55 protein-coding genes, 1 tRNA gene, 1 pseudogene and 1 riboswitch (1 of these 58 running past the window's edge) are annotated in these 55893 nt (G+C 59.0%); of the genes and pseudogenes, 29 read left to right on the forward strand and 28 right to left on the reverse strand.

Annotated features, from left to right (window positions below; translation table 11 throughout):
- Window positions 1–33: 33 nt before the first annotated feature.
- Window positions 34–2325, reverse strand: a complete 2292-nt coding sequence (gene bglX / locus E3W21_RS06535) for a beta-glucosidase BglX (RefSeq protein ID WP_134418836.1) — start codon at window positions 2323–2325, stop codon at window positions 34–36.
- Window positions 2326–2561: 236 nt separating this feature from the next.
- On the opposite strand from bglX, the gene E3W21_RS06540 reads away from it, so the two are divergent.
- The 4 genes from E3W21_RS06540 (at window position 2562) to E3W21_RS06555 (ending at window position 6096) form a co-directional block, all read left to right on the forward strand.
- On the forward strand, window positions 2562–3173 hold the full coding sequence (locus tag E3W21_RS06540) for a LemA family protein (protein ID WP_134418837.1): 612 nt from the start codon (window positions 2562–2564) through the stop codon (window positions 3171–3173).
- A gap of 43 nt (window positions 3174–3216) precedes the next feature.
- On the forward strand, window positions 3217–3972 hold the full coding sequence (locus E3W21_RS32125) for a YgcG family protein (protein WP_134418838.1): 756 nt from the start codon (window positions 3217–3219) through the stop codon (window positions 3970–3972).
- 33 nt (window positions 3973–4005) lie between these two features.
- Window positions 4006–4623 carry a TPM domain-containing protein gene (locus E3W21_RS06550; protein ID WP_134418839.1) on the forward strand — a complete coding sequence of 206 codons (618 nt, stop codon included), beginning with the start codon at window positions 4006–4008 and terminating at the stop codon, window positions 4621–4623.
- 255 nt (window positions 4624–4878) lie between these two features.
- A complete protein-coding gene (locus E3W21_RS06555; protein ID WP_134418840.1) occupies window positions 4879–6096 on the forward strand; it encodes an SAM-dependent methyltransferase in 1218 nt (405 codons plus the stop codon).
- 92 nt (window positions 6097–6188) lie between these two features.
- On the opposite strand, the gene E3W21_RS06560 is transcribed toward E3W21_RS06555, so the two are convergent.
- Complete coding sequence (locus E3W21_RS06560) at window positions 6189–7079, reverse strand: DMT family transporter (RefSeq protein ID WP_046029420.1); 891 nt, start codon at window positions 7077–7079, stop codon at window positions 6189–6191.
- A gap of 330 nt (window positions 7080–7409) precedes the next feature.
- On the opposite strand from E3W21_RS06560, the gene E3W21_RS06565 reads away from it, so the two are divergent.
- The 3 genes from E3W21_RS06565 (at window position 7410) to E3W21_RS06575 (ending at window position 8797) form a co-directional block, all read left to right on the forward strand.
- Window positions 7410–7991 carry a DJ-1/PfpI family protein gene (locus E3W21_RS06565; RefSeq protein ID WP_129441869.1) on the forward strand — a complete coding sequence of 194 codons (582 nt, stop codon included), beginning with the start codon at window positions 7410–7412 and terminating at the stop codon, window positions 7989–7991.
- Between the two features lie 14 nt (window positions 7992–8005).
- Entirely contained in the window at window positions 8006–8305 is a 300-nt protein-coding gene (locus E3W21_RS06570; RefSeq protein ID WP_134418841.1) for a ribbon-helix-helix domain-containing protein, read from the forward strand.
- Window positions 8306–8452: 147 nt separating this feature from the next.
- Complete coding sequence (locus E3W21_RS06575) at window positions 8453–8797, forward strand: YegP family protein (RefSeq protein WP_134418842.1); 345 nt, start codon at window positions 8453–8455, stop codon at window positions 8795–8797.
- Window positions 8798–8860: 63 nt separating this feature from the next.
- Here E3W21_RS06575 and E3W21_RS06580 read toward each other — a convergent pair whose 3' ends face one another.
- A complete protein-coding gene (locus E3W21_RS06580) occupies window positions 8861–9880 on the reverse strand; it encodes a DUF4917 family protein (RefSeq protein WP_134418843.1) in 1020 nt (339 codons plus the stop codon).
- A 157-nt stretch (window positions 9881–10037) separates the two neighbouring features.
- On the opposite strand from E3W21_RS06580, the gene yiaY reads away from it, so the two are divergent.
- Window positions 10038–11186: an L-threonine dehydrogenase gene (gene yiaY / locus E3W21_RS06585; RefSeq protein WP_134418844.1), complete on the forward strand. Its 1149-nt coding sequence runs from the start codon at window positions 10038–10040 to the stop codon at window positions 11184–11186.
- On the opposite strand, the gene E3W21_RS06590 is transcribed toward yiaY, so the two are convergent.
- Together E3W21_RS06590 and E3W21_RS06595 are read right to left on the reverse strand one after the other, a co-directional pair.
- Entirely contained in the window at window positions 11183–12349 is a 1167-nt protein-coding gene (locus E3W21_RS06590) for a multidrug effflux MFS transporter (protein WP_134418845.1), read from the reverse strand. The two genes, yiaY and E3W21_RS06590, sit on opposite strands and share 4 nt — an antisense overlap.
- A 21-nt stretch (window positions 12350–12370) precedes the next feature.
- The gene (locus tag E3W21_RS06595; RefSeq protein ID WP_134418846.1) at window positions 12371–13606 is read right to left on the reverse strand and encodes an aminotransferase class I/II-fold pyridoxal phosphate-dependent enzyme; all 1236 of its coding nucleotides are present in this window, start codon (window positions 13604–13606) and stop codon (window positions 12371–12373) included.
- 239 nt (window positions 13607–13845) lie between these two features.
- On the opposite strand from E3W21_RS06595, the gene E3W21_RS06600 reads away from it, so the two are divergent.
- The 10 genes and pseudogenes from E3W21_RS06600 to E3W21_RS06645 all read left to right on the forward strand — a co-directional run bounded on the left by E3W21_RS06600 (window position 13846) and on the right by E3W21_RS06645 (window position 22421).
- Window positions 13846–14754 (forward strand): LysR family transcriptional regulator, encoded by a 909-nt coding sequence (locus tag E3W21_RS06600; protein ID WP_134418847.1) that lies wholly within the window; start codon window positions 13846–13848, stop codon window positions 14752–14754.
- 255 nt (window positions 14755–15009) lie between these two features.
- The gene (locus E3W21_RS06605; protein ID WP_134418848.1) at window positions 15010–16203 is read left to right on the forward strand and encodes a CaiB/BaiF CoA-transferase family protein; all 1194 of its coding nucleotides are present in this window, start codon (window positions 15010–15012) and stop codon (window positions 16201–16203) included.
- Window positions 16200–17126 (forward strand): hydroxymethylglutaryl-CoA lyase, encoded by a 927-nt coding sequence (locus tag E3W21_RS06610; protein ID WP_134418849.1) that lies wholly within the window; start codon window positions 16200–16202, stop codon window positions 17124–17126. Before E3W21_RS06605 ends, E3W21_RS06610 begins: the two co-directional genes overlap by 4 nt.
- Window positions 17104–17232, forward strand: a pseudogene (locus E3W21_RS31715) (DUF4381 domain-containing protein); the annotation flags it as partial. The gene E3W21_RS06610 and the pseudogene E3W21_RS31715, both read left to right, overlap by 23 nt.
- Window positions 17233–17313: 81 nt before the next feature.
- On the forward strand, window positions 17314–18645 hold the full coding sequence (locus E3W21_RS06620) for an MFS transporter (protein WP_134418850.1): 1332 nt from the start codon (window positions 17314–17316) through the stop codon (window positions 18643–18645).
- A gap of 370 nt (window positions 18646–19015) precedes the next feature.
- Window positions 19016–19432, forward strand: coding sequence for a fosfomycin resistance glutathione transferase (fos, locus tag E3W21_RS06625; protein ID WP_134418893.1), 417 nt, complete (start codon window positions 19016–19018; stop codon window positions 19430–19432).
- A 62-nt stretch (window positions 19433–19494) separates the two neighbouring features.
- The gene (locus tag E3W21_RS06630; RefSeq protein ID WP_129441883.1) at window positions 19495–20133 is read left to right on the forward strand and encodes a LysE family translocator; all 639 of its coding nucleotides are present in this window, start codon (window positions 19495–19497) and stop codon (window positions 20131–20133) included.
- Window positions 20134–20218: 85 nt separating this feature from the next.
- Window positions 20219–21568 (forward strand): GGDEF domain-containing protein, encoded by a 1350-nt coding sequence (locus E3W21_RS06635; RefSeq protein WP_134418851.1) that lies wholly within the window; start codon window positions 20219–20221, stop codon window positions 21566–21568.
- Window positions 21569–21685: 117 nt separating this feature from the next.
- Window positions 21686–21844 carry a KGG domain-containing protein gene (locus E3W21_RS06640; RefSeq protein ID WP_129441885.1) on the forward strand — a complete coding sequence of 53 codons (159 nt, stop codon included), beginning with the start codon at window positions 21686–21688 and terminating at the stop codon, window positions 21842–21844.
- A gap of 73 nt (window positions 21845–21917) precedes the next feature.
- Window positions 21918–22421, forward strand: a complete 504-nt coding sequence (locus E3W21_RS06645) for a DUF4142 domain-containing protein (protein WP_134418852.1) — start codon at window positions 21918–21920, stop codon at window positions 22419–22421.
- 45 nt (window positions 22422–22466) lie between these two features.
- On the opposite strand, the gene E3W21_RS06650 is transcribed toward E3W21_RS06645, so the two are convergent.
- The 3 genes from E3W21_RS06650 to E3W21_RS06660 form a co-directional block, all read right to left on the reverse strand.
- On the reverse strand, window positions 22467–22877 hold the full coding sequence (locus E3W21_RS06650) for a low affinity iron permease family protein (protein ID WP_134418853.1): 411 nt from the start codon (window positions 22875–22877) through the stop codon (window positions 22467–22469).
- A gap of 133 nt (window positions 22878–23010) precedes the next feature.
- On the reverse strand, window positions 23011–23550 hold the full coding sequence (locus E3W21_RS06655; protein ID WP_129441889.1) for an AidA/PixA family protein: 540 nt from the start codon (window positions 23548–23550) through the stop codon (window positions 23011–23013).
- A gap of 124 nt (window positions 23551–23674) precedes the next feature.
- On the reverse strand, window positions 23675–24178 hold the full coding sequence (locus E3W21_RS06660; protein ID WP_033061388.1) for an inclusion body family protein: 504 nt from the start codon (window positions 24176–24178) through the stop codon (window positions 23675–23677).
- 445 nt (window positions 24179–24623) lie between these two features.
- Between E3W21_RS06660 and tam the strand changes: the two genes are divergently transcribed.
- Window positions 24624–25394, forward strand: a complete 771-nt coding sequence (tam, locus tag E3W21_RS06665) for a trans-aconitate 2-methyltransferase (RefSeq protein WP_134418854.1) — start codon at window positions 24624–24626, stop codon at window positions 25392–25394.
- Between the two features lie 79 nt (window positions 25395–25473).
- Here the strand turns inward: tam and E3W21_RS06670 are convergent, their stop codons facing one another.
- Window positions 25474–25815, reverse strand: a complete 342-nt coding sequence (locus tag E3W21_RS06670) for a hypothetical protein (protein ID WP_129441891.1) — start codon at window positions 25813–25815, stop codon at window positions 25474–25476.
- Between the two features lie 435 nt (window positions 25816–26250).
- Between E3W21_RS06670 and E3W21_RS06675 the strand changes: the two genes are divergently transcribed.
- Genes E3W21_RS06675 through E3W21_RS06695 form a run of 5 tightly spaced genes read left to right on the forward strand, consistent with a single transcriptional unit; the run spans window position 26251 to window position 31288 of the window.
- Window positions 26251–27723 carry a cytochrome c oxidase subunit II gene (locus tag E3W21_RS06675; protein ID WP_134418855.1) on the forward strand — a complete coding sequence of 491 codons (1473 nt, stop codon included), beginning with the start codon at window positions 26251–26253 and terminating at the stop codon, window positions 27721–27723.
- 49 nt (window positions 27724–27772) lie between these two features.
- Window positions 27773–29548: a cytochrome c oxidase subunit I gene (gene ctaD / locus E3W21_RS06680; RefSeq protein ID WP_134418894.1), complete on the forward strand. Its 1776-nt coding sequence runs from the start codon at window positions 27773–27775 to the stop codon at window positions 29546–29548.
- A complete protein-coding gene (locus E3W21_RS06685) occupies window positions 29545–30237 on the forward strand; it encodes a cytochrome c oxidase subunit 3 (protein WP_134418856.1) in 693 nt (230 codons plus the stop codon). Before ctaD ends, E3W21_RS06685 begins: the two co-directional genes overlap by 4 nt.
- A 6-nt stretch (window positions 30238–30243) precedes the next feature.
- On the forward strand, window positions 30244–30957 hold the full coding sequence (locus E3W21_RS06690; protein ID WP_134418857.1) for a heme-copper oxidase subunit III family protein: 714 nt from the start codon (window positions 30244–30246) through the stop codon (window positions 30955–30957).
- Between the two features lie 13 nt (window positions 30958–30970).
- Window positions 30971–31288 (forward strand): cytochrome C oxidase subunit IV family protein, encoded by a 318-nt coding sequence (locus E3W21_RS06695; protein ID WP_033061398.1) that lies wholly within the window; start codon window positions 30971–30973, stop codon window positions 31286–31288.
- Between the two features lie 32 nt (window positions 31289–31320).
- Here the strand turns inward: E3W21_RS06695 and E3W21_RS06700 are convergent, their stop codons facing one another.
- The 13 genes from E3W21_RS06700 to E3W21_RS06760 form a co-directional block, all read right to left on the reverse strand.
- On the reverse strand, window positions 31321–31881 hold the full coding sequence (locus E3W21_RS06700) for a magnesium transporter (RefSeq protein WP_129441895.1): 561 nt from the start codon (window positions 31879–31881) through the stop codon (window positions 31321–31323).
- A 290-nt stretch (window positions 31882–32171) separates the two neighbouring features.
- A tRNA-Gly gene (locus E3W21_RS06705) sits at window positions 32172–32245 on the reverse strand.
- Between the two features lie 180 nt (window positions 32246–32425).
- A complete protein-coding gene (locus E3W21_RS06710; RefSeq protein WP_129441896.1) occupies window positions 32426–33310 on the reverse strand; it encodes an alpha/beta fold hydrolase in 885 nt (294 codons plus the stop codon).
- A gap of 313 nt (window positions 33311–33623) precedes the next feature.
- A complete protein-coding gene (locus E3W21_RS06715; RefSeq protein WP_134418858.1) occupies window positions 33624–34316 on the reverse strand; it encodes a pseudouridine synthase in 693 nt (230 codons plus the stop codon).
- Between the two features lie 56 nt (window positions 34317–34372).
- Window positions 34373–34567, reverse strand: a complete 195-nt coding sequence (locus E3W21_RS06720; RefSeq protein ID WP_008153014.1) for a cysteine-rich CWC family protein — start codon at window positions 34565–34567, stop codon at window positions 34373–34375.
- A 6-nt stretch (window positions 34568–34573) separates the two neighbouring features.
- The gene (locus E3W21_RS06725; RefSeq protein ID WP_134418859.1) at window positions 34574–36061 is read right to left on the reverse strand and encodes a sensor domain-containing diguanylate cyclase; all 1488 of its coding nucleotides are present in this window, start codon (window positions 36059–36061) and stop codon (window positions 34574–34576) included.
- Window positions 36062–36219: 158 nt separating this feature from the next.
- Entirely contained in the window at window positions 36220–37998 is a 1779-nt protein-coding gene (gene atzF, locus E3W21_RS06730) for an allophanate hydrolase (protein ID WP_134418860.1), read from the reverse strand.
- A 25-nt stretch (window positions 37999–38023) separates the two neighbouring features.
- A complete protein-coding gene (gene uca / locus E3W21_RS06735) occupies window positions 38024–41686 on the reverse strand; it encodes an urea carboxylase (RefSeq protein WP_134418861.1) in 3663 nt (1220 codons plus the stop codon).
- A gap of 306 nt (window positions 41687–41992) precedes the next feature.
- A complete protein-coding gene (locus tag E3W21_RS06740; RefSeq protein ID WP_134418862.1) occupies window positions 41993–42634 on the reverse strand; it encodes an urea amidolyase associated protein UAAP2 in 642 nt (213 codons plus the stop codon).
- An 11-nt stretch (window positions 42635–42645) separates the two neighbouring features.
- A complete protein-coding gene (locus E3W21_RS06745; protein WP_129441906.1) occupies window positions 42646–43371 on the reverse strand; it encodes an urea amidolyase associated protein UAAP1 in 726 nt (241 codons plus the stop codon).
- 14 nt (window positions 43372–43385) lie between these two features.
- On the reverse strand, window positions 43386–44174 hold the full coding sequence (locus E3W21_RS06750) for an ABC transporter ATP-binding protein (RefSeq protein ID WP_134418863.1): 789 nt from the start codon (window positions 44172–44174) through the stop codon (window positions 43386–43388).
- Window positions 44171–44986 carry an ABC transporter permease gene (locus E3W21_RS06755; protein WP_134418864.1) on the reverse strand — a complete coding sequence of 272 codons (816 nt, stop codon included), beginning with the start codon at window positions 44984–44986 and terminating at the stop codon, window positions 44171–44173. Before E3W21_RS06755 ends, E3W21_RS06750 begins: the two co-directional genes overlap by 4 nt.
- 16 nt (window positions 44987–45002) lie before the next feature.
- Complete coding sequence (locus E3W21_RS06760) at window positions 45003–46070, reverse strand: putative urea ABC transporter substrate-binding protein (RefSeq protein WP_134418865.1); 1068 nt, start codon at window positions 46068–46070, stop codon at window positions 45003–45005.
- 63 nt (window positions 46071–46133) lie between these two features.
- Window positions 46134–46234: riboswitch (guanidine-I (ykkC/yxkD leader) on the reverse strand.
- Window positions 46235–46511: 277 nt separating this feature from the next.
- On the opposite strand from E3W21_RS06760, the gene E3W21_RS06765 reads away from it, so the two are divergent.
- Both E3W21_RS06765 and E3W21_RS06770 read left to right on the forward strand, forming a co-directional pair.
- Window positions 46512–46754 (forward strand): hypothetical protein, encoded by a 243-nt coding sequence (locus tag E3W21_RS06765; protein ID WP_134418866.1) that lies wholly within the window; start codon window positions 46512–46514, stop codon window positions 46752–46754.
- A gap of 167 nt (window positions 46755–46921) precedes the next feature.
- Window positions 46922–47350 carry a hypothetical protein gene (locus tag E3W21_RS06770; protein WP_134418895.1) on the forward strand — a complete coding sequence of 143 codons (429 nt, stop codon included), beginning with the start codon at window positions 46922–46924 and terminating at the stop codon, window positions 47348–47350.
- A gap of 60 nt (window positions 47351–47410) precedes the next feature.
- On the opposite strand, the gene E3W21_RS06775 is transcribed toward E3W21_RS06770, so the two are convergent.
- A complete protein-coding gene (locus E3W21_RS06775; protein ID WP_134418867.1) occupies window positions 47411–48514 on the reverse strand; it encodes an enoyl-CoA hydratase/isomerase family protein in 1104 nt (367 codons plus the stop codon).
- Window positions 48515–48646: 132 nt separating this feature from the next.
- Between E3W21_RS06775 and ung the strand changes: the two genes are divergently transcribed.
- Window positions 48647–49339 (forward strand): uracil-DNA glycosylase, encoded by a 693-nt coding sequence (ung, locus tag E3W21_RS06780; protein ID WP_129441919.1) that lies wholly within the window; start codon window positions 48647–48649, stop codon window positions 49337–49339.
- A 119-nt stretch (window positions 49340–49458) separates the two neighbouring features.
- Here ung and E3W21_RS06785 read toward each other — a convergent pair whose 3' ends face one another.
- The 5 genes from E3W21_RS06785 to E3W21_RS06805 all read right to left on the reverse strand — a co-directional run bounded on the left by E3W21_RS06785 (window position 49459) and on the right by E3W21_RS06805 (window position 54894).
- The gene (locus tag E3W21_RS06785; RefSeq protein WP_134418868.1) at window positions 49459–50499 is read right to left on the reverse strand and encodes an AbrB family transcriptional regulator; all 1041 of its coding nucleotides are present in this window, start codon (window positions 50497–50499) and stop codon (window positions 49459–49461) included.
- Window positions 50492–52006, reverse strand: a complete 1515-nt coding sequence (locus E3W21_RS06790) for a tripartite tricarboxylate transporter permease (protein ID WP_129441923.1) — start codon at window positions 52004–52006, stop codon at window positions 50492–50494. The genes E3W21_RS06785 and E3W21_RS06790 overlap by 8 nt, the downstream gene beginning before the upstream one ends.
- A 1-nt stretch (window position 52007) precedes the next feature.
- Window positions 52008–52466, reverse strand: coding sequence for a tripartite tricarboxylate transporter TctB family protein (locus E3W21_RS06795; RefSeq protein ID WP_134418869.1), 459 nt, complete (start codon window positions 52464–52466; stop codon window positions 52008–52010).
- Window positions 52467–52525: 59 nt separating this feature from the next.
- Window positions 52526–53503 (reverse strand): tripartite tricarboxylate transporter substrate binding protein, encoded by a 978-nt coding sequence (locus tag E3W21_RS06800; RefSeq protein ID WP_129441926.1) that lies wholly within the window; start codon window positions 53501–53503, stop codon window positions 52526–52528.
- A gap of 98 nt (window positions 53504–53601) precedes the next feature.
- Entirely contained in the window at window positions 53602–54894 is a 1293-nt protein-coding gene (locus E3W21_RS06805) for an OprD family porin (RefSeq protein ID WP_134418870.1), read from the reverse strand.
- 235 nt (window positions 54895–55129) lie between these two features.
- Here E3W21_RS06805 and E3W21_RS06810 point away from each other — a divergent pair, with 235 nt between their 5' ends.
- Both E3W21_RS06810 and E3W21_RS06815 read left to right on the forward strand, forming a co-directional pair.
- The gene (locus E3W21_RS06810) at window positions 55130–55801 is read left to right on the forward strand and encodes a response regulator (RefSeq protein WP_123366793.1); all 672 of its coding nucleotides are present in this window, start codon (window positions 55130–55132) and stop codon (window positions 55799–55801) included.
- Window positions 55794–55893, forward strand: the beginning of a protein-coding gene (locus E3W21_RS06815; protein ID WP_134418871.1) for a sensor histidine kinase. 1286 nt of this gene lie beyond the right edge of the window; the window shows 100 of its 1386 coding nt (coding positions 1–100); its start codon is at window positions 55794–55796; the stop codon falls past the right edge of the window. The genes E3W21_RS06810 and E3W21_RS06815 overlap by 8 nt, the downstream gene beginning before the upstream one ends.

Genomic DNA, 55893 nt, shown 5'->3' on the forward strand with positions numbered 1-55893 from the left:
GCTGCCGCAGGCTGCGATCTTTTGCTTTAAGGGTTACAGCAATTCGAAGCTCTGCTGCGTCACGTCCTGTGAATCCAGGCCGATCTCCACGTTGAACTTGCCCGGCTCGGCAGCGAACTTGAGCTGGGTGTTGAAGAACTTCAAGTCATCCTCGGTGATGGTGAAGTGCACGACTTTCTGTTCACCGGCCTTCAGCGTGATTTTCTGGAAGTTCTTCAGTTCCTTGATCGGTCGGATCATCGAGCCGGTCACGTCCTGGATGTACAACTGCACCACGGTTTCGCCGTCACGCTTGCCGGTGTTTTTCACCATGACGCTGGCGTCGAGTTTGCCGGTTTTGTTCAGCGTGGTCGACGACAGCGCCATGTCGCTCAGGCTGAAATCGGTGTAGCTCAGGCCGAAGCCGAACGGGAACAGAGGACCTGTGGTGTCATCGAAATACTGCGAGGTGTAGTTGCCCGGTTTGCCCGGCGTGAACGGCCGGCCAATGCTCAGGTGGTTGTAGTAGGTCGGAATCTGACCCACCGAACGCGGGAAGGTGATCGGCAATTTGCCCGACGGGTTGTAGTCGCCGAACAGCACGTCGGCGATGGCGTTGCCGCCTTCGGTGCCGCTGAACCAGGTCTCCAGAATCGCGTCAGCCTGTTCCTTCTCTTCGAGAATCGACAGCGGACGACCGTTCATCAGCACCAGCACCAGCGGTTTGCCGGTGGCCTTCAGGGCTTTGATCAAATCGCGCTGGTTAGCCGGGATGTTCAGGTCGGTGCGGCTCGACGATTCGTGGGACATGCCACGGGACTCGCCCACTGCTGCCACCACCACATCGGCATCCTTGGCGGCTTTCACGGCTTCGTCGATCAGCACTTGGGCCGAGCGCGGATCGTCCACCACTTCCGGTGCGTCGAAATTGAGGAAGTTCAGGTAATCCAGCACCTTCTTGTCGCTAGTGATGTTGGCGCCGCGAGCGTAGATCAGCGTCGATTGCGCGCCCAGTGCAGTGGTCATGCCGTCGAACAGGGTCACCGATTGCGCCGGTTTTCCGGCGGCGGCCCAGCTGCCCATCATGTCGATCGGTGCCTTGGCCAGCGGGCCGACCAGGGCGATTTTCGCGGTTTTCTTCAGCGGCAGGGTTTCGCCCTGGTTCTTCAGCAACACCATGCTGCGGCGCGCGACATCACGGGCCTCGGTGCGGTGCAGACGGCTTTCGGCGTAAGTGTCGGCCGGATCATCCTCAGCCTTGCCGATGCGCAGGTACGGGTCTTTGAACAGGCCCATGTCGTACTTGGCGGCGAGCACTTCACGCACGGCGTTGTCGATGTCGCTTTGCTGGATCTCACCCGCCTTCAACAGCCCCGGCAGCTCTTTGCCGTAGAGGGTGTCGTTCATGCTCATGTCGATGCCGGCCTTGATCGCCAGCTTCGCGGCTTCGCGACCGTCACGGGCAACGCCGTGTTTGATCAGCTCGAAAATCGCCCCGTGGTCGCTGACGGCCAGGCCCTTGAAGCCCCATTGCTTGCGCAACAGGTCGTTCATCAGCCAGGTGTTGGCGGTGGCTGGCACGCCGTTGATCGAGTTCAGCGCAACCATCACCCCGCCAGCACCGGCGTCGATGGCGGCGCGGTATGGTGGCAGGTAGTCCTGGAACATCTTGACCGGGCTCATGTCGACGACGTTGTAGTCGCGACCGCCCTCGACCGCGCCGTACAGGGCAAAGTGCTTGACGCTGGCCATGATGCTGTCGGCCGCGTTCGCGCCCGTGCCCTGGAAGGCTTTGACCATGACGCCGGCGATGCGCGAAACCAGGTAAGTGTCTTCACCGAAGCCTTCGGAAGTCCGGCCCCAGCGCGGGTCGCGGGAGATGTCGACCATCGGCGCGAAGGTGATGTCGAGGCTGTCCGCCGCGGCTTCCTTGGCGGCGATGCGCCCGGACAGGCCGATGGCGTCCATGTCCCAACTCGAGGCCAGGGCTATCGGGATCGGGAAAATGGTGCGGTGGCCGTGGATCACGTCATAGGCGAAGAACATCGGGATCTTCAACCGGCTGCGCATGGCCGCGTCCTGCATCGGACGGTTTTCCGGGCGGGTAATCGAGTTGAACGTGCCACCGATGTTGCCGGCTGCGATTTCCTTGCGGATCAGCTCCCGAGGCATTTCCGGGCCGATGCTGATCAGACGCAGCTGGCCGATTTTTTCATCGAGGGTCATCTGCTTCATCAGGTTGCTGACGAACGCGTCCTTATTTTCCAGAAGTGCGGGCGTCGTGGCGGCCAATACGGTATGACTGGCCAGGCTGACGAACAGGCCCAGCAAACACAGCTTCTTCATGAATAGTTTTCTCAAAAGCCTAAACGGCAGTGAATACGCGCCGGTCAGCCAAAATTTAGGGAGCGACTATTGTTGTTCAGGTAAATGCAGCACACTTCTGCGTGTTTTCGCGCTGGGGCATCTTTTAGCCCATTGGCTCGATGCAATCCAGTGGCGGCGGCAGATTATGCCCCAAGAGCCGGTTTCAAAGTTCGTAGGTTGTTTTTCAACGGAATGTGCAAGGGAGCATCAACCAGATGAATGTACGACACCACTATCGGTCGAGCCTGCAGGTTGCAGCCTTGATGTTGCTGACCACGCTGCTGGCCGGCTGCGGCATCAACACGATCCCGACCCTCGACGAACAGGCCAAGGCCGCCTGGGGCCAGGTGCAGAACCAGTACCAGCGCCGCGCCGACCTGATTCCCAACCTGGTGGAAACCGTCAAGGGCTACGCCAAGCACGAAGAAGAAACCCTGACCGCCGTGATTGAAGCCCGGGCCAAGGCCACTTCGATCCAGGTCGATGCCAAGACCCTCGATAACCCGGAAAAACTCAAACAGTTCCAGCAGGCCCAGGATCAGCTGACCGGTGCCTTGAGCCGTTTGATGGTGGTGTCCGAGCGTTACCCGGACCTCAAGGCCAACCAGAATTTCCTGGCCCTGCAATCGCAACTTGAAGGCACCGAGAACCGCATTGCCGTGGCGCGTCGGGACTTCATCCTCGCCGTGCAGAAATACAACACGGAAATCCGTACGTTCCCTGGTCGCCTGTGGCACACCGTGATGTACAGCGATTTGCCGATCCGCGAAACCTTCGAGGCCACCAGCCCCGATGCGCAAAAAGCGCCAGAAGTGAAGTTCAAGTAAGTATCGAGATGGGTTTGTAGCGTCACCACGGATGAGGTTGCCGATGCGCGTGTTGAAAGTTGGCCTGGTGCTGTTGCTGTGGGTGTTTGCCCTGACGGCCCAGGCCGAGTTGAAGTTTCCGGAACTGACCGGGCGGGTGGTCGATAACGCCCAGATGATCGAGCCTGCGGTGCGTGAGCAGCTGACGCAACAGCTTCAGGCCCATGAAAAAGCCACCGGCGAGCAGCTGGTGGTGGTCACGTTGCCGGATTTACAGGGCACCGACATTGCGGACTTCGGTTATCAACTGGGGCGCTACTGGGGCATCGGCCAGAAGGACAAGAACACTGGCGCGCTGCTGATCGTTGCGCGTGACGATCGCAAGCTGCGGATTGAAGTCGGTTATGGCCTGGAAGATCGGCTGACCGATGCGCAAAGCTCGGTGATCATCAATCAGGTGATCACCCCGGCGTTCAAGACCGGTAACTTCAGCAAGGGCATCAGCGACGGGGTCGCGGCTATGCTCGTGGTATTGGGCGGCAATCCGCTGGATGAGCCTTCCACGGTGTATGACTCCGGCGGCAATCAGGAAAGCGACTTCGTCTCACGGCATCCGGGGATCTTCGTGTTTCTGGTGATGCTGTTCATCCTGACGATGTTTGTCTGCCAGATGCTCGGGATCCTGCCTAGCGGCGGCGGTGGTCGAGGCGGTTCGAGCGGCGGGTTCGGCGGTGGAGGGTTTGGTGGCGGCGGTGGAGGCGGGGGCTTCAGCGGTGGCGGGGGCAGTTTCGGGGGCGGTGGTTCCTCGGGCGGCTGGTGATCACACAACAATAGCGAGTGGGCATTCTTAAACATGGCATTACTGACCGAACACGAACAACGCAAAGTTGCCGAGGCGATAGCCCGGGTCGAGCGCGACACCGACGCCGAACTGGTGACCGTGCTCGCGGCCCGCGCCGACGACTACGCGTACATCCCGCTGCTCTGGGCCAGCCTGCTGGCGCTGGTGGTGCCGGGTATCGTGCATTACCTCACGGGCTGGCTGACCCTGCACAGTTTGTTGCTGGTGCAATGGATTACGTTCATCGTGCTGTGCCTGGTGTTCCGCATTCCGAAAGTCACCACGCAACTGATTCCGCGCTCGGTGCGTCATTGGCGCGCCTCGAACCTGGCGCGCCGGCAGTTTCTGGAGCAAAACCTGCACCACACGGTGGGCAGCACCGGCATGCTGATCTTTGTCTGCGAAGCCGAGCGCTATGTGGAAATCCTGGTGGATGAAGGGATTTCCAAACGGCTGGACAACAAGAACTGGGATGGAATTGTTGCGGCGTTTACTGAGCAAGTGAAGCAGGGGCAGACCTTGCAGGGGTTTGTGACGTGTGTGGAGGCGTGCGGCGAGTTGCTCAAGGTGCATGTGCCAGTGACGCATGTGAGGAATGAGTTGCCGAATCGGTTGGTGGTGTTGGGCTAAAAGCCCTCGGCAACGACTCGTACTTTGTAGCAGCTGGCGCAGCCTGCGTTCGGCTGCGAAGCAGTCGTGAATTCAGGCGCTGCGGTCAATCAGGCAAACCATGCATACCGATTTTGCGACTGCTGCGCAGCCGAACGCAGGCTGCGCCAGCTGCTACAGATCGCACCGTTCGGGAAATTACCCGTGCCCTGCATCCACATCCCCCCTAAAATACCCGCCATTCCCCGATCCGCACCGCCCGAGGCCGTTTTTTCCATGTCTGTCACCGCCACTCCCGCCAGCCTCGTGCCGGATCACCACGCCCAGTTCATCGACCTGCTGCAATCCAGCCTTGACCAGAACGCCTTCATCAAACTGGTGCTGGCCAAGTACGTCGGCACTGAAGCGGACTTGCAGCGGCTGATCATCAAGCAGCTGACGGTCAAGGATCAGCCCTGCCTGTCCTTCGTCTACCGCTACAAGACGCGCGACATCACCAAGAATTTGCCGATTGCCGAGGGCTTAGCGACCATCGCCGCACTCTTGCCGGCATCGTTCAAAAATGCGCATTTGCTGTCGCTGACGGATGAAGCTCAGCTCGAATACAGCAAAAAGGGCAAGTCGTCGCTGTTCAAGAGCAAACCTCAGCAATTGCGTGAAGTGCCATCCGCCGAGCATAACCGCGAGAAGAACCGCTTTCTCGACCTGAGCCGGCCGTTCCTGGCCGACCTTGGTGTGACGAACAGCAAGCACGAGCTGATCCCGGCGATGTCGCGCAAGTGGAAGCAGATCAACAAGTTCATCGAAGTCTTCAGCCACGCGCTGACCACCTCACCACTGGCGTTGGACAAACCGGTTCAGGTGGCGGACTTCGGCTCGGGCAAGGGTTACCTGACGTTCGCGATCCATGACTACCTGCGTAACACCCTGAAGGCCGAAGGCGTGGTGACCGGCGTCGAGTTGCGCGAAGAGATGGTGGATTTGTGCAATGCCGCGGCCGCAAAGCTCGAGCATCCGGGGCTGGTGTTCAAGTGCGGTGATGTGCGCAGCGTCGCGCCGAGCGAGTTGGACGTGATGATCGCGCTGCATGCCTGCGACATCGCCACCGACTATGCGATTCACACCGGCATTCGTTCCGGCGCCTCGATCATCATGTGCTCGCCGTGCTGCCACAAGCAGATCCGCCTGCAAATCCAGAGCCCGGCGCTGCTCAAGCCGATGCTGCAATACGGTCTGCATTTGGGCCAGCAAGCGGAAATGGTCACCGACAGTTTGCGCGCGTTGTTCCTGGAAGCCTGCGGTTACGAGACCAAGGTGTTCGAGTTCATCTCACTGGACCACACCAACAAGAACAAGATGATCCTGGCGGTCAAACGTGCCGAGCCGGTTGATCCGGCCCAGCTGTTGGTGAAGATTCAGGAACTGAAGGATTTCTACCACATCAGCGAACATTGCCTGGAAACCCTGCTGCGTTCCGACGGTTATTTGGGTTAACGGCAAAAGATCGCAGCCTTCGGCAGCTCCTACATTTGGACGGCGTACGCCCTGTAGGAGCTGCCGAAGGCTGCGATCTTTTGATTTTATTTTCAGGCTGTAGCCACTCGTGCTGGCTTCACGGCGGTCTTGCGTCCCAACATCACGGTCACGATCACCCCGGCGGCAAACAGCCAGGTGATCGGCTCAATGTGTTCGCCGAAGAACAGTGCCGAAAAGGCGATGGTGAAGAAGATCTGTAGCAATTGGATCTGACTGACCCGGGCGATGCCGCCCATCGCCAGCCCGGCGTACCAGGCAAAGAAACCGATGAATTGCGAAAACAGCGAGACGTAACCGAAGGCCCACCAGGTCTTGGCCGAAATCTCGCCCTGATGTTGCAGCGCCAGGTACACCACCGGCCCGATCAGCAACGGCGTCGACAACACCAACGCCCAGCAGATCACCTGCCAACCGCCCATCTCCTTGGCCAATCGGCCGCCCTCGGCGTATCCCAAACCGCCCACGGCAATCGCGCCGAGCATCAGCAAATCACCGGCCTGAATGCTGCCGGCCCCGCTGATCAGCGCATAACCCAGCACCAGCGCGCTGCCCAGCGCAGCGCAGGCCCAGAAGGCTTTCGACGGTCGTTCGTGGGACAACCACGCGGCGTACAGCGCCACGCACAGCGGTTGCAGGCCGTTGACCAGTGCGCCGTGGGACGCCGGCAAGGTTTGCATGGCCCAGGCCGACAACACCGGGAAGCCGAGGATCACCCCGGCAATCACCAGGGTCAGGCCTTTGACCTGTTTCCACGTCGGCCACTTCTCCCGGCGCCACAGCAACAGCAACGCCGCCGGAACCGCCGCGAACAGCGCACGACCCAGGCCGTTGAGCAGCGGATGCAGTTCCTGCACGACGATCCGTGTGAAGGGCAGGGTGAGGCTGAAGATCACAACGCCGAGCAGGCCGAGGGCCATGCCGGTGTTTTCGCGCGAGGACATGATGGCAACCAGAATCGAGGGTGGCGGGAAGAGTCTTCATCTAGCCATAAACCGGAGGCGTTGCTCTGTTACAGCTAGGTGCAGAGTTATCCGTACAGTTGCGAGTAATGCTCGCAACGTAGGAGCTGCCGAAGGCTGCGATCTTTTGAACTTGATCTTCAACAATCTTCGAAATCGCTTAAAGATCGCAGGCTTCGCCAGCTCCTACACTGACCGCGTACAACCATCAACTATAGGTTGTCGTAGTAGCTGGTTATTACCCGACTCGCTGGATAAGGACTACCTTGAATACTCCTGCAGGCCCACGTATTTCCCAGAGGAGTCCTCCCCATGGCGGCTAAAAAAATTCTGATGCTGGTCGGCGATTACGTCGAAGACTACGAAGTGATGGTGCCGTTTCAGGCGCTGCTGATGGTTGGCCACACGGTGCACGCCGTTTGCCCGGACAAAACCGCCGGTCAGACCGTGCGCACGGCCATCCATGACTTCGAAGGCGACCAGACCTACAGCGAAAAACCCGGTCACCTGTTTGCCCTGAACTTCGACTTCGCCAAGGTCAAGTCCGAGGACTACGACGCCCTGCTGGTGCCGGGCGGTCGTGCGCCGGAGTACCTGCGCCTGAACGAAAAAGTCCTGGAACTGGTGCGCGCGTTCGACAATGCCGGCAAACCGATCGCCGCTGTGTGTCACGGTGCTCAATTGCTGGCGGCCGCGGGCATTCTTGAAGGTCGCGAGTGCAGCGCCTACCCGGCCTGTGCCCCGGAAGTGCGCCAGGCCGGCGGTACGTTCATCGATATCCCGGTGACGGAAGGTCACGTACAAGGCAATCTGGCTACTGCGCCAGCCTGGCCGGCGCACCCGAGCTGGCTCGCCGGTTTCCTCGGGTTGCTGGGCACCAAAATCACGCTGTAACGAGGGACCTTTCCATGTGCGAGCTCTACGTCAAAGCCGATCCGATTCTCTACGAATCGCGCTCCCGCTCGCTGCGCATCTGCGGGGTGGTCACCACCCTGCGGCTGGAGAATCAGTTCTGGGACATCCTCAGCGAAATCGCCGAGGCCGACGGCATGACCACCAACCAGTTGATCGCCAAGTTGTATGAAGAGGTGATGGACTACCGCGGCGAGGTGGTGAATTTCGCCTCGTTTTTGCGGGTCAGTTGTACGCGGTACCTGAGTCAGCGACGGATTGCTCCTCCACAGATGAGCGTGGTGCGGTCGGCCTGAACATCAAAAGATCGCAGGCTTCGCCAGCTCCTACAGAGGTACGCGATCCCATGTAGGAGCTGGCGAAGCCTGCGATCTTTTGATCTTGCGGTTGAGGTGGTCTTTACTCTGAAGCGCGAAACCTCTCAATTGCCAAGGAGAAACAGCATGTCTGGATGGTATGAAGTGAGCAAAAGCAGCAATGGTCAGTTCAAATTTGTACTGAAGGCCGCCAACGCGGAAACCATTCTGACCAGCGAGCTGTACACCACCCGCGCTGCCGCTGACAAAGGCATCGCGTCGGTTCAGAGCAACAGCCCGAAGGATGAACGCTACGAGAAGAAAACCACCAAGGATGGCCATCCTTACTTCAACCTCAAGGCCGGTAACCACGAGATCATCGGTAGCAGCGAGGCTTACACCTCCGCTGCCGCGATGGATAAAGGCATCGCCAGCGTGAAGGCCAACGGGCCGACCACGGTGATCAAGGACAAGACCTTGCCGGTGCTCTAAATCCTCCCTTCAAGTCCTACCATACAAGCGAACCTGCTCGCGAAGGCGTCAGCGGCGTCGCCGCTAAACCTCAACCGGGACTGTGAGCTTCGGGCTGCCCAACGCATGCGTCTTCGAATCAAAAAACCGCAACTCACTCCCGGTTCCTTCAAAAACCTTCGCGTAGTGCCGCTTCTGGTGCTGAATGAACGCCTTGCTGCGAGGATAAATCGAGATCGCCACCACCTGCGGTTTCGCCTGGCGCAAGGCGTGAATGATGTGGCTGTCCTGCTCACCCAATGCATGACCGAACAGGCACAACCCGTCGCCATGGCCAAGTAACTGGTCGTAGCAGAATGACAGATAGTCCGAGCTGCGAATGGTCTTGAGCTTGTCCTGCGCCGGACCTTCATTGACGAACAGCGGCACGTCGTCGAGGGTCTTGATCGTGTTGTTGATCGCGAAACTGCCGAGCAACGTGCCCTCGGTCGACATCAGTTTGCGCGCCGTGCCGTCCTGATTCCGCACCAGATGCAACCCGCCATGCAGGTAAAGCAGGCGGGTTTTATCGGTCGCCGTGGCGCTCAGATCGAAGCTCGGCTCTGCCCCCTGAAACAGGTCGCTGATCGCATCAGGCTGGTGCTGGAGCGCCCAGGAATTGAGCAGGTCGTAGTTGGTGGTGAACACGGTCCGGTAGCAGCCCAGTTCCTGATTGATCGTCGCCAGCGTCGAAGGCACCACCAGCCGCCACGGGATGTGCACCGCGTGCACGGTGTTGATCAGCGCTTCCTTGATCGCGTAGTAACGATTGCGTGGTGCGGCGGAACTCACAGCCAGGGCCTTGTTGACCCGACTGGTGGTTTTCAGCGCACTGAGCACCTGCTCGAAGCTGCGCGTCTGCATCGCGTCGAACACGCTCAGCTCGGACTGGCTCAGGGGTTTTTCTTCGACGGTGCGGGCGTTTTCGAACAGCGAGTCGTAGCCGAAGTCGTCCCACACGGCGCGACTGGCGCCGTTGCCTACCAGCAGGCCGCTGAACGAGGCGGTGGCGCGCAAGGCGTTCCAGTCTTCAAGTTGGGCATCAACATCCTGGAAATCGGTCATTGCGGTCAAAGTCTCAAAGCAAAAGGTCTTGATGGGCGGCGACTTTATCACGACCAAGACTTGAGCCAGATCAAGTTACTGCGTGACCGATAGGTCGATCCTGTGGGTACCCGCTGGATCGGCGCTGCCGATTTGGCCTCAGCCAGGAGACTCGCTCATGAGCAGCACGTTTTTCATCCCCTCCGTGAACATCATGGGCATCGGTTGCCTCGACGAAGCCATGGACGCCATTCGCAAGTACGGTTTTCGCAAGGCGCTGATCGTCACCGACACCGGGCTGGCCAAGGCGGGTGTAGCGAAGATGATTGCCGAGAAACTGGCGATGCAGGACATCGATTCGGTGATTTTCGACGGCGCCAAGCCTAACCCGAGCATCGCCAACGTCGAGAGCGGTCTGGGGCTGCTGAAAGAAACCCGCTGTGACTTCGTGGTGTCCCTGGGCGGCGGTTCGCCCCATGACTGCGCCAAAGGCATCGCGTTATGCGCGACCAACGGCGGGCAAATACGCGATTACGAAGGCGTCGATCAATCCACCCAGCCGCAACTGCCGCTGATCGCCATCAACACCACCGCCGGCACCGCCAGCGAGATGACCCGTTTCTGCATCATCACCGACGAATCCCGTCACGTAAAAATGGCCATTGTCGATCGCAATGTCACGCCGATGCTGTCGGTCAACGACCCGGCGTTGATGGTCGCCATGCCCAAGGGCCTGACGGCTGCCACTGGCATGGACGCACTGACCCACGCCATCGAAGCCTACGTTTCCACGGCGGCCAATCCGATCACCGATGCCTGCGCACTGAAGGCGATCACGTTGATCAGCAACAACCTGCGCCTGGCCGTCCGCGACGGCAGTGACATGGCCGCGCGGGAAAACATGGCGTACGCGCAGTTCCTCGCCGGCATGGCGTTCAATAACGCATCCCTGGGTTATGTCCACGCCATGGCTCACCAGTTGGGCGGGTTCTACGACTTGCCGCATGGTGTGTGCAACGCGATCCTGCTGCCTCACGTACAAAGCTTCAACGCGCTGGTTTGCGCCGATCGCCTCACCGATGTCGCCCTTGCGATGGGCGCCGATGTTCACGGTTTCACCCCGGAAGCGGGCGCCCAGGCGGCCATCGTGGCGATCCGCAGTCTGTCCAAAGACGTGGAAATTCCCGCCGGTTTGCGTGAGCTCGGCGCCAAGCTCAACGACATCCCGATCCTCGCCACCAATGCCTTGAAAGATGCGTGTGGCCTGACCAACCCTCGCGTAGCGGATCAGCGTCAGATCGAGGAGATTTTCCGCAGCGCCTTTTAGGAAGTTTTACGACCGGGCGCGAGCATCACGCAGAGCATCGCGCCCAACGCCAGCAAGGTACACAGCAGTGAAAGCGGCCATGCTTGCGGGCTCGCGATCAAACTGGCGATCCCGCCGATTACGGCAGCCATCAGTTGATGAATGAAACCGCTCAACGCCATCGCATACGCACCGCCGACCGGCGAACCGTCATTGGCCAGGGACAGGCTGATCGGATAAGTCAAAGACTGGCCGAACACCGCAACGCAATAGGGCAACCAGAACAGCAGCGCCACTGAAGTACCCGCGAAACTCCCCAGCAACATCACCGCGCTGCCGACCAGCACCAGCCCTACGCCCGCCGTCATCAACCCGCGTTGACCGGTGCGAAGTACAAAGCTATTGACCGCCAAAGCCCCCAGAAAATACGCCGCGCTGATCGGCCAGCCCAACAACCCGTATTCCACGGCCGACCAGTTGAACGGTCCTTGCAGAATCAGCGGCGCTGCGGTGTTGAACGCGACAATCACCCCGTACCCAAGGCCGCCGGTGAGGGCCGGTAACAGAAAGGCTCGATGACGCAAAATGCGCCAGTAACTCGGCCAGGCGGATGACGGGGCATTCTCCTCGGCTAGCACCGGGAACGTAACCCGAGCCACGACCAGCCCCATCATCAGACTCACAGCACCCAACAGGTAGAAAATCGCTGGCCAGCCCAGCGCCACCTGGATGATCGACCCCAGGTATTGACCGATTCCCAGCGCCACCACAAAGGAAATCGAAATCCAGGAAAACGCCTTGGCCAACAGGTCGCCGCGGAAACTGTCGCGGATCAGCACCCGGGCCATGACCGAAATGCCGCTGGCGCCAATGCCCTGAACCAGTCGAAACGCCAGGAACGATTCAAGTGTCTGGCTCAGGGGCAAGGCCAGATTGCCCAGCCCGTAGATGCCCAGCGCGGCGAGCAGAACCGGTTTTCGGCCGATGCGCTGGCCCAGGCTGCCCCAGAACAACATCGGCAACGCCATGCCGATCAGATACACCGCCAGCCCCCAGGACACCTGCGAGGCGTCGGCGGACAGATCACGGGCCATGTCCGGCAGCGCCGGCAGGTAAATGCTCATGCCTAATTGGGCGAGAAAAACCGTGCAGCAGGTGACGAGGAGGGTGGTGCTGCTCTTCATTGAATCTTCCCTGATTTCAGTTCAACAGCCGATGTCCCGGCCTTGAGTGCGTAAAAGCTCGGTAATGAGTTCACAAAAGTGGCGGATCAGCGTCGGCTCCATGTCGGCGCGCAGGGTGATTCTGATGGCCGCCTTGCCTTGTGCGACCACCGGAAAAAACACGGCCGAGGTGAAGAAGCCGTGATTGGCCAGTTCCATGGCGATGTTGTTGGCCAACGCTGCTTCGCCACAGTTGACCAGTCGAATGGCCATGTTGCTGTTGTGTTGATCGGTGCGTATGAGGCTGTCGAACAGCCGGATATTAACCTGAAGTTTTTCCTGCAACGCGGCAAATTCCGGTGTGCGATGAAGCAGGATGGACGCTCTGCCCGCGCCAATGGCTGCACTGTTCAGGCTTTGCGACCAATTGCTGGGGCCGCCGTAACGGGCAATGAGCTTCTTCTGCCGTTCATTGCCCAGCATTACCAGACCACCGCTGGCGCCAAACGACTTGGCCAACGAGGCGACGATCAGGCAGTCATCCTCCAGTGCGTGCAACCTGGGGCGCACGAGGCCAGCGCCCATTGTCCCGACGGCGGACAGCGCGTGGGAATCGTCCAGGTAGAGAAACAACCCATAGCGGTCCTTCAGATACAAAAGACTGTCCAGGTCTGCGACCCCGCCCATGCTGTAGGCGCCGTCTGCGACATACGCGACGGTGCGGTGCTGCTGGCACTGCTTCTCGAGAAAATCCATGTCGTTATGAGGGCAGGTCACGACCGTGGTTTCATCGGCGCAGGCGGCTTTGAGGTGATTCATCGAGTAATGCGCCAACCGGTCGAAGACCATCACGGGAGGGCGGTTTTCCGTGAACACGCCGCTGGCCAGCAACGGCAGGATTCCGGCACTCGCCGCACTGCACGACAAGGTGCTCAGGCAACTGGCGCCGAACAACTCGGACAGTTCGGTTTCGTACTGTTCCAGAATTGCCAGCTTGCAGCGGTTCTTTGAGTTGGCGACGCGAAGGGTGCCGGTTTCCCACAGGGTATTCATGGCGCCGTCGAGAATATCGGGATGGTGATCCAGGCCCAGGTACGACGTCGTGCAGAAATGATGAAACGCGCGCCCGTGCTGATCGAGCATTCGGTTGGCACTTTTGATTTCGACGTTAAGCCCCGAAATTTTCCCGGCTTCAGCGCTCTCCCAATCGTGATCGGCCAACGCAATGACTTTGCGGTAGTTGGTGTAGCGGTTTGCCGCGTGTGCTGTCTGGTCCATGTGAAGATGACTTTCCTTGAGTGAAACGATCCATGGGGTTGTTGCAGTTCGTGTGTGTTTCCAGACTTTACAGAGCGGGGCAGAGGCTTTGAATCGGCTGTTTCCGGTATGGCTGAGTGTTACAAGAGATTTATGCGTAGGGCGATGCCTCGTGATGCTGTGGGCTAATTGCTTTGCCGAATCGCGTGGAAACCGGGCTATCCTGCCGACTCAGTCGAACAGAAGTCATCGAGCCCTCCATGCTGCAAAAAAGCCTGATCCGCCGCCTCGACCTGATCACTCTCCAGCTGTTTGTCGCCGTTCATGAGGAGGGCACGCTGACCCGTGCCGCCGCGCGTGAAGCCATCGCCGTGTCGGCGGCCAGCAAGCGGCTGATGGAGTTGGAAGAAGCGCTGGGCATCAGTCTGTTCGTGCGCCAGGCCAAGGGCATGACCCTGACGCCGGCCGGTGAAACCTTGTTGCACCATGCTCGGCAGATGCTGTTCAACGTCGAGAAAATGGGGCTCGAACTGGGCGAACACAGCCACGGTATCCGCGGCTATGTGCGGATGCTCGCCAACCTGTCGGCGATCATTCAGTTTCTGCCCGAAGACCTGCGGGACTTTTCCGAGCGTCATCCTCAGGTCAAGACCGACCTCGAAGAACGCCCCAGCAGCGGGGTGATTCAGGGTGTGCTCGATGGCGTGGCCGACCTTGGGATCTGCTCCAGTGACAGCGACGTCAAGGGTCTGCACAGCGTGCTTTATCGACAGGACAAACTGATGGTGTTGATGCTGCCCGATCATCTGTTGGCGAGTCGTTCCAGCCTGGCCTTCGCCGATACGCTGGGCAGCGATTACGTCGGTCTGCATTCCGCCAGTTCGATCAATATGCGTACCCACGCAGCCGCGCGAGAGGCCGGCAAAGTGCTGCGGCTGCGGATTCATGTACCGGGTTTCGACGCCATGTGCCGGATGGTCCAGGCCAACATGGGCATCGGCATCCTGCCGCAAAAGGCCTATGAACTGTTTGGCCGTGCGTTGGGTTTGCACGCGGTGCCGTTGACGGATGACTGGTCGGATCGCGCGTTGGTACTGGTGGTGCGCGATGAAGCGGCACTGTCGCCGGTGAGCCGGATGTTGTTTGAGCAGTTGCGCGGGCAGGTCTGATCATTCTCGATTGGATGGACTGGCCTCATCGCGAGCAAGCTCGCTCCCACGGTGGATCTTCGGTGTGACATAGATCGAGTGTGGGAGCGGCGGTGCGACGATTCGACTTGCTCGCGAAGGCTGACCTGAGGTCGCAGTAATCTTCCAGACCGTTCGCGTTTCGCGAACGCTCGTTGCCAACTGAAGGTTGGATTCCAGCCCCCGTGGTCCTCTAGCCTTGGCTCATATTCCAAGAACAACATGAGGTACCCCGCGATGACTGCCCCCTTAAGTGCAATCAAAGTGATCGAGATCGGCACGCTGATCGCCGCGCCGTTCGCCGCGCGCATGCTCGCCGAGTTCGGCGCCGAAGTGATCAAGATCGAAGCCATGGGTCAGGGCGACCCGCTGCGCAAATGGCGCAAGCTGCACGAGGGCACGTCGCTGTGGTGGTACCTGCAATCGCGAAACAAGAAGTCCCTGGCACTGAATCTGAAATCCCCCGAAGGCATTGAACTGGTCAAGCAACTGGCGACCAGCGCCGACGTGCTGATCGAAAACCTGCGCCCCGGCGCCCTGGAGAAACTCGGTCTGGGCTGGGACGTGTTACACGCCCTCAATCCTAACCTGACGCTGGTGCGTATTTCCGGTTATGGGCAGACCGGCCCGTACCGCGATCGTCCTGGGTTCGGCGCCATCGGCGAGGCCATGGGCGGGATCCGCTACACCACCGGCACCCCCGGTTCACCACCGGCCCGGGTGGGCGTCAGCCTCGGTGATTCCCTGGCTTCGCTGCACGCGGTGATCGGTGCCTTGATGTCGCTGTTGCGGGTCAAAACCGGGCAGGGCGGGGGGCAAGTCGTCGATGTGTCGCTGGCTGAAAGTGTGTTCAACGTCATGGAAAGCCTGGTGCCGGAATACGACATGCTCGGCCATGTTCGTGAGCGCAGCGGCGGGGCCTTGCCGGGCATCGCGCCGTCCAACACCTATCTGACGGCCGATGGCGCCTACGTGGTGATCGCCGGCAACAGCGACCCGATCTACAAACGCTTGATGGACGTCATCGGTCGCCGTGATCTGGCCGATGCGCCGGAGTTTGCCCATAACGACGGGCGTGCCGCCAAGAGCAACGTGCTCGACGCGGCGATCACTCACTGGACCAGCAGCCTGCCGATCGACGATGTGTTGTTGGCACTGGACGCTGCCGAAGTCCCGGCCGGGCGCATCTATTCAGTCGCCGACATCGTCGCCGATCCGCACTATCAGGCGCGGGACATGTTGCTCAACGCCGACCTGCCCGGCGGCGCCACGGTGAAGATGCCCGGCATTGTGCCGAAAATGTCCGAGACTCCCGGTGGCGTGAACTGGTCCGGACCTACATTGGGCCAGCACACCGACGGCATTCTCGCGGGACTGGGCCTTACCGGTTCGGACATCGAACGGCTGAAAGCTCAAGGGGTGGTGCAATGATCACTGATTTTTCCGAGACCCTGATTGTTCAGGAAGTCTCCCCTCGCGACGGCTTGCAGATCGAGCCGACCTGGGTCGAAACCGTCGACAAGATTGCATTGATCGATCAGCTGTCGCTGGCTGGTTTCAGCCGCATCGAAGCTGGCTCGTTCGTTTCGCCCAAGGCGATTCCGGCGCTGCGCGACGGTGAGCTGGTGTTCAAGGGCATCGCCCGGCAACCGGGGGTGATCTACGTCGCGTTGATCCCCAATCTCAAAGGCGCGCAACGGGCGCTGGCGACGGGGGCCGACGAGTTGAATCTGGTGATGTCCGCCAGTCAGACCCACAACCTGGCCAACATGCGCATGCGTTGCGAAGCCTCATTGGCCGCGTTCGGCGAGATCGTGCAATACGTTCGCGGAACGAAGGTACGACTCAACGCCAGCATCGCCACCACCTTCGGCTGTCCGTTTGAAGGCAAGATCGACGAGGATCGCGTGCTGCAAATCGTCGAGGCTTATCAGGAACTCGGGATCCAGGGCATTACCCTGGCCGACACCACAGGCATGGCTAATCCGCGGCAGGTTGATCGTCTGGTGCGGCGGGTCTTGCAGCGAGTTTCACCCACTGACTTGACCCTGCATTTCCACAACACTCGCGGGCTCGGTCTGTGCAACGTACTGGCCGCCTATGAGGCCGGTGCCCGACGCTTCGACGCGGCACTGGGCGGGCTCGGCGGATGCCCGTTCGCGCCGGGTGCCTCCGGCAATATCTGCACCGAAGACCTGGTTAACCTGTGCGATGAGATCGGCATTCACACCGGCATCGATCTGCCGCTGTTGCTGCAACTGTCGCGAGGATTACCCGCACTGCTGGGCCACGAAGTGCCCGGTCAGTTGGCCAAGGCCGGACGCAATTGCGATCTGCATCCAACCCCGTCCTGACCAAACCGAATCCCCTGTGGGAGCGGGCTTGCTCGCGAAGGCGGCGTGTCAGTCGACATCAATGCTGAATGTCAGACCGCATTCGCGAGCAAGCCCGCTCCCACAGTAAAAGCATTCATACCCGAGCATCTCAACCAGACAACAAAAACAATCGGACACCCACGGGCAGTCCGCCTGGAGAACCATCATGAGCCTTAATGTACTGGAGGCGGGCGCGAGCCCGTCCGTTAGCCACGACGAAGAAAAAGCCCTGGTCAGCAAAGTCGCCTGGCGACTGATGCCGCTGATCATGGTCTGCTACCTGTTCGCGTTTTTCGACCGCATCAACATCAGCTTCGCCAAGTTCCAATTGCAGACAGACCTGAGCCTGAGCGACACCGCTTACGGCCTCGGCGCCGGGCTGTTCGTGGTTGGTTACGTGATCTTCGAAGTGCCGAGCAACATGATGCTCTACAAGGTCGGCGCCCGGCGCTGGATCGCCCGGATCATGATGTCCTGGGGCCTCGCCACCGCGGCCATGGTCTTCGTCAATAGCGAATGGCAGTTCTACGCGCTGCGCTTCGTCATTGGTGCGATGGAAGCAGGTTTCGCCCCAGGCGTGCTGTATTACCTGACGCTGTGGTTCCCGCAGCACTATCGCGGGCGCATCACTTCGATGTTGTTTCTGTCGTCGGCGTTTGCCGGCCTGGTCGGCGCACCGTTCTCCGGGCTGGTGTTGCAGCATCTCGACGGTTTTATGGATATGCGCGGCTGGCACTGGCTGTTTCTGCTGGGCGGCGTGCCTTGCATTGGCCTCGGCTTGCTGGTGCTGACGTTGCTCAAGGACCGCATCGAAGACGCTCACTGGCTGACACCGTCAGAGAAGACGCTGCTGGCCAGCCGTATCGCGCACCATGAACCGCACAAGAGCGGTGGCTCGTTGCTCGCCGCACTGCGGATTCCGGGTTTCCTGACCCTCGGGCTGATCTACTTCCTGATTCAGGTGGCGTCCTACGGCTTGAACTTCTGGGCCCCGCAACTGATTCGCAGCGCCGGAACAGAGAGCCCGGTGATGATCGGTTTGCTGACCGCCATCCCTTACATCTGCGGCGCGATCAGCATGGTGGTGATCGGGCGGTTGTCCGACTCGACTGGCGAGCGGCGCAAGTTTGTCGCAGGTCTGGTTGCGGTGGGCGCGGTAGGGTTCTTCTGTGCGGGGATCTTCGCTAACCACACGACCTTCCTGATTGCCGCGCTGGGCTTGCTCGGTGCCGGGATCATCGCCTCCATCCCGAGCTTCTGGACCCTGCCGCCAAAACTGCTGGCCGGTGCTGGCGCAGGGGCTGCTGGCGGGATCGCGGTGATCAACACCCTCGGCCAGTTCGGCGGCATCGTCAGCCCGGTGATGGTGGGGCGGATCAAAGACCTGACGGGCAGCACCACGCCGGCACTGTATGTCATCGGCGTCGCTGCGCTGATCGCCGTCGCGCTGCTGCTGTGGGGGTTGCCGCAGAAGCTGCGCACGCTCGACAAGTTTTAAAGGTTTCACAGGCTACGCCAGTTTCTGCATCGACCACGCATCCCTGTAGGAACTGGCGCAGCCTGCGATCTTTTGATCTTCAATACGTCGCGATAAAGTCATCTGCCGCGCCACCAACTCCAAGTGATCCAGCGCCACCCAACGCAACGGTGTCCACTTAAACGCGGTATTTCAGGCTTGCGAAATCACCGCTATCCGCTTCACTCAGCGCTTGCTGGATTTCGTCGAACATCAAGGCCTGGCGTGCTGAGTGTCTGTGCGATATGTCTGTTGTATGAAACGCATCGCTGTGTCTTTTGGTTTTAGGCTTTTCCACTGCTTTTACGCTCCAGATACCGTTGGTTCAGAAAATACCCTTGAGGAAATAAAATTGCTAACAGGCCTCAACCACCTGACCCTCGCCGTCACCAACTTGAACCGCAGCGTGGCGTTCTATCACGATCTGCTGCAACTTCAGCTTGAAGCTACGTGGGACACCGGCGCCTATCTCTCGTTGCCGGGCCTTTGGCTGTGCCTTTCCCTCGATCCTCTGCGCAGCCCTGAGCCTGCCGTCGATTACACTCATTTCGCCTTCAACATAAGCGCAACAGACTTTCCGTTCCTCGTCGAACGCCTGCGATCCGCCGACGTCCAGGAATGGCGTGATAACCGGAGCGAAGGCGCATCGTTCTATTTCCTCGATCCGGACGGTCACAAGCTCGAAGCCCATGTCGGTAATCTCGAATCGCGTCTGGCAGCCTGTCGGCAGCGGCCCTATGCGGGAATGAAGTTCTTCGACGATCAGTAAGTCGGGTCCCGGAGACCTGAGATAGACTTGCGTGCATTCACCCCGGCTCAACAGGACTTCCAATGACCCCATCGCTGCTAATGGCTGTTCTCGCCTCGGGCTTTATCTACGGCATCACGCCGGGGCCGGGTGTGTTGGCGGTGTTCGGCATCGGTGCGGCGCGTGGCCGGAGGGCCGGGGCGGGGTTTCTCTGCGGGCATTTGCTGGGGGATGTGGTCTGGTGCAGCACCGCGCTGATCGCGATTGTCGGTGCGCGGGAAATCGGCAGTACCGCGTTCGATGTGCTGGGAGTACTCAGCGGGCTGTACCTGTTTTGGCTCGGTCTGCGTGCGGTTCGCGCTCGTCGCAGCAGTGTCGAAGCCCCTCAAGGCCCGGCGCGGCAGCCGTTCTGGCACGGCATTCTGTTTGGCCTGACCAATCCGAAGGCTTACCCGGTGGCGGTAGCGACTTTTACGGCGCTGCTGTCCAGTCGTGCCGAATTGCTGCACTGGTCGATGCTGCCGTGGCTGATTGTCCTGAGCTTCGTCGGTGGCCTCATGGCCTACGCTATCCTCATTGGCATTGTCGGTGCGCGGCAGGTGCGCATGTTGTACCAGCGCCATGAGCTGTTGATCACCCGGTTGTGTGGGGTGATGTTTATCGGATTCGCCATCAATGCCCTGGCGCATGCATTGCCGGGGCTGGTGACGAACAAGGCGTGAGGCTGATTGCAAGGAGGCGTCAGTTGTACTGATGGGTCAGGGAGGGTTCTTTATTGCTGCATTGGCCGGACACGCTCACCGCACTATGGCAACCAGAAATTCCGCGCCGTTGGCGAGCTTCATCGATCTCTTGCTGGACGCCGTCTGTGCGGTCGACAAACAAGGTCGCTTCGTATTTGTCAGCGCGGCGTGCGAGCGTATTTTCGGTTATACCCCAGAAGAGCTGATCGGCCAGCCGATGATCGACCTGGTGCATCCCGCCGATCGTCAGCGCACCCTCGATGCCGCGCGGGAGATCATGGGTGGCGACCCAAAGCTCAATTTCGAAAACCGCTACCTGCGTAAAGATGGCCGAGTGGCGCACATCCTCTGGTCGGCGCGCTGGTCGGAGGTCGACCAACTGCGCATCGCCGTGGCACGCGACATCACTGAGCGCAAGCAGGCCGAATCCCGACAAGCGGCGTTGTATGCGATTTCCGAAGCGGCCCACGCGGCGGAAGATTTACTGGCGCTGTTCAAACGCATCCATTTGATTATCGGAGAATGGCTGCCGGCGCTGAATTTCTCCGTGGCGCTGTATGACGAACACTGTGCACAGCTGAATTTCCCTTATCACGTGGACGACCTGGAGCTGCAACCTGAGCAGCCCGGAACGATCACCGGACGTCTCTGCGCCGAGGTGATTCGCAGCGGTCAGCCGATTCTGCTGACCCCGGATCAGGACAATTTGCCGGAAGGGTTTGAGGCGCTGGTCGCGGGCCAGCATTCGCCTTGCTGGCTGGGTGTGCCGTTGAGTTCACAAAACGGCACCATCGGTGCGCTGATCGTTAAAAGCGTGCCCGGTGGTGAGCGCTACACCGAACAGGACAAGGAGCTGCTGCAATACGTTTGCGCCCAGGTCGCCACAGCGATTGAGCGCAAGCAATTGCATGCCAGACTGCAGCGCATGGCCCAGTACGACCAACTGACTCAACTGCCCAACCGAGAGTTACTCCGTGACCGGCTTAAAGACTCACTGACGCTGGCGCGGGCGGATTCCGGGCGTATGGCATTGCTGTATGTCGACCTCGACCGTTTCAAAGAAGTCAACGACACCCACGGCCATGCGGTCGGCGACATGCTGCTGCAAGCGGTCGCCAATCGGCTCAAAGGCTGCGTGCGCGAAACTGACACGGTGGCGCGCATTGGCGGTGACGAGTTCGTGGTGTTGTTGCACAGCATCCGCGCCTCGGAAGACGCCGACAGCGTGGCGGGAAAAATCCGACAGGTCCTGGCTCAACCCCTGCGTCTGGACGGCCACAGTCTGATCATCCAGATGAGCATCGGAGTTGCGCGATACCCCGACCATGGCACTGAAGAAAAGCAGTTGTTCCGGCATGCCGATGAGGCCATGTACGCCGCCAAGCGCCAACATCACCAGCGCCTCGGGGCTTGAAAAATCTGCCACCGTTCGTCGCGGCGATTTCAACTTTTCTAAACCTTTGCGGCGATCGAAATTCTGATTCTATGCGGGCTCCTGCTCGCCGCGATCATCACCAAGAGGTAGAGAATCATGCCTAATTCAAGAAACTCGAACTCGGGAAATTTCGCCAACGATCGAACGAAGGCGTCTGAAACCGGTCGCAAAGGTGGGAAAACTACCACCACGACTGTCGATAAAGACCCTGTGAAACCCGACATGGGCCGCAAAGGTGGTCAGAAATCGAAATAGCGGTGAAGGTAGTTTTGATTGAGAGGCGGGAGCGTAAGCTCCCGTTTGAATTTTTTACGAGGAGGGCGCGACCATGAGCTGGATGGCCACCCGATTACGCAATGCCAGTTTTGCTATGTTACTGGGCCTGTGTGCCAGCAGTGCCTTTGCCCAGTCCCCCGCCGAATTCATCAACGAGGCATCGGCCAAAGGCATGGCCGATATCGAAGCCAGCCGCCTGGCGCATCAGAAAACCGAATCCAAAGAGGTCAAGGACTACACCATCGTCGTTATCAACGACCGCACCACCGCCAACCAGCATCTGGCGAAAATCGCCAAGCAACTGGATTTACCGGTGGCCCCGCGCGAAGAGGTCGTTGATAAAGCCAAAGCCTTGATGCCGGACGTGAAGGACGGCGCGAGCTTCGACCAGGCCTACGCGGCCAGCCAGGTGAAAACCACCCAGGAAGCCATTGAACAGCTTCAACAGGAAGCGCAGACCACCGACGTGCCTGAAATCAAAGCCTTCGCCGAAGAAATGTTGCCAAAACTGCAGAACCATCTGCAAATGGCCAAGGCGCTGCAAGCCAGTCGATAGCTGTCAGGTTGCGCGGGTGACCTCGGGCCGCCCGCGATCCTCCAATCAGCTTTCATTCAAATCCTGCTTACCTTTTTCCTGGACGACGGTGCCGTCCAGGGAAATCGTTTCGCCCTCGCCAAGTTTCCGATACTGCTTTCTCAGCGCTTCCAGCTGCTTTAGGTCCAATGCCTCAAGCCCCAGCATCGCGTTCTGCGCCTCCTTCGTCACCCGCAGCAACTCATCGACTTTCAAGTGCAAAATGTCCGTGTCGCGGTTCTGGGTGTTCTGGATCAGGAACACCATCAGGAAGGTGATGATGGTGGTCGACGTATTGATGATCAGTTGCCAGGTGTCGTTGAAGTGAAAAATCGGCCCACTCAGACCCCACAGAAAAATCAGAATGATCGCCCCCATGAACGTCTTGGGGCTGCCCGCCCACAGGGCAAGTTTCTGAGCGACTTTTGCGAATTTCATTGCCGTGTTCCTTATAGGGATGCGCCTGATTTTCAGACAGCGACGGCATGTTGGAAATTCTAATTACATTTCCATATTCAATAAAAAAACCAACCCATGAGGCGCCCATGAGGCCGGTTTTTTGGATTTCTGTTCACTCCGCCAACTTCACGTCCACCGACCAACTGAAGTACCCCAATGCCTCGCAACTTTTATTGATCAACATGAATTTCAGTTCGCACGACGCCACCCCAGCCGCCAATTGCGTGCAGTGCCAATAATGATCATCGGCCGTATGGCTGCCCGGTTGGGTTGGGTTTTCGGGATCGGGTGCGGGGACTGTCAGGTCTGTGTGGACCACCAATTCAGGCGGTGAAAGGACCCCGGCATTACCTACATGTATCTCGTAGAACACCACGCTGTGTTCGGCGAGCAAGCTGACGGTCCTGCCACGGATTTGGAAGTTTTTTCCGTTATTGGCGGTAAGCGTCATTAAGCTGTCATTAATTGTACTTTGTGTTGGTTTTGTGCCGCTGATGGCAAAGATGAAGCCTTCTTCAATCTCGGTCGGGTTTTGCGGCTCAAGACTGGGTTGTGGATAACGTGAAAGCAGTGATTCGGCATCGACGATCAGCAGCACATTATTGGCTGGCGCGATACTCGCCGAGGGGGAGGCAATCGGTTCGGAAGTCATCATGGATTCCTTTCATGATGTTGATTCAAGACGGCAGCCGCATCGGTTCAAGCAAGGCATCCCGTCCCGGCCGAAGCGGCAACGAACTCGGTAGACCCCTCGTCGCCAAGGGGCCTGGTCATCGTCAGTTACGGATGGTAATGAACGGATCCCACGAGCAGCAGCCTACGATCTTGCAGTCGCGATCAACGATCAGGAAATGGAAGTGGTAGGTCACGCTACCGCACGAAAGTGTTTCCGAAGACCAGTAATGGTTATCAACTTTCTGGCAGCTTGGAACCGACGGGTTGCTGGTGTTGGGAACGGCAACGCACGCTGTAGCCTTGCGGGGCGTGGGTGTGGAGATCAACTCGTTGCCGACGTTGCCAACAAACTTGTAGAAAATCACTGCAGTCTCGAAACTCTGCGACAGACTGGTTTCACGCCAGCGAATCAAGTCGCCTACCTGGGCTTTTAAGTTAAGTTCGCCACCGGCCTGGCCGCTGACCACGTTGTTCTGATTGGTCACCATGTACACATGATTGACGTCGATTAACGTCGGCGAGGCAGGGTTTTTGCTGATGTTCGGGTAGTTTTTCAGAATGGTTTCAGTGTCGATTGAAACAAGTACATCCGTGACTCGAGACATAGTAAAGCTCCTTGTTCATAGTGAATGCTTGGCATCTTCCAGGCACAACAACGCTTGCTTGCCTTACGGCCGTTGCGAACACACTACGGGCGGAACCCACCTGTCACGGGTATGAGCTGGCCTTGCTCCTTGCGTGCAAACTAACGGGTTCGGGTTCCTTCCGACGGGCCGCGATAGGACTATAGGTGTGAATTTTAGGCTGTCAAAATTGCTTGGCTTCTAGTTCGACGAACGGTCGATTTGGTTATGACTTCAGAAGATTTTGCGATAAAAATGCTCATTCAAATCCTCTTTGTGCGTTTGGTCCCGTGGGTATCGCAACGAGGGGTTGGGTTACCTGACACCTTTCGCCATAGGTCGGATAGGGCAGAGCGCACCGGTCGATGTATCGTAGCGAACCGGTTTTCCGCCTCTTGCTACAACAACGCACCGACAGGAGAACGCAATGAGTTGGTCCGCCAAACAATACGTCGCCTTTGAAGATGAACGCACACGCCCCGCGCGTGACCTGCTGGCCGCGATCCCTGCTGTGGACGCGCGCTCGGCAATCGACATCGGTTGCGGCCCCGGTAATTCGACCGAGTTGTTGGTTGAGCGCTTCGCCAATGCCACGGTACGTGGCTTGGACAGTTCGACCGATATGATCGACGCCGCCCGCAAGCGCTTGCCGCAGGTGCAATTCGATACGGCTGATATTGATACCTGGAACGAAAACGGCCCGTTTGACGTGATTTTCGCTAACGCGGTGTTGCAGTGGGTTCCCGACCACGCGAAGTTGCTACCTGCACTGGCGAGCAAGCTGGCCCCGGGTGGCAGCCTGGCGATCCAGATGCCGGACAATCTCAACGAACCTTCGCATCGCTTGATGCGCGAAGTTGCAGCCGATGGCCCATGGGTTGGGAAACTGGCGGGCGCCGCCGGGCAGCGGACAGAGATGGCAGACGCCAGTGGTTATTACTCGATGCTGCGAGCCCACTGTTCCCGTGTCGATGTGTGGCGCACGACTTACCATCATCCACTGGCTGGCGGCGCGTCTGGTGTGGTCGAGTGGTTCAAGGGCAGCGGTTTGCGGCCGTTTCTCGATCCGCTGGATGCGGCGGAGCGGGCGCAGTATCTCAAGCAGTATCAAGCGGCAATCGAACTGGCCTATCCGCCGTTGGCCGATGGTTCAGTGCTGCTGCCGTTCCCACGGTTGTTTATCGTTGCGACGCGCTGATGCGTTAATGAAAAAGGGACAGATCCCGCTCTTTTCGTCTGTCCCTTTCGCGTACCAATGGCCGAGAATTCCGTCGTAGCTAGGCGTCAATCAGCTGATCAATCAAAACCGCGTTGCTATAGATCAAGCTTCCATCACTCGCGCGATGCCCGACCAGATGGAACTGACCACGTTCGTTGTGTATATAGACGCGCATCTGGCAGTCGGACAAGGGGGCGTATCCCTCCGGCAATTGCAACTCCAGTGTGTCCATGTCGACATCCACCATGGCTTCACGCTCATGGGTCTTCTGCAGGCGTTCTTCTGCTTGCTCCAGACCCAGATGGAGGGGGCCATCGACGTAAAAATGGATTTCACCCATCGGGGTCGACTTTTGTTCTCCGTTGACTTTGCACCAGCCTTCGATCGTCAAGGCACTCATGACGAAATCTCCGTTGTGGACGGCTGGACGCTATCGCCCTTGGCCGTCTTGTCTGACCGCTATGCATAGGCGAGGATCTTTGCGCTTTTAGCCGATCTTTGCCTTCCGTAATCAGACCTAATTATAGCTGGCAACCGGACCTCGCTTGCTCGACGTGTCGTCCAGACGAGATGTGTTGCTGAATAGTTACAGCTATATATAGCGAATAGGTTTCAAGTAATGAAGTTGGTGCTGAGGTTGGAATATCCAGGCAACACGGCTTTTCAGGAAAAGCGCTTGTTCCGGCCATGAACTATACTTCCTGCGGACTTTGCCACGAAGATAGGTGGTATTTGTCTAGCCTGTTTTGGCGTCAGATTAGTATTGATTTGACGATGTTGTTCTGTGGCGATGCTTATGCATACCGATGAGTAACAGGAATAGGATGAAAGCAAAATGGCAATGGCAATTATTCTTGTACTAATCGTTATTGCATCTGTGCTGTTCCATATACTTGCGCCTTGGCATGCGACACCGGCAGCTTCCAACTGGGGGTCAATAGACACCACCCTGTTCATCACCCTGATCATTAGCGGAATATTTTTCATCGCCGTCACCCTATTCATGGCGGTGGCCGTGATACGTTTCCGTCACAAGGAAGGTGCCAGGGCGGCCTACCAGCCAGAAAATAAAAAGTTGGAAACATGGTTAATTATCGTGACCTCGGTAGGTATTGCCGCGATGTTGGCGCCAGGTCTGGTTGTTTACAGTGACTTTGTCCGGGTGCCGAATAATGCTTATGAACTTGAAGTGGTCGCCCAGCAGTGGCAGTGGGCCTTTCGTTTTCCCGGCCAGGACGGGAAACTGGGCAAGTCGGATATTAAGTTTGTTGATTCCGTCAATCCCTTTGGCCTTGACCCCAAGGATCCTGTTGGGCAAGACGATGTACTTATAATAAACAATGAAGTTCGCCTTCCGCTCGATAAGCCGGTAAAAGTTTTACTGCGCTCTAAAGATGTGCTGCACGATTTCTATGTACCACAAATGCGCAGCAAGATGGACATGGTGCCAGGGATGGTGTCGTACTTTTGGTTTACACCGACTAAAACCGGAAAGTATGAAGTCCTTTGCGCTGAATATTGTGGCGTAGGTCATTACAACATGCGCGGTCATATGATCGTGGAGGAACAGGACGCCTTCGATCAATGGCTGAACAGCCAACCGACTTTTGCGCAGACATTAACGACAGCTGCCAAGCCCAGTCGGGACAGCGTGCTGGAAAAAGGTCGGCTGTTGGTCGAAAAATACGGCTGCGGTGCCTGCCATAGCCAGGATGGCAGTGCCAGTCTCGGCCCGGGATGGAAGGGTCTGTACGGCCGCACTGAACAGTTTGCCGATGGCACCAGTGTGCTGGTCGATGACGCCTACCTGAAAGAGTCGATCCTCGATCCGAAGGCCCGACTGGTACAGGGCTACCCGCCGGTCATGGTGGCCTATACTATCAATGACGATGAACTGGGTGCTCTCGTCGCCCTGATCAAATCACTCGGTGCCGGGCAGCAAGACGACGAACCTACTCCCGGCGAAGCGTCGAGCCCAGGTGACGACTTGGCGGCACAGGGACAGAGGTTGGCTCAGTCGCTCGGCTGTCTGGCCTGCCACAGTGTCGATGGCAGCAAGGGCGTCGGCCCCAGCTGGCAGGGCCTGTATGGCGAGACCGTAACCCTTGCCGACGGTTCGACGATAAAGGCCGATGAGGGCTATATAAAAGATTCGGTTGTTAATCCCGGTGCCAAAATCGTCAAGGGCTACGCAGCCGTCATGCCGGCCTTTACCCCGAGTGATCAGGAGTTGAACGCACTGATCGCTTTTATCAAATCCAAAGCGAATGCTGACGCTGACACGAGCAAGGCTGAGCCAGGGAAATAGCCGTAAAGCAGCCAGAAATACACTGAAACTTCGGCAGGAGGATGACGTGATGGCCTATGCGGAGCAAGCCGAAACAGAAGCACTGCACGAGCCCAGAAGTTTCCTGACCAAATATATCTGGAGTCAGGACCACAAGGTCATAGCCATTCAATATTCCTTGACGGCTCTGTTCGTGGGGCTTATCGCCATCGTGTTGTCTGACTTGATGCGCATACAGATAGGCTTCCCCGGTAGTTTGGCGTTCATGGACGCCAGTACTTACTATCAGGCGATGACCATGCACGGCATGATCATGGTCATTTATTTGCTGACGGCCTTGTTTCTGGGGGGCTTCGGTAATTATCTGATCCCGCTGATGGTAGGCGCCCGCGACATGGTCTTCCCCTACGTCAACATGCTGAGTTACTGGTTCTACCTGCTGGCGGTACTCGTGCTGCTCTCCAGTTTCTTTGTCCCTGGCGGCCCCACCGGTGCGGGCTGGACGCTCTATCCGCCACAGTCCATTTCTCAGGGGACACCGGGGGTCGAGTGGGGCATCATCCTGATGCTCGTCTCACTGGCGATTTTTATTGTCGCAGCCACCATGGGCGGGTTGAACTACGTCACCACGGTGTTGCAGGCGCGCACGCACGGGATGACATTGTTTCGCATGCCGCTCTCCGTATGGGGAATCTTCATGGCCTCGATCATGGCCTTGCTGGCGTTCCCGGCGTTGTTCGTCAGTGCGGTCATGATGCTGTTTGACAAGCTGTTGGGCACCAGCTTCTTTATGCCGGCGATGATCTCGCTGGGGCAGCAGCTCGATCACCAGGGTGGCAGCCCGATCTTATTCCAGCACCTGTTCTGGTTCTTCGGCCACCCGGAGGTCTACATCGTTGCTCTCCCGGCGTTTGGTCTGGTCTCCGATTTGATCAGCACGCATGCGCGTAAAAATATCTTCGGCTACCGAATGATGGTGTGGGCCATTATTGCGATTGGCGTACTCAGCTTTGTGGTCTGGGCGCACCATATGTATGTCAGCGGAATGAACCCGTACTTTGGCTTTTTCTTCGCCGTCACCACCTTGGTCATCGCGGTGCCGACCGCACTGAAAGTCTACAACTGGGTGCTGACCCTGTGGCGCGGCGACATCCATCTGACCGTGCCGATGCTGTTTGCCCTGGCCTTTATCGTCACCTTCCTGGTCGGCGGTCTGACCGGGTTGTTTCTGGGCAATGTGATCGTGGATATTCCGCTCTCGGACACCTATTTCGTTGTGGCTCATTTTCATATGGTGATGGGTGTCGCACCGGTACTGGTGGTGTTCGGCGGCATTTATCATTGGTTCCCGAAAGTCACCGGGCGTATGTTGAACGACACCCTGGGCAAGCTGCATTTCTGGATTACCTTTCTGGGCACCTACGCCATCTTCTTCCCCATGCACTACCTGGGTTTCCAGGGCATGCCACGTCGCTACTACGCCTATGAAAACTACGCGTTCATCCCGCAGTCGGCGCAAGAGTTGAATGCCTTCATTACGGTGATCGCATTGACCGTCGGCGTTTCCCAGTTGCTGTTCCTGTTTAACCTGGCCTGGAGTGTGTTTAAGGGCAGGCCCGCAGGCAGTAATCCCTGGGGCGCGGCCAGTCTGGAATGGCAAACGCCGAACACCCCGCCGATACACGGTAACTGGGGAGCGAAGCTGCCGGTCGTGCATCGCTGGGCCTATGACTACAGTGTGCCGGGGATAGAACAGGATTTCGTTCCGCAAACAATCTCCGCCGAGGAGCTGGAGCACATGCGGCAACTGAGTGCCGGAACCAAGATAGCGGACGTTAAAACATGAGCAGGTTGCTATTGAGAAACGCCGACGGCGCTGACCCCGGCGGCAGCTGGAATCGCGATCCGGAGGGTATTCAGGCCGGTGAGGGTGCCGATCGAAACCAAACCGCAAGAATAGGCCTGCGCTTATTTCTGGTCGTGGTGAGTTCGTTATTCTTTCTCTTCCTGCTCGCCTTTATCGCCCGCTCACAAATGGCCGACTGGCTACCCCTGACAGACCCCTTGGCCCCGTTAGCCAATCCATGGCCGCTGTGGGTGAATTCGGCTTTTCTGGTATTCAGTTGCATCGCACTGCAGTGGTCGCGCATGGCCGCGCGACAGGCTCGACTGGACGCAACGGTCATTGGCTTTGTATTGGGGGGGGTATTTGCAATTGCCTTTCTGGTGGGACAATTCTGGGTCTGGCAGCAGTTTGTCGCCTGGGGCTACTTTGTCGCCAGCAATCCGGCCAACAGCTTCTTCTACCTGTTGACCGGTGTGCATGGGCTCCACCTGCTGGGCGGGTTGATCGCCTGGGGCAGAACCGTCGCCAAATTCCTGCGTCATGTGCCGTTGCCGCAACTCAGCGCCAGCGTAGAACTCTGTACCATCTATTGGCATTACTTACTGGGTCTTTGGTTCGTGCTATTCGCTCTGCTGACCAGCACGCCGCAAACCTATGAAGCCATCGCCAGATTCTGCGGCCTGAGGTGAAAAGCCATGGCATCGCATTCACCCGTCCCAGGCGAGTCCAGTTCATCCAATCCACCCAGCTTGCCGCCTGCAGCAGGATGGCAGGGCATCGCCAGCGACTGGTCCTCGGATAAGGAGGCTTTCAAGCAGGTCCCCTGGGGCAAGGCGATGATGTGGATATTCCTGCTCAGCGATACCTTTATATTCACCTGTTTTTTAACCGGCTACATGTCGGTACGCATGACCATCACTACCGCCTGGCCGAACCCCAGTGAAGTGTTCGCATTGACGATCGGCGGTAGAGAAATCCCGCTTATTCTGATCGCCATCATGACCTTTGTGCTGATCAGCAGCAGTGGCACCATGGCCATGGCAGTCAATTTCGCCTATCGCCGTGATCGTGCGAAAACCACTGCCCTGATGCTGGCGACCGCTGCCTTGGGTGTGACCTTCGTCGGCATGCAGGCATTCGAATGGAGCAAGCTCATCGCAGAAGGGGTGCGTCCTTGGGGGAACCCTATGGGGGCGGCGCAGTTTGGTGCGAGCTTTTTCATGATTACCGGTTTCCACGGACTGCATGTGTCAATCGGCGCCATTTACCTCAGCATTGTGGCGATGAAAGTAATGCGGGGAGATTATGAGCGCTCCGGGAACTATCAGAACGTCGAGATAGCCGGGCTTTACTGGCACTTCGTGGATTTGGTGTGGGTGTTTATTTTTGCTTTCTTCTATTTATGGTAGAGGAGCACGGGTGATGGCACATGCTCAGGGTCAGCAACATCCGATCAGCTTGTACCTTAAAATCTGGGGGCTGTTGTTCGTCCTCAGTACGATGTCGTATCTGGTCGACTACTTTCACTTCCATGGTTACCTTCGTTGGGCCCTGATTATTACTTTCATGTTGTTGAAGGCAGGTTTAATTGTCTCCATCTTCATGCATATGGCCTGGGAGCGGTTGGCCATGGTCTACGCCATATTGGTACCACCTTTGTGTTTGCTGGTACTCGTCGGACTGATGGCCACCGAAGCGGACTATGTTTTCCTCAGTCGGGTCATTTCCTTCGGCCAATAAGCAGCTTCCGGATGGCCTTCAGTCTCCAGGGGCTAACCTGATATCACTCGCTTGAACTGATGCCATTTGTGCTGCCAGGCGACTGTCCAGTGGGGGGCTGCCGTTCCCGTACCGGCGATCTCCAGCATTGGATGATGTTCGATAACCCCGTCCAATACCGACTCCTGATTCGGCTCGACATCTACGAAGAAAATATGTTTTCCCTCTGCTACCACCTGTTTAAAACTGCGGAAGTGAGTGTTTGGCACCTGGATACCAAAAAAACCGCCTTCCCAGATGCAGAAGCCACATACAACAATGGCAAGAAAGATGAAAGGCATCCAGCCTGCGGCGGATTCGGTCCAGCCCAGCCAATAGGCGCCGCCAAGAACCAGCGCCGCGAGTGGCACACCGATCACTGCACCAATTTCGCCAGAGTGGACAACATCCTGTTCCATTAACGAGTTAACTTCGTGAAGGTGATGTTGTTCAACATCGGCAACGTGCTCACTGAGCACATGAATTTGTTCGGAATTGATGCCGCTGGCTTCCAGCTCATTTTCAACGGCTTCAAGATCGTCGAGATTGTTGCTGATGTAATAGTGTCGATTCATGCCAAACCTCCCATCTCGTGCTTGCCGTAGACCTCCTTTGTCTTGCAGCTGCCAGTCGAGATTTACAGTCGGTATCAGTACCCGTGGGCACGTTGCGCGCTTCATTCAAACCATAAAAAAGTATAGCACTGCATATCATTCCGGCATGGGGACGGAAGCATGCCGTCTGATCTCCCGGCAGGTTCCCCGGCACCCCAAATCCTGGACACAAAAAAACCGGTCACAACGGACCGGTTTTTGTGTTCCTGCGTCTCCCGTCAAAACCCGCCTGACGTGAGATCAAATTCGATTGGAGCGGGTGAAGGGAATCGAACCCTCGTTATCAGCTTGGGAAGCTGGAGTAATGCCATTATACGACACCCGCTCAGAGCGGCTGACTTTGTACCAGATGTGGGCGTGGAAATGAAGTTTTTCTTTGCGTGGGACGGCTTTAGCGCAGGTGAAACAAGACACAGAGCGGGTGGCGGTCTATCGCGGGCAAGCCTTGCTCCTACAGGAATGCATTCAACACTGTAGGGCGGGGCCTGCTCGCGATGACGCTGTTTCAGATGGCCAATGCATGTTGGTCCTGGACGTAGTGATAACGCGGTCGACTTTCGTGTTGCGAAGGTTTCAGAAAGCCCAGCAATGCGTTGCGGCTATCTCGGCAAGCAGCTTTGTGTTCCATGTCGAGAAAGTGGCCGGTGGCCTGCAGGGTGGTGAAAGTAGCGTGTTGCACATGGTTGGCGAACAGTTGAGCGCCGTCGGCAGCGGTGTACTCGTCCCATTCGCCGTTCATGAACAGCACCGGCACGTTGATTTTCTCCGCGGCTTTGAAGAAGCACTGGCGATCACTGTGCAGCAGATCGCTGATGTGGAAGTGCATCTGTCCGTACTCATGCTCGGCCAGGGAACTGACGTGCCGATAATTGAAGCGCTTGAACAGTGTCGGCAGGTGTTTGCCGATCGTGCTGTTCACCAGGTTGCCGACCCGGTCACCGTCCCGGCTGCCGAGGTAATCGATGCCGCGCTCGAGGTAGTCGAGCATGTGCGCGTTGATCTCCGGAGAGAACGAGCTGATCACGGCTTTCTCGATGCGTCGTGGCTGGTGGGCCAGGGCGACCAGGGTCGCGGCGCCACCCCAGGAAAACGACAGCACGTGTTCGGCGGCGAAGTGGTCGATCAGCTCCAGGAGGATCTGCCCTTCGATTTCCTTGGTCAGCAATTTCTCGTGCAGGTTGTGGGCTTTCGACTTGCCCGCGTAGGGCTGGTCGTAGCAAACCACATTGAACTGCGGGTGAAGGTTTTTCACGGTTTGTGCAAACGACGCAGTCGTGGCCATCGAGCCGTTGACCAGAATAATGGTCTTCTCTGCGGCGTCTGCGCGATAGAACTCCGTGTAAACCCGATACTGACCCTGTATATCCAGCACAGCGATTTCTGGCCTCATGTCATAAGACTCCTGGCAAGCGGGTATGCGTGCAAATCAGATTGCACGAGCTTTGTGACAGGTAGGCATACGCCTGGAATTTGAGAGGCCCATGTCGATCCATTGCAGTCCGGTCGACGGGTATTGTTATTGGCGGGCAGTCTGCCGGGGGAAGGCGGAACCTGAGGGTTCTCTACCGGCAAAAAGTTTCTTAGAAGTATATTGTGACTCGTCGGTCACATTTCGGCCGACGTCCTGATTCAAGCAGGGGTCACGTCATCGCGCAAGTATCTTTGGCAAATTGTTCGACAACTTCTGCTGAGCGGTCGCCTGCTTAGATCAATTGAATCTCTTCGGTGCGTAATGCGCGGTACTCGCCCGGTTTCAGGGCACTGTCGAGCACCAGCGGGCCCATGCTTTCACGGTGCAGGCGCAGCACCTTGTTGTCGAAATGGCCGAACATCCGCTTCACCTGGTGATAACGGCCCTCGACGATGCTCAGTCGTGCGGAGTTTGGCCCGAGTACGGCCAGCTCGGCGGGTTGGGTGGTGAGGTCTTCGAAGGCGAAGTACAGGCCTTCGGTGAATTTCAAAGCGTATTCCGGGCCAATCTCTTGCTCGGTCTCTACGTAGTAGACCTTGGGCAGTTTGGTTTGCGGCTGGGTCAGGCGTCGCGACCAGCCGCCATCATTGGTGATCAGCATCAGGCCGGTGGTGTTGAAATCCAGCCGGCCGGCGATGTGCAGGTCCTCCTTGTCCGGCTCATGTATCAGATCGAGCACGGTCGGGTGTTGCGGATCGCGGGTGGCACTGACGCAGCCAGAAGGTTTGTGCAGCATGAAGTAGCGTGCAGGCTTGCCGACTTGCAGCAGCTCATCGTCGACTTCCACGCGGCTGAATTCCAGTACGTCGGCGTGAGGGTCGCTGACGACTTTTCCGTCGATCCTGACGCGCTTTCCCACCAGCAACAGACGCACCTGCTTACGGTTGAAGCGCGGCAGGTTGCTGAGGAAACGGTCAATGCGCATGACGAGGGATCGGTAGGAAAGGGGCGCGTATCTTACGTGATCGGTTGTGCGGTTGCTTACAGCTGCGCCTCGACTTGCGCGCAGCGTGGGCACAAACAGGATTTGTCGCGCAGTTCGGGCGGCAGTGCTTCGAGCACTGCCGGGTCGATGCTGACGCCGTAGCACCAGCAGGCCCGATCGGCGGTTCGCGGGTCGGCCAGAGTGCAGTCGTTGGAGGCGCCGCAGGCCGGGCAGAAATCTGGCTTATTCATTTAGGGTTATGCATAACTGGAGTGAGGCATTTCCACGCAGGTGCGGTTACGGCCGGCTTGCTTGGCCCGGTACATCGCATGATCCGCTCTCGAGAGCAGCGTGTGCAAGGTGTCATCGGTCTGCAGGGTGGTCAGGCCGATGCTCACGGTCAGCTGCAAGGCCTTATCGTTGTAGGCATAACGCTGTTGCTCGACATGCTGACGAATTTTCTCGGCGACCATCAGACCGGTCTCACCATCAGTGTCCTTGAGCAGCACGATAAATTCCTCCCCGCCCCAACGGCAGACGATGTCGGAGTGCCGCAGGCAACTCTCCAGATCCCGTGCAAAGCCGATCAGCACCTGATCGCCGGCAAGGTGACCGTAGGTGTCGTTCAAAACCTTGAAATGGTCCAGATCCAGCAGCAACGCGGTCAGCGGTTTGGGCTCGCGCTGGGCTTCGTGCATGGCTTGCGCCGCCAACAGGTCGAAACCGCGGCGGTTCGGCAACTCGGTCAGGGTGTCGAGGATCGCCTGGGCCTGGATCTTGCCTTGGTAGCGCTTGATCACCCGGTTGAGCAGGGCCAGCACAATCAGCGTTACGATCAGGCAGATCAAGAGGTTGAGGTACAGCGACTGGCGGATTTCACTGAGGGCACCGTCTTCGCGTTTGTCGACGAACAAGTACCAGTTCAGCTCCGGAATGAAACGCACATTGAGGAAATGTCCCTGGCCCCGGACGGAATATTCGTAGCTACCGCTGTGAGGTTTTGGCAGTTGGCTGACCAGGTCCTTCATGCTGTCGAGCTCGCCGAGGGTCCGCCCGATCCGCGCGCCTTCCGGGCCACCCTCGGCGCCCGTAAGCGCCAGGCGCCCGAAGTTGTCGACGAAAAACACGCTGCGTTGATAACGCTGCTGGTACTTGTCGATCAGCTTGATCACCGCATCGACTGTCAGACCGACGCCAGCCGCGCCGATGAAACGGTTGTTGTAGTCGTAGACCTTGTAGTTGATGAAGAAGGTCAGGTTGTCCTTGTTGGCAAGGTCCGGGTCGACATTGATTTCGTAGGGATCGGCCATGTCTCGTACGCGGAAATACCATGCATCGCGGGGTTCAGTGGCTTTGACCTGTTTGAGTACGCCCTTGGCGTGGTAGTAGGTGAGGCTGGTGTTGGAGACGAAAAATGCGGTGTAGGCCCCGTAGTGGGTCATGACCTCGTTGAGGTAGCGGGTCATTTTCTCGGGGTCGTTTTCGCCGTTTACCACCCAGTCACGCATGAAGGTGTCGCGGGACATCATCGAGGAAATCAGGATCGGTCTGACGAGGTCTTTCTGGATTTCCGAGTAGACCGTGTCCGACGTCAACGGCAGTTCGGTGTTGATGATGTTGTCGCGGATCGACGCTCGCGAGGCGTAGTAACTGAGGAAGGACGTGGCGAGAAAACCTGCGCCCAGCAACGCGATCAGCGTGAGGACCAACGAACGTTGCGAATACAGCGGCGAGCGAAGCGGCATGACGATTCCGTTGGCAGTGATCCGATGGCAGGCATTCTAATGGCACCGCCGGGAAATAACTGCTCTATGTGCAGCGCGAATGATTGTTCACACACGCCATGCAAGATGCACCCGGACCCTGTGGGAGCAAGCTCGCTCCCACAGGTTCCTGCGTGCTGTCAGACAAGACTTTTCAGATATGCACGCCACCCACCCAAGTGACTGATATCCACCGCTCCCTCCAACCCATACGCCTCACAAATAAACCCGCTCTCCCAACGCCCATCCGCCAATTGAACCTTGCCCAACCCTAGCGGTGCCGGTATTCCGGTCAAAAACGAGCCCAACTCACGGCTCGGCAATTCCCAAACCTCCACCGCAATCGCCACCCCCCCGTCCTTCACGCGAACCATCCCGGGACGAAACGGCGGGCCGCCGGCCAAGGCATAAAGTTGATAGTCCGGCGAGCTGAACGTCGTCTCGACCAGTCGAGCCCCGCGCTGCTTGAGCTGCCAATTCAGCGCCAGCCCATCCAGATGCGCACCACACACCACCAACCGCGCCCGGTCATTGCGTGCGGCAGCCGACGGAAGCGGTGTCGCCAAACCTTGCTGACGCTGCAAGGCATCCGCCACACCCAATAAATACTGATCAGTAAACGCCCGTCCGAACAACGTCACGCCCCAAGGCAAACCATTGCCCATGAAACCGCTGGGCACGGCGACGGCGGCGTAATCGAGCAGGTTCATGAAGTTGGTGTAGTAGCCCAGTTCCGAATTGCGCAGCACCGGTTCGGCATCCAGTTCCGCCCGCGTGACGGGGCGGCCGATGGTGGGTGTGAGCACGCAGTCGAGGCCTTCCAGCGCCTGGTCGCACAGGGCTTTCAGCGGTTGCAGCCGGTACTGGGCGCGGAAGGTTTGCACACCGTTCACCGCTGGAGCCTTGGCCAGCACCGCGCGAATCACCGGCAGCACAGCTTCTGGATTTTTCTCCATCAACTCACCGGCCACGCTGTAGCGCTCAGCCACCCACTGCCCTTCATAGAGCAACCGCGCCGCTTCGAGAAATGGCGACAAATCCAGTTCCACGGCTTCACCGCCCAAAGCCTTGAGCTGATCGATGGCATCACCAAACAACAACGGGCCTTCAGGGCAGCCGAAGAACTTCAGATCCTGAGCACGCGGCACGCCGAAGCGGAAGGGGTGTGGTGCACCAAACGCCGAGCCGTCATTCCACAGCGGATTACTGCGGCTGTATTCATCGCGGGGATCAAGGTGCGCAGTGAGCGCGAGCAACTGACTGGCTTCCCGAGCAGTCGCGGTAAACGTGGTCACGCAATCGAGGGTGCGGCAGGCCGGAACCACACCCGCTGTAGAGATCAATCCTTTAGTGGCTTTCAACCCCACCAGATTGTTCAGCGCCGCCGGCACACGCCCGGAACCTGCCGTGTCCGTACCCAAGGAAAAACTCGCCACGCCGAGCGCCACCGCCAGCGACGACCCGGCGCTGGAACCGCCCGATGGATATTCCGGCAACACGCTGTTCGGGCACGCGCCATACGGTGAGCGATTGCCGTTAAGCCCGGTGGCGAATTGATCAAGATTGGTCTTGCCCAACGGAATCGCACCCAGCGCCAGCAATTGCTCGACGATGGTCGCCGAACGTTCCGGCACGTAGGCAAACGCCGGGCACGCCGCGGTCGTCGGAATGCCCGCCAGGTCGATGTTGTCCTTGATCGCGAACGGCACGCCGAACAGCGGCAAGCTGTCGGGGTCGCGACCGTCGAGCGCGGCAAGGTACGGTTCCAGTTCTTCAACACTGAACAAGTGGATGAACAGGTGATAATCCGGGTTCAGCGCAGCGGCTTTGTCGCGCAGGTTCAGGAGCAGTTGCCGAGGTGTGATGCTGGCGTCGCGATAGGCGTTGCGCAGGGCATCGAGTTGCAGATTGATGTTCATCGCGTTAATCCTTTTCAACATGGGTTCACTCAAGTTCCAGCACCACGACGCGCTGTCCGGCGCGCACTGCCGAACCAGGTTGCACGCGAATCTCGCGCACCACCCCGGCCATAGGCGCGAGCAGCGGGATTTCCATCTTCATCGACTCCAGAATCACCAGCACATCACCCGCGGCAACCCGGCTACCGGTTTCAACCTGAACCTGCCAAAGGTTGCCGGCGATGTGGCTGTCGACGCTCTGTTGACCGCTGGCCAACGGCGCGTCTTCGGTCACCTCCGGGGTCAGCTCTTCACTGTCGAAATGCGCCTGGCCACTGGCGATCCAGCGCTCGCGCTCAGCGTTGAATGCACCTTTTTGCTGATCGCGAAACGCGGCAATGCTCTCGGCTTCCTTCGTCAGGAAGGCTTGGTAATCCGCCAGATTCAGCTGACTGTGCTCGATGTTCAGATCGAAGCGCCCGAGTGGGAAATCCCGTCGAATGCGCAGCAGTTCATCGGCACTGACCGGGTAGAAACGGATCTGATCGAAGAAGCGCAGCAGCCACGGTTTGCCATCGAATGCGGCGACCTCGCGATAGCGATTCCACATCTGCAAAGTGCGGCCGACGAACTGATAACCGCCAGGGCCTTCCATGCCGTACACGCACATGTAAGCACCACCGATGCCCACCGAGTTTTCCGCGGTCCAGGTGCGGGCCGGGTTGTACTTGGTGGTCACCAGGCGATGCCGCGGGTCGAGCGGCGTGGCCACCGGCGCACCGAGGTAGACATCGCCCAGGCCCATCACCAGGTAGCTGGCGTCGAATACTGTGCGTTGCACTTCGTCGAGGTTTGGCAGGTCGTTGATGCGGCGGATGAACTCCAAGTTGCTTGGGCACCACGGGGCGTCCTTGCGCACGGTGGTCATGTATTTTTCGATTGCCAACTGACAGGCCGGGTCGTCCCAGGACAACGGCAGATGGACGATGCGCGAGGGCACTTGCAGGTCCTTGGCGGCGCACACGGCGTCCCATTCGCCGGCGACGATGCCGAGCAGATCGGCCAGCGGCAGTTGTTCGGGTTGGTAGTGCACTTGCAGCGAGCGGATGCCGGGTGTCAGGTCGATGACGCCGTGCAGGTTTTGGCTTTCCAAGGCTTGCATCAGGGCGTGGGCGCGAAAGCGCAGGACGAGGTTGAGTTCGGGGGCGCCGATTTCCAGCAGCAGATGAGTGTCCCCCGACAATCTCGCCACCAGCAGTGTATCGTCCTGACCAATATCCAACACCACCGGCGACACAATCCCCTGTGTGAGCGGCGGTGCGACGATTCGACTTGCTCGCGAAGAGGGCGTGTCAGTCGACATTGATGTGTCTGACATACCGCTTTCGCGAGCAAGCCCGCTCCCACAGGGGGTATTCCATTTCAAGGCGAGGTTGCGGGCGGTTTTGAGATCGACCGGTTGGAACTGCACTTTATCCCCAGCCTTGAGCTGCCCAAGCTGCCAGAGGTCAGCTTCGATCACCGTCACCGGGCAGACAAACCCGCCGAGACTAGGGCCGTCGGGGCCGAGGATCACCGGCATGTCACCGGTAAAATCCACCGCCCCAATGGCGTACGGATTGTCATGAATATTCGACGGATGCAGACCCGCCTCGCCACCATCGGCACGCACCCATTCAGGCTTCGGCCCAATCAACCGCACACCGGTTCGGCTGGAGTTGAAATGCACTTCCCAATGAGTGGCGAAGAAGGTGCCGATGTAGTTTTCGGTGAAGTATTCCGGCGCACCATGAGGGCCGTAGATCACCCGGATCTGCCGCAGAACGGGCAACTCGGTGACCTGTTCTTCAGCCAGTTGTTGACCGGCACTGCGGTCGTTCAAAGCAGGGAGATGCAACACGTCGCCGGCTCGCAACGCACGACCACCATGCCCACCAAACTGGCCGAGGGTGAAGGTGCTTTTGCTGCCCAGATAGTCTGGAACCTGAAGGCCACCACGCAGGCACAAATAACTGCGAGCGCCTTCTCCTGCAATCGTGCCGAGGCTCAATGTCGCGCCCGCCGGAACCAGCAGTGCGGTGTTCATCGGTACGGTTTCACCGTTTAGCGTCAATGGAATCATCGCGCCTGTGACCGCCACAACCGCATCGCAATTGAAGCGCAGTTGCGGCCCGCTCATGGTGATTTCCAGCGCCGCTGCACCTTCATCGTTGTCCAGCAGACGATTGCCAAAACGCAACGCGCGACTGTCCATTGGCCCTGACGGCGGCACGCCCACTGCCCAATACCCAAGACGACCCGGATAGTCCTGAACGCTGGTCTGAGTCCCGGCACTGAGCACTTCAAACGTGTTGGCCTGATACACCAAACCTTCCAGGCAACGGGTCCACGGCTGACCGCTGGCGAAGGGCACATCGAGCAGAATCTGCCGCAAATAGTCGCGGTTGGTTTCCACTCCGTAGAGCAGGCTGTCGCCCAACGCCTGATGCAGATCGGCAGCGGCTTCTTCACGGGTCGACGCCCAACTGATGACTTTGGCGATCATCGGATCGAAGTACGGTGGGATCTCGCAACCGGCTTCAACCCACGTGTCGATACGCAAGTGTTTGCCATCGGCGGCAGGGAAGTTCACGGCGGTCAGCAAGCCTGGGCTTGGCTGAAAATCGCGGGCCGGATCTTCGGCATAGAGCCGTGCTTGAATCGCATGACCATCGGCTTTCAAACCTTCGCTCAACGTGCCCAACGGTGGCAAATCACCCGCCGCCAGTTCGACCATCCAGCGCACCAGGTCCACACTCCAGACTTGCTCGGTGACGCCGTGCTCCACCTGCAAGCGGGTGTTCACTTCGAGAAAGTAGAAGCGTTGAGCCTCGCTGTCGAAGACGAACTCAACGGTGCCGGCGCTGCGGTAATTCACCGCTTTCGCCAGTTTGATCGCCGCCGCACACAATGCTTCGGCCATGCCCTCGGGCAGGTTCGGCGCCGGGGTTTCTTCGAGGACTTTCTGGTTGCGGCGCTGAACCGAGCAGTCGCGCACGCCGAGGGCAATCACTTCGCCCCGGCCGTCGCCGAACACCTGCACTTCCAGATGTCGGGCGCGCTGGATGTACTTCTCGATGAACACCCCGGCGTCGCTGAAGTTGTTCTGGCCGAGGCGCTTGACGGCCTCAAAGGATTCGCTCAACTCGGCCGCACTGCGACACACGCGCATGCCGATGCCACCACCACCAGCGGTGCTTTTGAGCATCACCGGGTAGCCGACCTGTTCGCCGGCAATCAGCGCCGCGTCGAGGCTGTCGAGCAACTCGGTGCCTTCGAGCATCGGCACGCCGTGTTGCTTGGCCAAGGCGCGCGCGGTGTGCTTGAGACCGAACACTCGCAGCTGCTCTGGCGTCGGGCCGATGAAGGCGATGTTGGCGGCTTCGCACGCTTCGGCGAACGCGGCGTTTTCCGAGAGAAAACCGTAGCCGGGATGGATCGCCGTGGCGCCGGTTGATTTGGCGATGGCGAGGATTTTTTCGACGGCCAGATAGGTGCCGGCGGCTGCGCCTTCACCGAGACTGTGGGCTTCATCGGCTTGCAGGATGTGCAAACTGGCGGCATCGGCTTCGGAGTAAACGGCAACGCCCTGGACCTGCAACTCACGCAGGGTGCGCAGGATGCGACAGGCAATGGCGCCACGGTTGGCAATCAGGACTTTTTCGAACATGGCATAACCCCTGGAGGCGATAACGCATCAGCCTCGACCTGGGATGCGGGCCGTCCCGCAGTTTTTCGATAGGCGCCAGGGTCGTCCCCGACGGCAAAAACAGTTCGCTTCAAACCACCGCGTAACCCTGTGGGAGCGGGCTTGCTCGCGAAGGCGGAGTGTCAGTCGACATTAATGTTGAATGTGACGGCCCCTTCGCGAGCAAGCCCGCTCCCACAGTAGATTTAGGGTGTTCTTACTGTTTGATGCACTGGCCTGAACGGGCCTGGCACAGGGCAAACAACCATCGACGTAACCGCACGAATTTCAGTTCCATACCAGCAGCTCCGCAGGGGTGGGGTTATAGGCATTGCATGGATTGTTCAGTTGCGGGCAGTTGGAGATCAGCACGATCACGTCCATCTCGGCCCGCAGGTCGACGTATTTGCCCGGCGCCGAAATCCCGTCTTCAAACGTCAGCCCGCCATCCACCGTGACCGGCACGTTCATGAAGAAGTTGATGTTCGGCCCGATGTCGCCCTTGCCCAGTCGTCCATCGTGAACGCAGGCCCGCAGGTAGTTGTCGCGGCAGCTGTGCATGTTGCGTTTCTCCAACGCGTAACGCACGGTGTTGCTCTCTTGTGCGCAGGCGCCGCCGAGGGTGTCGTGACGGCCGCAGGTGTCGGCGACGATGGTCAGCATCGGCTTGCCGAGGTTGGAATAAAGCACGCTGCCGGTGCTCAGGTAGACGCTGTTCTGTCGGCGCAACGTGCGTTGCACGTCGTAGCGCTCCTTTGGGTTGGCAACGCTGTAGAACAACGTGTCGACGGCCTGATTGCCTTCCAGATCGAGGATGCGCAAAGTCTGGCCAGCCTTGACTTCCATCAGCCACGGTTCGCCGGCCGGGATGGTGGCGCGGTAGACCGCAGCTTCTGGATGCTTTTGAGCGTTAGCGATTGCGAGTGACATGGCAGCGATCCTCAGGCGAACAGACGGTCGGTGTTGATGAAGCCGCGCTCGTTTTCCGGGCGCGAGGTGCGGCAGTGTTCGGCGACGCTGGCGTCAGCGTTCATCCAGCTCAACTTCAATGGTTTTGGCGCGTATTCAGGCGAAGGGTCCATCGGATGTTGCAGGGCGGTGAGCACCACCAGCGTGTCCATCGGCGCATACAACTCGATGTAGTCGCCGGCCCTGGAATTGCCTTCGACGAAGTGGAAATGCCCGGCCTCATCGACGTTCACCCGGCTAAACAAATTGAGCGTCATCAGCAGGTCGGAAAGGCCCAGCCCCCACTTGCCCAGCTCCACCAACAAGTTGTCGGTGCCGTTGCGGAAGAAGCCGTTGCGCAGTTCCTGATAGCGCCCCGCGCCGTATTTTTCAGCGACCTCTTCAGCACAGAGCACACCACCGAGGCTGTCGCTCCAGCCGCAGGTGTCAGCAGTGATGGCGGCCAGCACGCGACCCATGTCCGAGTACAGGCAATGGCCGGTGGTGAGCTTGGCGGTGTGTTGGCATTTGAGGCTGTCGGGCAGGTTCAGGCGTTCGGTTTTTTCATTGGCGTTGAGCAGCGTCAGGCTGACGTTGGCGCCGCCACGCAGGTCGGTCAGGCGCAGCAGTTGGCCGCGTTTCAGGACGAAGGAGCGATGACCGCCGCCGGGGAGCATTTCTTCGACGAAGGGCGGGAACAGTTGGGTCGAATCAGTCATGTGCAAAAGTCCTCTTAAGCGGTACGAAGCGTGCCTGCCAGCTCAGCCGGCAAGGCGTCGACGGCGGCGCGATGGGCGCGGCGGTCGCTGTTCAAAGGGATGTCGTAAGTGATGCGCGCGCCATAGGCGCCGGGGGCGTGCGGGTCGACGCGGACCTTGTCGAACACCAACAGGCGAGTGCCGAGGCTGAAGCCTTCGGACAGGTCGTGGGTGACCATGAACACCGTCAGTTGCGTCTCGCGCCACAGCTCCAGCAGCAGGCCATGCATGTCTTTGCGGATGCCTGGATCGAGGGCACCGAACGGTTCGTCGAGCAGCAACACGCGCGGTTTCATGATCAGCGCCTGGGCGATGGCCAGCCGTTGTTGCATGCCACCGGAGAGCTGCGCCGGGTACTTGTCCAGCGAATGGCCGAGGCCGACTTTGTGCAGCAGTACTGAGGCTTGTTCGCGTGCATCTTTTTTTGCGCTGCCGAACAACCGCCCGAGCAACGGTGAGCGCGGCAGTTCAAGGCCCAGGGCGACGTTGTCCAGCACGCTCAAGTGCGGGAACACCGAGTAACGCTGGAACACCACGCCACGGCTGGCATCCGGCTCGCCAGCCAAGGCCTGGCCATCCAACAGAATCTCGCCGCGACTGGCGCGTTCCTGGCCCAGCAATAGCCGCAGGAAGGTCGATTTGCCGCAACCCGACGCCCCGACGAGTGTGCAGAACTCACCTTCGTTGACGTTCAGGTTCAGCCCCTCGAGCACCACCTGATCGGCGTATTGCTGCCAGACGTTTTTTACCGTGATGAAGCTCATGCGCGGGCTCCCTCATACCAAGGGAACGCCCGTTGGGTCAGGCGTTTCAGGCCCCAGTCCATCAGCCAGGCGAGCAGGGTGATCCAGACCACATAGGGCAAAATCACGTCCATCGCCAGGTAACGGCGCACCAGGAAAATCCGGTAACCGAGGCCGTCGGTGGAGGCGATGGCTTCGGCGGCGATCAGGAACAACCACGCCGAGCCAAGCATCAGCCGCAGCGAGATCAGCAGCCGTGGCAGCAGTTGCGGCAGCACTACCCGCAGCATCAGCGTCCAGGTCGAGGCGCCGAGGGTCTGGGCTTTGATCAGCAACTCGACGGGGATTTCCCGGGCACGTTGCTCCAGATCACGGGCCAGGCACGGGGTGATGCCGATCACGATCAGCATCACTTTCGACAATTCCCCCAACCCGAACACGATGAACAGAATCGGCAGAATCGCCAGCGGCGGCACCATCGACAGCACCGTCAGCAACGGCGACAACGGCGCGCCAAACAGCGGCAAAGTCCCGGCGGCGATGCCCAGGCACAGCCCGGCCAGCGCACTGATGCCGAGGCCGATGGCCAGGCGTCGAAGGCTGGACGCGGTGTCTTGCCACAACACGTATTCACCGGTGCGGGTGTCGGCGGTAAACGCCAGGCGTTTCACCGCGTCAGTCATCTGCACGGCGCTCGGCAATAGCTTGTCGTTGGGGTTGTCCATCAGCCGCTCGGCCGAGCCCATGAAGTAGGCGAACAGCACCAGGGCGAAGGGCAGGATCACCAACAGCAGGCGACTCGGGCGATCCGGGTGGCGATTGATCAGGCGCATGGCCAGGTCCTCCTGATTACAGCTTCGCGTCGGCGGCCATCTGCACGTAGGTCGGGTCGAAGCGCAGCTTGAGGTTGGTTTTGTCGCCGCTGGTCACGCCATTGGCGAACGCCATGCCGACCGCGCTGGTGTCCTTTGCGCCTTCACCCAGCAAGCCGTGCTGGAACGAGAACTCGGCCACCTTGCGCATGGTTTCCGGCAGTTGCTTGCTGGTGGAAAACGCCAGGGCTTCTTTGGGGGTGGCGAACAATTTGGTGGTGTCCAGTTGCGACTGGAAACCGGTCAGATCGGTGCCGGAAGCTTTAGCCATGTGTTCGAGGGCGGCTTTGCTGGCGGCGTTTTTCGCGTTCATCAACTCGACCACTTCAAACCAGGCGCCGGTCAGCGCTTTTCCCAGCGCCGGGTTGTCTTTGAGAGTCGATGAGTTGACAACCATCATGTCCATGATTTCGCCGGGGATCTGGCTGGAGTTGAATACTTCGGTCACCGCAGGCTTGGCCTTGATGTCCGAAAGCATCGGGTTCCAAGTGGTGACAGCGTTGACCTGATCGGTGTTGAAGGCCGCCGATATGTCGGCGTCGGAGGTGTTGACCACTTTCAGGTCTTTTTCGGTGAGATCGACCGAATCCAGCGCCCGGGCCAGCAAGTAGTGGGAGACAGAGAGTTCCACCAGATTGACGTCCATGCCTTTGAGGTCGGTGACTTTCTTACCGTCGCCCTTGAGCACGATGCCGTCGTTGCCGTTGGAGAAATCGCTGACGATCAGCGCGGTGCTGTCGACGCCACCGGCCGCCGGAATGGTCAGCGCGTCCATGTTGGTCATGGTGCAGCCGTCGAATTGGCCGGCGGTGTATTGGTTGATGGATTCGACATAGTCATTGAGCTGCACCACATCAATCTTGATGCCGTACTTCTTTGCCCATTTGTCGACGATGCCTTGGCTGCCAGCGTATTCCCAGGGCATCCAGCCGGCGTAGATGGTCCAGCAGACGCTGAAGTGGTCTTTTTGTGCGGCCTGGGACGAAACGCTTACGAGGGCTGCGAATGCAGCGGCGAGCAGGGCGGGTAAACGAAGCTTGAGCATGGGTGGTTCTCCAGTTGATCAAGGGCGGGGCAGGAGTCAACGCGGCACCGTGAACGGTGGCTTGTCTCCCGGGCTTTTGTCCCGCCGTGTAACCTCAACTGGAGGTCGCCAACTCTCGGACCAGCCACTCGCCTTAGCGAGCCGGAACCCTAGTCAGCCATTGCAAATTGTGGTGCCGCGAACCTGTGATGACTCCTGCACGTCTTTGCTAAAGCGAGAGCCGTGCCAAGTCGGCTTGAGCCGTCTGGCCTGCGGCATTGCGCGATTGGCGCTTATGGACGGGGAGAAATACTTGCCTTGTGATGGTGCGCCGGCGCACCGCAATGGGACGTATCGGCCGCCGATCTGAAGGTTGGCGTCGCCCGGCACTCGATGGAGCATTGCCAGTCAAAACAAGTGTCAGCCGGCCTGTTCCGGCTGTGGGTCTTTCAGGAGGCCGCCATGTTTCGTCGACTGTTGCTTGGTGTTTTTCTGGGCCTTGGGCTATCCGGCTGCTACTACTACGCCGGTGGCTACGATGCGTATTCCGCGCCTTATTACTACCCCGGTTACTCGCCCTATTCCTACTATTACGGACCGCGTTATTACTATGGTCCGCGCTTTTATGGCGGCTATCGCTACTACTATTGGGGCGGGCATTCACCACGTTATTACGGAGGTGGATATCGTGGTGGTCACCCTTAGTCAGCGGGTGAATGGATGAAAAACCTTTCATCGGCGACTTGTTTCAATGTGTTTCAGGAACGCACCAGATTTGGAAAACGATGTCTGATCTTTCGACAGTCACCGAATAATTGACTGTCGCCTGCCAGCGTCGCTGGTGTGGCTCACTCGCGGTCCAGGAGGCCGCCATGTATCTGCGAATTCTTCTGATTGCTGTATTGGGATTGTCTCTTGGTGCATGCGTGCCTTATTCCGATGGAGGAGCCAGCTACTACAGTTCCGAGGTCTATTCCTCGCCAGCCTATTATGACGGCGGACCTTACTATTCAGGCGGCGGCGGTTATTACACGCAACCACGCCGGTACTACGCACCGCCAGCGCGGTATTACCAGCCAACACCGCGGTATTACTACCAGCCGCGGGTTTATCAACCTGCACCACGCTATTACCAGCCGCAACGAGGCGACTATCGGGCCCATCAGAATGAGGGTTGGGACGGCCGTAACCGTGGCGGTTGGAACAACGACTACCGTGGCGATGGTGGACGCAATAATCACGGCGGACGGGGCGACCACAACGGTCGCGGTGATCACGATGGCCGAGGCGGCCACCGTTAAACACTCATAAAAAAAGCGGCGCATGAAGCACCGCTTTTTTATGCCCGGCTTTCAGTATTCCTACAGATCGGCCAGGGGATGCCGGCCTTCCCAGGCCTTGTGGAAATGCGCGTCTACCACTGCATCCGGCAGATTATTGATGTCTGGCCAGTGCCAATGAGGTTTTTGATCCTTGTCGATCAACCGTGCGCGCACGCCTTCGCTGAACTCAGGATGACGGCAGCAGTTGAGGCTCATGGTGTATTCCATCTGAAAGACTTGAGCCAGCGACATGTGCCGGGCGCGGGCGATCTGTTCCCACACCAGATGAGCGGTCAGGGGCGAGCCTTCGCTCATGGTTTTCGCGGCACGGCTGAGCAGCAGATCCGTGTTGTCGCGCAGCTGGCTGATGGCCTTCCAGGCGCAGCGCACGTCACTGACATCCAGCAGCTCATCGATTTGCTGGCGTCGTGGCAGCCACTGGGCTTCGGGCATTTGCGCGATGGCTTCCTGTTGCAAGGCCTTGAGCAGGCTGTTCAGCTGCATCGGCGTCTGTTCCTGCCAGTTCAACTGCAGCAGGCCTTCCATCAACTCTTCCTGCTGCTCATCGAGCAGGAAGCGGTCGGCCAGGTCGAGATCGATCGCATCGCGACCGTTCATATGGGCGCCGGTCAGGCCGAGAAACAATCCGAGCTTGCCGGGCAGGCGCGACAGAAACCAACTGGCCCCGACATCCGGGTACAAACCAATACTGATCTCCGGCATCGCCAACCGGCTGCTCGGCGTGACAATCCGGATGTTCGACCCTTGCAGCAGTCCCATGCCGCCGCCGAGCACATAGCCATGCCCCCAGCAGATCAGCGGTTTAGGGTAAGTGTGCAGATTGAAGTCCAGGCGATATTCCGCCGCAAAGAAATGCGCTGCCAGCGGCGGCACTTCGCCGGGATGGGCGCGACAGGCTTCCACCAGGCTGCGTACTTCGCCACCGGCGCAAAAGGCTTTGGCGCCGTTGCCGCGCAACACGACGCAGACGATTTGTGGCTCTTTGGCCCAGGCGTCCAGTTGATCGCGCAAAGCGTTGATCATCGGCAAGGACAGGGCATTGAGGGAGTTTTCGGCATCCAGGCTGGCGACTCCGATGCGTGCGCCGTCGGTGCCAGTGAGTTCTTCGAAGTGCAAATTCATCGTGACCTCGATCGGGAATTTGAGCGTTCAGTATGATCGCTGTACAGGAAAGTGCCGGATCTGCGTCAGATCAATTGACAAGCGTGATGGGCTTTCCTAGGGTTCGCCCCATTGTTTTTGCCGGATGTAACCATGACTGCTGACGACCGTATCAAACTCGAACCGAGCTGGAAGGAGGCACTGCGTGCCGAGTTCGACCAGCCCTACATGGCAGAGTTGCGTAACTTCCTGCAAGAGGAGCGCGCGGCCGGCAAGGAAATCTACCCTCCCGGACCGATGATTTTCAACGCGCTCAATTCGACGCCGCTGGATAAAGTCAAAGTCGTCATCCTCGGCCAGGACCCGTACCACGGTCCGGGACAGGCCCACGGCTTGTGCTTTTCGGTGCAACCGGGCGTACCGGCGCCGCCGTCGCTGGTGAACATCTATAAAGAGTTGAAACGCGATCTGAACATCGACATCCCGACCCACGGTTGCCTGCAAAGCTGGGCTGACCAGGGCGTGCTGATGATCAACACCACCATGACCGTGGAACGCGCCAACGCCAATGCGCACAAGGACAAGGGCTGGCAGTTTTTCACCGATCGGATCATTGAAGTGGTCAGCGAACATCAGCCGCATCTGGTGTTCATGCTGTGGGGCGCCCATGCGCAGAGCAAGCAGAAACTGATCGATGCCACCAAGCATCTGGTGCTGACGTCGGTGCATCCGTCACCGTTGTCCGCCTATCGAGGCTTCCTCGGGTGCGGGCACTTCAGCCGAACCAATAAGTATCTTGAGCAGAATGGCGAGACGCCGATCGAGTGGCGGTTGCCGCCAGTTTGATGCGTTGACCGAGTTGGCCCCTTCGCGAGCAAGCCCGCTCCCACATTTGACCGAGTTGTCCAGGCATACACGGTTTAATGTGGGAGCGGGCTTGCTCGCGATGGGGTCGACTCGGTCTGTTAGACAGAATCCGGCACCCGATTCCAATACTTGAACAACGGTTCCGCCAGAAACAACACAAACAACAGCCGCATCACCTGCATCGCCGTCACCAGCGGCACCGACAACTGTAATGTCTCTGCCGTCAGGCTCATCTCCGCAATCCCGCCGGGCATCATGCCGAGCGTCAACGAGCGCAAATCCAGGTGGGTCAGCGCACTCAACCCCAATGCCGCCAGTGTGGCGATCAACATGGTCAGCACCGTGCCGATCAAGGTCCGCCCCATAAAAGAAGGCGCACGCCGGAAAAACTGCCGATTGAAGTGACACCCCAACCCGCTGCCAATCAGCCATTGGCCGATCTGGCTGCCGCCGTTGGGCAAGCCGATGTGCAGGTCCCAGCCGATACTCACCGCTGCACTCACCAGCAACGGCCCGAACAGCCACGGATTGGGTTGACGCAGACGCTCCCAGAGCCAGGCGGCGAGGGCGCCCGTCGGGAACAGAAGTGCCAGCCAGCGCCAATCAACGGAAGTGGCATGGGACAGCGGTGCACCGTCACCCAACAAATACTTGAACGCCGCCGGCACACAAAGCACCACCACCAACACCCGCAGACTTTGCCCCGCCGCAACACGACTGAGCACCGCGCCGTTACGCGCGCCGAGGTTGACCATCTCCCCGGAGCCGCCGGGCATGCTGGAAAAGAACGCGGTGGCGCGATCTTCACCGGTACGCCGCATCAACCAGACCCCGACCACGGCCGACAGGCTGGTGACCAACGCACCGAAGAAGATCAGACCGAAGTGGCTCAGCACCTGCTCCATCACCACCGGGGTGAAGTGCAGACCGATACCGATGCCGACAATCCACTGGCCGCACTTGCGGCCGCCAGGGATTTCCGCCAATTGCCAGGGTGTCAGGCAACGCACCAGGATGATCGCCAGCAACGAGCCGACCATCCACGGCAGTGGCCAGCCGATCTGGCTGGCCAGGTAACCGCCCAGCAGACCGACCAGCGGAGTTCCCCACCAGGCTTTGAAGGGTGTTCGATCAGACATCGGCGATGGCGCGACGGGCGACCGAACGTTTGCGCCAGATTCGGATGATCGGCATCAGGAGCATGATCGCGGTCAGTACCCAGCAGCCGAAGGTGATCGGGCTCGACCAGAGGATTTCCAGCGCACCATTCGAAATCGACAGGGCGCGACGCAGGTTCTGCTCCATCAGGCCGCCGAGAATGAAGCCCAGCAGGACCGGCGATAACGGGAAGTCCAGCTTGCGCAGGATGTAACCGAAGATGCCGATGCCGATCATCAGGAACAAGTCGAAGGTTGTGGCATGCACCGCGTAGACGCCGATCCCGGTGATGATCGCAATCACTGGTACCAGCGCCCAGTTCGGCACGGCAAGGATGCGGGTGAAGATGCGGATCATCGGAATGTTGAGGATCACCAGCATCACGTTGGCGACGAACAACGAAGCGATCAGGCCCCAGACAATGTCCGGTTGCTGTTGGAACAACAGCGGACCCGGGGTGATGTTGTACAGCGACAGCGCGCCGATCATCACCGCCGTGGTGCCCGAACCTGGAACACCGAGGGTCAGCATTGGCACCAGGGCACCGCAGGCTGCGCCGCCGATGGCGGTTTCCGGCGCCGCGAGGCCGCGCATGTCGCCCTGGCCGAAGGTGCCTTTGGCGCCGGCGATACGTTTCTCGGTCATGTAAGCCACGGCGCTGGCCAGCGTTGCGCCGGCACCCGGCAACACGCCCATGATGAAGCCCAGCACGCCGCAACGAATGTTCACCACGAACACTGCCGAGGCTTCCTTGAAGTTGAACATCATGCGGCCGGTGGCTTTCACCGCTTCCTGGCCGTGATGGGTTTTTTCCAGCAGCAGGAGGATTTCACTGATGGAGAACAGGCCCAGCACCAACACAACGAATTGAATGCCGTCGGTCAGGTGGATGTTGTCCCCGGTGAAACGGTACACGCCGCTGTTGGCATCGATCCCGACGCTCGACAGAAACAACCCGATCAACGCGGCAATAAAGGTTTTCAGCGGTCGGTCACCGGCCATGCCGCCCAGGCAGACAATCGCAAACACCATCAACACGAAATATTCGGCCGGGCCAAAGGCAATCGCCCATTTCGCCAGCAACGGGGCGAACAGCACCATGCCGCAGGTGGCGATGAACGCACCGATAAACGAACTCCACGCCGACAGCGACAAAGCTACACCGGCCAGACCCTTGCGGGCCATCGGGTAACCGTCGAGGGTGGTCATGACGGTGGAGGCTTCGCCCGGAATGTTCAGCAGGATCGAGCTGATCCGGCCGCCGTATTCACAACCCAGGTACACCGCCGCCAGCAGAATCAGCGCCGACTCCGGTGGCAGACCGAGGGCGAACGCGATCGGGATCAGCAGCGCCACGCCGTTGATCGGGCCCAGGCCCGGCAACAGGCCGACCACGGTGCCGATGAGGGTGCCGCAGAGCGCAGTCACCAGGTTGTACGGGGTCAGCGCAACGCCAAACCCTTGTCCCAAATAGCCAAGAGTATCCATATCAGTTCTCCAGAACGTCGAGCACGCCCAACGGCAGTGGCACGTCCATCACCTTGTCGAACAGCAAGTAAAGGCCGACAGCCATCAGGCTGATGATCACCACACTGGGCAACCAACGGCCGCCGTACAGGCGCGCCATCGGGATACCGATCAGGATGCTCGCGACAATGAAGCCAAGGGGTTCGAAGGTGCCCGCGAACACCAGCAACAGCACCACGCAGATGCCGATTTTGGTCAGGGTTTCGCGGTCCATCGGCGGTTCGTCAGGGTTGTGCTTGATCGGTGCGGGACGAAACACCATGTACAACAGCGCCAGGCCCATCAGCCCGAGCATCAACAACGGGAAGGCCCGAGGCCCCACCGGTTCGTAGGAAAAAGCCGCTTGGTACGGCCACGCCATCAGCGCCAGGCCAATACAGGCCAGCAACAGCACCGAAGCAAAAATGCGTTGTAAGAGCATGGGAAACTCCTGTGCCGCAGCCCCGCGCAAACGGGGCCGCAGCCGCTAGACAGAGGCGATCACTGAATCAGGCCGAACTCTTTGGCCAGCACTTTGTAGTCCGCAACCTGCTTCTTCACGTAGGTGTCCAACTCCGGGCCGGTCATGGCGAACGGGAAGAGCTCACGTTGATCGCGAAGCTTGGCGAATTCCTCGGAAGCCAGCAGCTTGTCGAAAGCGTCTTTCCACCAGGCGTAGTCTTCGTCGCTGACCTTTGGCCCGAGGTAGAAGCCCCGAACCACTGGCCAGACGATGTCGTAGCCTTGTTCTTTGGCGGTCGGAATGTCTTTCATTTCCGGCTCGTCCAGACGCTTCTCGGAGAACACAGCCAGCAGGCGCATGTCACCGCTCTGGATGTGCGGCATGGAGTCGGAGATGTCGGTGCTGCCGACCTGGATGTGGCCGCCGAGCAGGGCGGTGGCGATTTCACCACCGCCTTCGAGGGCGACGTAACGCAGGTCGCGCGGGTTGATCCCGGCAGCCTTGGCGATCAGGGCGGTCTGCATCCAGTCCTGGCTGCCGACGGTGCCGCCGGAGCCGATCACCACTTTGCTCGGATCTTTCTTCAACGCCTGAACCAGATCGTCCAGAGTCTTGTAAGGCGAATCGCTTTTCACCGCGATGGCGCCGTAGCTTGTTCCAACCGCCGCCAGCCAGCGCACGGCGCTTTCATCGAAACGACCGAATTTGCCTTGGGCCAGGTTCAACAGCGAACCGCTGGACCACGCCACCAACGTGCCAGCGTCGGCTGGACGCTGAGCGACCACCGCGTTGTACGCCACCGCGCCGACACCGCCGGGCATGTAGGTCACGCGCATCGGTTTGGTCAGCAGTTTCTGATTCACCAGCGCGCTTTGCGCCAGCTTGCAGGTCAGGTCGAAACCGCCGCCGGGCGAGGCCGGGGCGATGCATTCCGGACGTTTGGGTTCAGCGAGCAATTGGCCGGCGAACAGCAGGGCGCTGGCGGTGAGAGCAAACTTACGCAGTGACAAATTCATTGGATTCTCCACAGATTTTTTGTTGTATGGATATGTAGGAGCTGCCGAAGGCTCGGGCCGCGTTCGGACGATCTTTTTGGCTTCGGCGGTTCAATCAATTACCAAAGGGCAACGCTATAGCTCACCAGCAGACGCACTTCATCGGCATCGCGAGCGGAGTAATTGGAACGGTAAGTGGCATTACGCAGGCGCACGGCAACATCCTTGAGCGCGCCGCTTTGTACGACGTATTTGATTTCGGTGTTGCGTTCCCACTCTTTGCCTTCGTCACCGTTCTTGAGCTTGATGTTGTCACCGCTCACGTAACGGCTCATGAAACTCAGGCCGGGGATGCCGAGTTTGGCGAAGTCGTAGTCGTAGCGTGCCTGCCAGGAATGTTCTTCGGCACCCGCAAAGTCGTTGATCTGCACGAAGTTGACTAGATACGGGTCACTGCCATCGACGTACGGGAACGCGCTGTCGCCGGACATGTGCTGGTAGCCGGCGCTGAATTTATGCCCGCTCAATGCGTAGCTCACCAGGCCGTTGAGGGATTTGTTGTCAATCTTGCCGCCACGGGCCGCGCCCTGGTCATCACTGATGGCCAGGCGCAGATCGGTGCCGAAAGTGCCGGGGCCGAACGGTTGCGAAGCGACAACACCGAGGAAGTGCTGGTTGTAGACTTCATCAAGTTGCGCGAAGTGGTAGCTGCCGGTGATTTTGTCGGTGAACTTGTAGTCCAGGCCGCCAAAGTCAAAATGCTTGCCGGCGGCCGTGCCAGCAAAACGGCTGTTCTTGTTGTTGAGGGCAATGTCCTCGAAGTCGGTGCTGTCGCGGTCCTTGGCTTTCTCCAGACGCCCGCCGGTGAAGGTCAGGTTCTTGATCTCTTTGGAGGTCAGCAGGCCGCCTTCGAAGGTCTGCGGCAGGATGCGCCCGTCGTTGGACTTGAGGATCGGCAGTTCCGGAATCAGGCTGCCGATTTTCAGTTCGGTGGCGGAGATTTTTACTTTGCCGGTCAGGCCCAGCTTGGAGTACTCATCGGCGGCGCGACCGTCGTCGTGGGTCGGTAACAGGCCGGTGCCAGTGCGGTCGGGACTCGAATCGAGTTTGACCCCCAACATGCCCAGCGCATCGACACCGAACCCCACGGTACCGTCGGTGTAGCCCGATTGCAGATTGAGCATGAAGCCCTGGGCCCATTCGTCACGCTTGGATTGCTGGGCGCTGGTGCCGTCGCGAAAGTCGCGGTTGAAATACATGTTGCGGGTTTCGAGTGTTGCCGTACTGTCTTCGAAGAAGGCAGCCTGACTCAACGGCGAAAAGCCGGCGAGGGCGGCGGCACTGGCAAGGGCGGTGTGGCTGAGGCGGGGAAAACGAACAGGCGGACGAGCCTGTGGCTGCATGGACAGCATCTTGAAGTACTCCGTTTATTGTTCTTATTGGCGAAAACGCTTCGAGGCGTTTTTCGTATCGCTATGTGCGGTAGCGCACGGCAGTCGAAACTGTCCGTGGCTGGACTCTAACCGGCCAACCTTTCGCTAACCTTTCAGAAGACTTTCACGGTTTTCGGGCTTCACAGCGGCGGTTGCGGCTGTAAACTCCGCGCCAAACAATGGCATCGACCATCCCTGAATGAGGTAAAGATCCATGCGTGTTCTGCTCGTCGAAGACCACCTGCAGCTCGCCGAAAGTGTCGCCCAGGCGCTCAAGAGCACCGGGCTGACCGTGGATGTGCTGCACGACGGCGTGGCGGCGGACCTGGCGTTGAGTAGCGAGGAATACGCCATGGCGATCCTCGACGTCGGGCTGCCACGCATGGATGGCTTCGAAGTGCTGGCGCGCCTGCGGGCGCGGGGCAAGAACCTGCCGGTGTTGATGTTGACCGCCCGCAGCGATGTCAAGGATCGGGTCCACGGCCTGAACCTCGGCGCTGACGATTACCTGGCCAAACCTTTCGAACTGACCGAACTCGAAGCCCGGGTCAAAGCCTTGTTGCGCCGCAGTGTGCTCGGTGGTGAGCGCCAGCAGCGCTGCGGTGTGCTGGCCTATGACCTGGACACTCGGCGCTTCACCCTCGGTGAAGAATTGCTGACCCTGACCTCTCGCGAGCAGGCAGTGCTCGAAGCCCTGATCGCCCGTCCCGGTCGGGTGATGAGCAAGGAACAACTGGCCTCGCAAGTCTTCGGTCTGGACGAAGAGGCCAGCCCCGACGCCATCGAGATCTATGTCCATCGCCTGCGCAAGAAGCTCGACGGCCAACCGGTCGTCATCGTGACCTTCCGCGGTCTCGGCTACTTGCTGGAAAGCCGCGATGCATAAGCCCAGCAGCCTGCGCTGGCGGTTGCTGTGGAATCTGGCGTTGTTGCTGGTGGTGTTGATGCTGGCCAGTGGTTTGAGCGCTTACTGGAACG

Origin of the sequence: Pseudomonas sp. F01002 (assembly GCF_004402115.1) — a bacterium.
Taxonomy (GTDB): domain Bacteria; phylum Pseudomonadota; class Gammaproteobacteria; order Pseudomonadales; family Pseudomonadaceae; genus Aquipseudomonas; species Aquipseudomonas frigoris.

What these genes read in the sequence shown, in the direction of transcription:
- E3W21_RS06595 (WP_134418846.1), bottom strand. Translation starts at nt 13,606, where the DNA reads ATGGACCAGACAGCACACGCGGCAAACCGCTACACCAACTACCGCAAA.
- E3W21_RS06570 (WP_134418841.1), top strand. Translation starts at nt 8,006, where the DNA reads ATGTGCGAGCTCTACGTCAAAGCCGATCCGATTCTCTACGAATCGCGC.
- E3W21_RS06610 (WP_134418849.1), top strand. Translation starts at nt 16,200, where the DNA reads ATGATCACTGATTTTTCCGAGACCCTGATTGTTCAGGAAGTCTCCCCT.
- E3W21_RS06605 (WP_134418848.1), top strand. Translation starts at nt 15,010, where the DNA reads ATGACTGCCCCCTTAAGTGCAATCAAAGTGATCGAGATCGGCACGCTG.
- E3W21_RS06795 (WP_134418869.1), bottom strand. Translation starts at nt 52,466, where the DNA reads ATGCTCTTACAACGCATTTTTGCTTCGGTGCTGTTGCTGGCCTGTATT.
- E3W21_RS06635 (WP_134418851.1), top strand. Translation starts at nt 20,219, where the DNA reads ATGGCAACCAGAAATTCCGCGCCGTTGGCGAGCTTCATCGATCTCTTG.
- E3W21_RS06670 (WP_129441891.1), bottom strand. Translation starts at nt 25,815, where the DNA reads ATGAGTGCCTTGACGATCGAAGGCTGGTGCAAAGTCAACGGAGAACAA.
- E3W21_RS06710 (WP_129441896.1), bottom strand. Translation starts at nt 33,310, where the DNA reads ATGAGGCCAGAAATCGCTGTGCTGGATATACAGGGTCAGTATCGGGTT.
- E3W21_RS32125 (WP_134418838.1), top strand. Translation starts at nt 3,217, where the DNA reads ATGCGCGTGTTGAAAGTTGGCCTGGTGCTGTTGCTGTGGGTGTTTGCC.
- E3W21_RS06810 (WP_123366793.1), top strand. Translation starts at nt 55,130, where the DNA reads ATGCGTGTTCTGCTCGTCGAAGACCACCTGCAGCTCGCCGAAAGTGTC.
- E3W21_RS06660 (WP_033061388.1), bottom strand. Translation starts at nt 24,178, where the DNA reads ATGTCTCGAGTCACGGATGTACTTGTTTCAATCGACACTGAAACCATT.
- E3W21_RS06740 (WP_134418862.1), bottom strand. Translation starts at nt 42,634, where the DNA reads ATGTCACTCGCAATCGCTAACGCTCAAAAGCATCCAGAAGCTGCGGTC.
- E3W21_RS06785 (WP_134418868.1), bottom strand. Translation starts at nt 50,499, where the DNA reads ATGTCTGATCGAACACCCTTCAAAGCCTGGTGGGGAACTCCGCTGGTC.
- E3W21_RS06755 (WP_134418864.1), bottom strand. Translation starts at nt 44,986, where the DNA reads ATGCGCCTGATCAATCGCCACCCGGATCGCCCGAGTCGCCTGCTGTTG.
- E3W21_RS06675 (WP_134418855.1), top strand. Translation starts at nt 26,251, where the DNA reads ATGGCAATGGCAATTATTCTTGTACTAATCGTTATTGCATCTGTGCTG.
- E3W21_RS06765 (WP_134418866.1), top strand. Translation starts at nt 46,512, where the DNA reads ATGTTTCGTCGACTGTTGCTTGGTGTTTTTCTGGGCCTTGGGCTATCC.
- E3W21_RS06555 (WP_134418840.1), top strand. Translation starts at nt 4,879, where the DNA reads ATGTCTGTCACCGCCACTCCCGCCAGCCTCGTGCCGGATCACCACGCC.
- E3W21_RS06725 (WP_134418859.1), bottom strand. Translation starts at nt 36,061, where the DNA reads ATGCCGCTTCGCTCGCCGCTGTATTCGCAACGTTCGTTGGTCCTCACG.
- E3W21_RS06560 (WP_046029420.1), bottom strand. Translation starts at nt 7,079, where the DNA reads ATGTCCTCGCGCGAAAACACCGGCATGGCCCTCGGCCTGCTCGGCGTT.
- E3W21_RS06690 (WP_134418857.1), top strand. Translation starts at nt 30,244, where the DNA reads ATGGCATCGCATTCACCCGTCCCAGGCGAGTCCAGTTCATCCAATCCA.
- E3W21_RS06770 (WP_134418895.1), top strand. Translation starts at nt 46,922, where the DNA reads ATGTATCTGCGAATTCTTCTGATTGCTGTATTGGGATTGTCTCTTGGT.
- E3W21_RS06655 (WP_129441889.1), bottom strand. Translation starts at nt 23,550, where the DNA reads ATGACTTCCGAACCGATTGCCTCCCCCTCGGCGAGTATCGCGCCAGCC.
- E3W21_RS06640 (WP_129441885.1), top strand. Translation starts at nt 21,686, where the DNA reads ATGCCTAATTCAAGAAACTCGAACTCGGGAAATTTCGCCAACGATCGA.
- E3W21_RS06805 (WP_134418870.1), bottom strand. Translation starts at nt 54,894, where the DNA reads ATGCTGTCCATGCAGCCACAGGCTCGTCCGCCTGTTCGTTTTCCCCGC.
- E3W21_RS06565 (WP_129441869.1), top strand. Translation starts at nt 7,410, where the DNA reads ATGGCGGCTAAAAAAATTCTGATGCTGGTCGGCGATTACGTCGAAGAC.
- ung (WP_129441919.1), top strand. Translation starts at nt 48,647, where the DNA reads ATGACTGCTGACGACCGTATCAAACTCGAACCGAGCTGGAAGGAGGCA.
- E3W21_RS06800 (WP_129441926.1), bottom strand. Translation starts at nt 53,503, where the DNA reads ATGAATTTGTCACTGCGTAAGTTTGCTCTCACCGCCAGCGCCCTGCTG.
- yiaY (WP_134418844.1), top strand. Translation starts at nt 10,038, where the DNA reads ATGAGCAGCACGTTTTTCATCCCCTCCGTGAACATCATGGGCATCGGT.
- E3W21_RS06600 (WP_134418847.1), top strand. Translation starts at nt 13,846, where the DNA reads ATGCTGCAAAAAAGCCTGATCCGCCGCCTCGACCTGATCACTCTCCAG.
- E3W21_RS06760 (WP_134418865.1), bottom strand. Translation starts at nt 46,070, where the DNA reads ATGCTCAAGCTTCGTTTACCCGCCCTGCTCGCCGCTGCATTCGCAGCC.
- E3W21_RS06590 (WP_134418845.1), bottom strand. Translation starts at nt 12,349, where the DNA reads ATGAAGAGCAGCACCACCCTCCTCGTCACCTGCTGCACGGTTTTTCTC.
- E3W21_RS06540 (WP_134418837.1), top strand. Translation starts at nt 2,562, where the DNA reads ATGAATGTACGACACCACTATCGGTCGAGCCTGCAGGTTGCAGCCTTG.
- E3W21_RS06645 (WP_134418852.1), top strand. Translation starts at nt 21,918, where the DNA reads ATGAGCTGGATGGCCACCCGATTACGCAATGCCAGTTTTGCTATGTTA.
- E3W21_RS06685 (WP_134418856.1), top strand. Translation starts at nt 29,545, where the DNA reads ATGAGCAGGTTGCTATTGAGAAACGCCGACGGCGCTGACCCCGGCGGC.
- E3W21_RS06745 (WP_129441906.1), bottom strand. Translation starts at nt 43,371, where the DNA reads ATGACTGATTCGACCCAACTGTTCCCGCCCTTCGTCGAAGAAATGCTC.
- E3W21_RS06650 (WP_134418853.1), bottom strand. Translation starts at nt 22,877, where the DNA reads ATGAAATTCGCAAAAGTCGCTCAGAAACTTGCCCTGTGGGCGGGCAGC.
- E3W21_RS06700 (WP_129441895.1), bottom strand. Translation starts at nt 31,881, where the DNA reads ATGAATCGACACTATTACATCAGCAACAATCTCGACGATCTTGAAGCC.
- bglX (WP_134418836.1), bottom strand. Translation starts at nt 2,325, where the DNA reads ATGAAGAAGCTGTGTTTGCTGGGCCTGTTCGTCAGCCTGGCCAGTCAT.
- E3W21_RS06715 (WP_134418858.1), bottom strand. Translation starts at nt 34,316, where the DNA reads ATGCGCATTGACCGTTTCCTCAGCAACCTGCCGCGCTTCAACCGTAAG.
- E3W21_RS06620 (WP_134418850.1), top strand. Translation starts at nt 17,314, where the DNA reads ATGAGCCTTAATGTACTGGAGGCGGGCGCGAGCCCGTCCGTTAGCCAC.
- E3W21_RS06695 (WP_033061398.1), top strand. Translation starts at nt 30,971, where the DNA reads ATGGCACATGCTCAGGGTCAGCAACATCCGATCAGCTTGTACCTTAAA.
- tam (WP_134418854.1), top strand. Translation starts at nt 24,624, where the DNA reads ATGAGTTGGTCCGCCAAACAATACGTCGCCTTTGAAGATGAACGCACA.
- ctaD (WP_134418894.1), top strand. Translation starts at nt 27,773, where the DNA reads ATGGCCTATGCGGAGCAAGCCGAAACAGAAGCACTGCACGAGCCCAGA.
- E3W21_RS06630 (WP_129441883.1), top strand. Translation starts at nt 19,495, where the DNA reads ATGACCCCATCGCTGCTAATGGCTGTTCTCGCCTCGGGCTTTATCTAC.
- E3W21_RS06775 (WP_134418867.1), bottom strand. Translation starts at nt 48,514, where the DNA reads ATGAATTTGCACTTCGAAGAACTCACTGGCACCGACGGCGCACGCATC.
- E3W21_RS06750 (WP_134418863.1), bottom strand. Translation starts at nt 44,174, where the DNA reads ATGAGCTTCATCACGGTAAAAAACGTCTGGCAGCAATACGCCGATCAG.
- atzF (WP_134418860.1), bottom strand. Translation starts at nt 37,998, where the DNA reads ATGAACATCAATCTGCAACTCGATGCCCTGCGCAACGCCTATCGCGAC.
- E3W21_RS06575 (WP_134418842.1), top strand. Translation starts at nt 8,453, where the DNA reads ATGTCTGGATGGTATGAAGTGAGCAAAAGCAGCAATGGTCAGTTCAAA.
- E3W21_RS06790 (WP_129441923.1), bottom strand. Translation starts at nt 52,006, where the DNA reads ATGGATACTCTTGGCTATTTGGGACAAGGGTTTGGCGTTGCGCTGACC.
- E3W21_RS06720 (WP_008153014.1), bottom strand. Translation starts at nt 34,567, where the DNA reads ATGAATAAGCCAGATTTCTGCCCGGCCTGCGGCGCCTCCAACGACTGC.
- E3W21_RS06550 (WP_134418839.1), top strand. Translation starts at nt 4,006, where the DNA reads ATGGCATTACTGACCGAACACGAACAACGCAAAGTTGCCGAGGCGATA.
- uca (WP_134418861.1), bottom strand. Translation starts at nt 41,686, where the DNA reads ATGTTCGAAAAAGTCCTGATTGCCAACCGTGGCGCCATTGCCTGTCGC.
- E3W21_RS06580 (WP_134418843.1), bottom strand. Translation starts at nt 9,880, where the DNA reads ATGACCGATTTCCAGGATGTTGATGCCCAACTTGAAGACTGGAACGCC.